This window comes from Mycobacterium sp. NGS41, from assembly GCF_059812725.1.
This window is the reverse complement of sequence record NZ_JCALDF010000027.1, coordinates 1-57,671: the sequence shown is the minus strand read 5'-3', so window position 1 is coordinate 57,671 and position 57,671 is coordinate 1. Positions and strand designations below refer to the sequence as shown.

The window sequence follows — 57,671 nt, the reverse complement described above, 5'->3', positions numbered from 1 at the left end:
TTTGTCGCCGAAACCCGCGATGTGGCCTTCGTAGCACATCAGGGCCACTAGCTTGAGCGCCGGCCGTCGCGCAATCTCTACCGCGAGGGCGCGCGCTTGTTCCGGCGTATGCACCGGCGAGCGTTTGGGGCCGATCTTCACCCGTCCCCCCGCGCGCCAGTAGCCGGCATCGAAGTCCAGACACAACCGCAAAGGCTTTCCGGTCGCTCGCTCTATGTTGTCCTCGATCAAGTCGAGGTGCTCGACGCTGTCCACCATGACGATCGGCGCCCCGTCGGGGTTTCCGGCGGTGACCTCGCCGAGTTCGCGCAGTGCGACGCGGTCGGTGGTCGGGTAGGCGAGCAACAGGTTCTCGAAGCCGTGGCCGGCCAGCCACATCGTCTCCGGCAACGTGAATGTCATCAGCCCGTCGAACCGCTTGTCGGCGTCCAGGATCTCCCGCTGTAGCGGTCGGCAGCGCAAGGACTTCGACGCCACCCGGATGGGCTTGTCAGCTGCCCGCGCCAGCAACTGGTCGGCGTTGTCCCACATCGCATCGAGGTCGACGAACGCGAACGGCGCGTCATGGTCAGCGAACGCCTGCTCGTAGCGTTGCAGCCGACTGCGCGGATCTAGGCCGGGCGGCGCGCCGATCCGTCGCTCGGGACCGGCCACCTCGTGCACGCCGCTACCCTACTCACCATCTCGCCCCTGAAGGCAGGGTCGACGCGTTTGCCGGAGGTGCGCTTGCCCGAAATCATCACCGCCGTCATGACCGTCGCAGACCGCCGCCATTTCTTGCTATTTTAGGTATTCTAGCTACTGTAAGGGATACAGTCGCCCGCCTGTCGTCGCTCGGTTTCGCGGCGGTATTTCGTGGGAGAGATGCGATGGAGCCAGCCATTGATCCGAGCCCAATCGCCGATACAGCTCAGTTGTGGGCTAGTCGTGTTGCTGGTGAAAAGCCTTGGACCCCAACATGGGTCGTGGAATCAGACGCTGGGATGTAAGGACGGGCTGGGGCGATGGGCAGGGTAGCGGGCAAGGTTGCGATAGTCAGTGGTGCGGCGCGCGGTCAGGGCCGTTCGCACGCGCGGATGCTGGCCGCGGAGGGCGCCGACGTCATCGCGGTGGATCTGTGCGAAGACATCGACACCAACGAGTACCCGCTGGCCCGGCCCGAGGACCTCGAGGAAACCGTGCGACTGGTCGAGAAGGAGGGCCAGCGCGTGTTCAGCGCAATCGCTGACGTCCGCGACCGCCCGGCGCTGTCCAAGGCGATCGACGACGGCGTCGCCGAGCTCGGGCATCTCGACATCGTGATCGCGAATGCGGGCATCTGCCCGCTGACCGCGGGCCTCCCACCCAAAGCCTTCGCCGATGCCGTGGACGTCGATTTGCTCGGCGTGCTCAACCTGGTGCACGCCAGCCTCAAACATCTGCAGGAGGGCGCGTCGATCATCGTGATCGGGTCGAACGCCGCATTCATGTCGTCGATGAACACCACCGGCATCGACGGCGGACCCGGCGGGGCCGGTTATGCCTTCGCGAAACTCGCTGCGGCGCACTACGTCAACGACTTCGCCCGGGCACTGGCTCCGTTCTCCATCCGGATGAATGCGGTGCACCCGACCAACGTCAACACCGACATGTTGCACAGCGCGCCGATGTACCGGGCTTTTCGGCCCGATTTGAAGAACCCCACCCGCGAGGATGCCGAACCGATTTTCCCGTTGGTCCAGTCGATGCCGATCCCCTACGTCGAACCCGAAGACATCAGCGAGGCGGTGCTGTTTCTGGCCTCCGATGCCGCCCGCTACATCACCGGGCAGCAGTTGCGTGTCGACGGCGGCGGCTTCCTCAAGGTCAAACCGTGGTCGGGAGGGTGACTCCGATTAGGCCAATCCCACTGCGCTGCAATAAATCTGGAGGATCGTGGTGAGCCAGGAGCCGCCCGAGGTGCAGCGCCAGCTCTATGCGTTGATGGTGTTGATGAAGGCGGCCGACGACCGGCTGTCCAACGGCATCAAGACCGGCGAGTTCATGTGCGTGTACTGGCCGTCGCGCGGGCAGGAGGCGATCGCCGCCGCGATGGGCGTCGCGCTGCGGCCCGACGACCAGCTGGTGACGACCTATCGGGGCCTGCATGACCTGATCGGTAAAGGTGTCCCGCTCGAGGAGATCTACGGCGAGATGATGGGGCGCACGGTCGGCGCCGGCCGAGGCAAAGGCGGCAGCATGCACATCGCCAACCCCGATAAGGGGGTGATGCTCTCGACCGGGATCGTCGGCGCGGGGCCGCCGGTAGCAGTGGGGCTGGCGATGGCTGGCAAACGCAAAGGCCTCGACCGGGTCACGGTGGTCAGCTTCGGGGACGGCGCCACCAACACCGGTTCGTTTCACGAGGCGGCCAACATGGCCGCGCTGTGGGATCTGCCGCTGGTGTTCGTCTGCCAGAACAACCTCTACGCCGAGATGACGCCGACGTCGGACACGATGAAGCTCGAGCACGTCGCCGAGCGGGCCGCGGGCTATGGCATGCCGGGCGTCCGCGTCGACGGCAACGACCCGCTGGCGGTGAAATCGACGCTGGACGAAGCGCTGCGGCGGGCCCGCGCAGGTGGTGGCCCAACCTTCATCGAGTGCGTGACATTTCGCTTCCGCGGCCATTACTTCGGTGACCGGATGCCATACATACCCAAGGATCAGCTGGCCGCGGCGATGGAGGCCGACCCGGTGCCGCGGTTCCGCCGGCAGTTGGCCGACGCCGGAATCTGTACCGACGACGAGCTTGACCGCATCGACAACGACGCGCTGCAGACGGTGGAGAACGCGCTGAACACCGTCATGAGCGCCGACGCCGCCCCCGCCGACGAGCTCGAGCGCGACGTGTACGCAACCCCCATCAAGTTTCCGGTGTGAGGCCATGGACGAAAAAGAGATGACCATGCGCGAGGCGCTGAACCTCGCACTGGATCAGGCGCTGCAGGCCGACGACAGGGTGTTTCTGCTCGGCGAAGACATCGCCGACCCAGGAGCGTCGGGCCCGACCGCGGGACTGTCCACAAAGTACGGTCACGACCGGGTCCTGGATACGCCGATTTCGGAGGCCGCGATCGTCGGCGCGGCGATCGGCGCCGCCATCGACGGGATGCTGCCGGTGGCCGAGATCATGATCATGGATTTCATCGGTATCGCCGCCGACCAGCTGATCAACAACGCCGCGAAGCTGCGGTTCATGACCGGCGGGCGCACCACCGCCCCGATCACCATCCGCACCCAGGTCTATGCCGGGCTGGCCACCGGTGCGACCCATTCGCAGAGCCTGGAAGCGTGGTTCATGCACATCCCCGGGATGAAGGTGATCGTGCCATCCACTCCGCGCGACGGCAAAGGCCTGTTGACCGCGGCGATCTTCGACGAGGATCCGTGTCTGTTCGTGGAGACGATCCGGCTGCAGAGCAAGAAAGGACCCGTGCCGGTAGACCCTGGATTCTCAATTCCCTTGGGCCAGGCCGATATCAAGCGACCCGGCACCGACCTGACCCTGATCAGCTACGGACGGAGTGTGCACGATGCGCTGGCGGCCGCGGCCACCCTGCAGGAGCAGGGTGTGAGCGCCGAGGTCGTCGACCTGCGCACCCTGGTACCCCTCGACGTCGAGACGATCGTCGAATCCGCCCGTCGCACCCGCAGAGTGGTCATCGCGCACGACGCGGTCCAATTCGCCGGTCCGGGAGCGGAAATCGCGGCGATCCTGCAGGCCGAACTGTTCGGCGAGCTGGCCGCGCCCGTCGAGCGGGTGGGCGCCCGCTTCGTTCCGAACCCGGCCCCGGCGGCATTGGAGGCCCAAGTGTATCCCTCGCCGGCCCGTATCGTCGCCGCCGCGCGGCGCACCTTGGACATCGGAGCCCGGGCGGAAGCACGTGGCTGACTTCATCATTCGCATTCCGCGGGTGTCGGTGGCCGTCGCGGAAGCCGAGCTCACCGACCTTCTCGTCGACGCCGGCGAGCACGTCGAAGCGGGCACCCCGATCTACGTGATCGCCACCGAGAAGGTGGAACAGGAAATCGAAGCGGGAGCGTCGGGCACCGTGCAGTGGACGGGCCAGATTGGGACCACCTACGACATCGGCGCCGAAATCGGCGTCATCACTTCATAACGAAAGGGTAGGACCGGCATATGGATCTCAACGAGACCCGCGAGAGAATCATCTACGAAAAGGAGGGCCCGATCGCGCGGATCACCCTCAACTGGCCGGAGAAGGCCAATGCCCAGGATCAAAAGCTTGCCGAAGAAGTCGACGCCGCACTGCTGGACGCGGACCGCGACTACGACATCAAAGTGCTGATCATGAAGGCCAACGGCAAGGGCTTCTGCTCGGGACATGCGATCGGCAACAACGCCGTCGACTACCCGTCGTTCGTGGAGAACGCCATGGTGACGGGCCACCCATGGAAGGCGCAGTCGGACCTCTTCGTCAAGCCGACCCTGAACCTGTGGGAGTTCTCCAAGCCCACCATCGCGCAGGTGCACGGCTACTGCGTGGGCGGTGGCACGCACATGGGCCTGACCACCGACATCGTGATCGCCTCCGAGGACGCCTACTTTTCCTACCCGCCGCTGCAGGGGTTCGGCATGCCGTCGGGCGAATGTTCCATCGAGCCTTGGGTTTTCATGAACTGGCGTCGCGCCGCCTACTACCTGTTCACCGCGGAGGTGATCGACGCCAAGAAGGCGTTGGAAGTCGGCCTCGTCAACGAGGTCGTGCCGCGAGATCAGCTCGACGACCGCGTCGACGCGATCGCCCGCCACATCGCCCAGGCGCCGTTGACGACCCTGATGCTCACCAAGGCCAACCTCAAACGCGCCTGGGAGCTGATGGGCATGCGGGTGCACTGGCAGAGCTCGAACGACCTCGTCGCGCTCGCCTCGATCAGCAAGGACGTGCAGCAGCTGATCCAGACCGTGTTCAAGGACAAGGTACTGCCATCCGAGCACGCCCGGCGCCAGGCGGCCGCCGCCGCATCTGGTGACGGCGCGGCGACCACGTGAGTCTTCCGGGGTTCATCTGGTGAACATCGCCGACCACGCGATCGCCGCCGGCCAGGCGCCGGCGCTGATCATGTCCGACGGTGGAGCGATCTCGTTCGGTGGCCTGTACGCCCGCAGCCAACGGGTCGCCGCGGCCCTGCACGATGCGGGGCTGAGCCGCGGCGACGGCGTGGCACTGGTGCTGCCGAACCGGCCGGAGTTCTTCGAAATCACCTGGGGCTGCCAGCTTTCCGGCCTCTACTACACCGCTGTCAACACCCACTTCACGCCTGAGGAAGTCGCCTATGTCATCGACGACTCCGACGCGCGGGCGGTGTTGGTCGATGGGTCGATGGGCGAGCTCGCAGGGCACATCCGCAACGTGAACACCGGCGTCAAGGTCCATCTGGTTGTCGGCCACGACCTGCCCGGCTGGCGCCACTACGAGGAGGCGCTGGCGGCGGCGGGCGATGCACCGCCGATGTCGGACGGCTCGGAGATGCTCTACTCGTCGGGCACCACTGGACGGCCCAAGGCCGTGCGGCGCCCGCTGCCGACCGACGGCAACGGCTCGTGGGCGCAGGCGGTGCTGGAGATGGCGCTGACGCACAAGTACGGGATGAGCCCGTCGAGCGTGTACCTCTCCCCCGCGCCGCTGTACCACGCCGCCGGGGTGAACTACACGATGGCGGTCCACCGCGTCGGCGCCGCGTCGATCATCATGGGAAAGTTCGACGCCGAGAGCGTGCTACGGCTGATCGAGACCCACCGCGTCACGCACGCACAGTTCGTGCCGACCATGTTCGTGCGGATGCTCAAACTGCCCAAAGCCATCCGGCAGAGCTATGACGTCTCCAGTTTGCGGTGCGTGATCCATGCGGCCGCTCCCTGTCCGGTGGATGTCAAGCACCGGATGATGGAGTGGTTCGGGCCGATAATCCACGAATACTACGGCGGTACAGAGGGTTTCGCCGGAACGACGATCGGTCCGGAAGAGTGGCTTGCCCATCCCGGCTCGGTGGGCATACCGATGTCTCCGGTCCACGTGGTCGGCGACGACGGGCAGGAGCTCCCCGTCGGCCAGCCCGGCGAGCTGTATTTCGAGGGCGGCCCCGCCTTCGAGTACTTCAAGGATCCCGCCAAGACCGCGTCGGTGTACAACGAGCGAGGTTGGCGGACACTGGGAGACATGGGTTACGTCGACGAGGACGGATACCTCTACCTGACCGACCGCTCGACGTTCATGATCGTCTCCGGTGGGGTGAACATCTATCCGCAGGAGGCGGAAAACCTTCTCACCACGCACCCAAAACTCGTCGACGCAGCCGTCTTCGGCGTTCCCAACGAGGAGTTCGGCGAGGAGGTCAAGGCCGTCGTGCAGCCGGCCGATGGTGTCACGTCCGGACCCGACCTCGAGGCGGAGCTTATCGAGTACTGCCGAAAACACCTCGCCGGGTACAAGTGCCCGCGCACAATCGAATTCGACCCGGAGTTGCCCCGCGACCCGAACGGAAAGCTTTACAAGAGGCGTATTCGTGAACGTTACTGGGAGGGGCGGGCGTCACGAATCGTATGAACGAGGGAACGCTATGGATGTGAATTGGACTCCGCTACCCGTGCCGTGGGCGGTGCAAACCGCCGATCGGATACCCAAGCAGCGGTACTACGACCCCGAGTTCTACGCCCTGGAGGCGGAGATGCTCTGGCCGCGCGTGTGGCAGATGGCGTGCCGGCTCGAGGAGATTCCCAAGCCCGGCGATTTCGTGGAGTACGAAATACTGGACGACTCGATCATCGTGGTGCGGGTCGACGCCCAAACCGTGCGCGCCTATCACAACGCGTGCCGGCATCGAGGGGTGAAGCTGGTGGAGGGCAACGGAAATCGGCGCACTTTCGTCTGTCCCTTCCACGGCTGGTGCTGGGGAATCGACGGGCGCAACACCTTCGTCCTGCGGCCCGAGGAGTTCGACGAGCACAACCTCAGCCCGGAGGACCTGCGGCTGGTTTCGGTCCGGTGCGAGGTTTGGGGCGGCTGCGCATGGATTAACCTCGACAACGACGCCCCGCCCTTGCGGGACTGCTTCGAGCCGTTCGCGTCGATCTACGACGCGTGGAAAGTGGAATCGTTGCGCGTCGAATGGTGGCAGGCCTGCCGGCTTCCGGTGAACTGGAAGCTGGCGACGGCCGCCTTCATGGAGGGCTATCACGTCCCGCAGACCCATCCGCAGTTGCTGCCGTCGTCGATGCCCGACACGTCGAAGCCGCCAGGGCTTACGCAGACCAACCTGTACTTCATGCGCACGCTGGGCGACGGCATGGCCGGAATGACTCACGAGAACGATATTCGCATCGCCGAAGGCCTGCAGAACATGGAGTTGCCCGCCGATCCCGCCGCCGCCATGGCCACGTGGCGCAGCGCCCTCAACGACGCCATCGTCAACTGGCACCGGGCCCGGGACTGCGACATGCCCGACCTCAACGACCTGGAGCGGCGCGGCGTCCTCGACGCGATCAATTTTTGCTTTCCGCACTACTTCCTGCTGCCCCAGTACAGCAGCGCCTCGTCGTACCGGATCCGTCCGCTCGGCCCGGAGGAGACTCTGTTCGAGATCTGGTCCCTCACCCGGTTGCCCTCGGACCAGTCCGCCGGCCGGCCGAGGCCGCCGGAGCCGATGGCGCCCGACGACCCGCGCTGGCCACCGATCCCCGCCCAGGACTTCTCCAACCTGCCGAAGCAGCAAAAGGGCTTGCACTCCAAGGGGTTTGAGTACATGCGATTGTCCAGCCGAATCGAAGGGCTGATCTCCAACTTCGAACGTGTCATCGACGGCTTCCTCGCGGGACTGCCCTACGACGCGCTGGTTCCCGCGATCCAGAAGACCAACACCACCATCGATGTGCCGGTCGCCGACTTGGGATTCAGCACTCCTGTCGCTTCGGAGGCCCGATGACCGACTGGGATCACTCCGTGGACCTGCTGATCGCGGGCAGCGGCGGAGGCGGGATGGTGGCGGGGCTGGCCGCACTCGACTCTGGGATCGAGCCGCTGATCGTCGAGAAGCAGGCCTTGGTCGGAGGTTCCACCGGACTTTCCGGCGGCATGGTGTGGCTGCCCGACAACCCGCTGATGCGCGCCCACGGTATCCCTGACTCGCACGAGGATGGCCTGGCGTACTTCGACGACGTCGTCGGCGACATCGGCCCGGCTTCATCGCGAGAACGCCGCGAGACGTTCCTCACCGCGGGCCACGAGATGATCAACTTTCTGATACGCAAGGGTGTCCGGTTTGTGCGGTGCCCCGGCTGGAGCGACTACTACCCGAATCACAAGGGCGGCAATGCAGCTGGGCGTGCGATCGAGTGCGTTCCGTACGACGCGGCGGCGCTGGGAAAGTGGCGCGACAAAGTCCAGCCCTCGATGAGCAAGAGCTACGGGGGGTTCGTCCTCAAGACGAACGAACTACGCGCGGTGCAGTACTTCAATCGGTCACCCCGGGCTTTCGCCGTGGCCATGCGGGTCTTCGCGCGTACCAGGACGGCCAGGCTCCGTCGTCGGGGGGAGATGCTCACCAACGGAGCCTCACTCATCGGTCAGCTGCTCAAGGCGATGATCGACCTGCGCAGCGAGCCGCCGATCTGGACTGGCGCTGCCATGGAGGACCTCATCGTCGAAGACGGCCGGGTCGTCGGTGCCCGCGTCTCGCATGACGGGGCTTCGCTGAACGTCGAGGCGCGCAAGGGCGTTCTACTCGCGGCCGGCGGCTTCAGCCGCAACGCGGACATGCGCCGCCAATACAGCGGTGACCAGCCCAACGAGGCCAGGTGGTCGATCGCCAACGCCGGAGACACCGGCGAGGTGCTGCAGACCGCGATACGGCTGGGGGCCAAAACCGACCTGCTGGACGAAGCCTGGTGGCTCCCATCGATTTTCATCGCCGACGGCGGCGACGCCGCGAAGGCGCTCGGCAGTGGCCGGCAGCGGCCCGGGGCCATCTATGTCGACGGCACCGGCAGACGGTTCTGCAACGAATCCAACTCCTACGTCGAGGTCGGCAAGGCGATGTACGCCAACAAAGCCGTGCCGTGCTGGATGGTCTTCGACGAGGGCTACATCGGCCGATACGTCTCGGGAGCCAACCCGTTCAAGAAACGACGTCTGCCCGAAGAGCTGATCTCTGGGGGCGCGGTGCTACGGGGCAACACCATCGCCGAGCTGGCACGCCAGATGGAGGTCTCGTCCGACGCGCTGGAGCAGACGGTGCGGCGCTTCAACGGTTTTGCGGCCCAGGGCCTCGACCCCGACTTCGGGCGCGGCCAGTCGGCGTACAACGACTGCCTGGGCGATCCGGGGTATCGCCCGAACGCCGCGCTCGGGCCGCTGGATAAGGCACCGTACTACGCCACGAAAGTCCTTCCCGCCGACGTCGGAACGTGCGGAGGTGTGGTCACCAACGAGTACGCGCAGGTGCTCGACAACGACGACGGCGTGATCGACGGGCTGTACGCGACGGGCAACATCACCGCGACGGTGATGGGCCGGAAGTATCTGGGTGCGGGTGGAAGCATCGCGTACACAATGGTGTTCGGTTACGTCGCCGCCCGCCACGCCGCCGGTTAGCGGAGCGTCGTCGAGCGTGACGCTGCAGTCACGCTCAGCCTCGACGGTGACTGCAACGTCACGTTGGCGCCGGGTCTGATTCGTCGCGGTCGACGAAATCCCGCGGCTTCATGCCGGACTTCATCAACTCGGCGCGGCGCGCCTGAACATCGGATGCCGCGCCGACCATATTCGTCAGGATATGGCTGACCTGCAGGTGCACCCGCATGCCCATCAATTCCCAGGCGCGCTTCACGTTGTTCTTCACCGCCATCAGCGTTGTCAACGGGATCTGCGCGATCTTGCGCGCCATCTCCTCGACGGCATCCTCGAGCTCTTCACGCGGCACCACCCTGTTCAGCAGGCCCCAGTCGAGGGCTTGTTGGGCGGAGAGCGTCGGCGCCAGCAGCAGCCAGTCCATGGTGCGATGCCAGTTCATCAACAGCCACGGCTCGATCATCGTGTGCCCGCCGGGTTCCCCGAGGCTTTGGGCAAGCGGCATCTGGAAATACGCGTCATCGGATGCCACACAAAAGTCGGTCAGCAGGCCCAGATAGATTCCACCGCCCATGCAGTAGCCATGGATCTGCGAGATCGTCGGCTTCGGGAACTCCCACAGATAGAGAGTCGGCCACAGGAACAGGTCTGCGGTGCCCTTGTACAGCTCCTCGAAGGTATTTCCGAAGTCGGGGTAGGGGTTCTCGTCGGGGCCCCAGCGGGCCACGTGCCCGCCGCAGAAGCCCTTGCCGTTGGCCTTGAGGATGACGACTTTGATCTCGTTGTCGCGGTCGGCCTCATGCAGGCACTGGTCGACTTCGGTGACCAGGACCGCATCTTTGGTGTTGGCCTTGTCGACCCGGTTGAGGATGATCCGCGCAATCGGCGGTTCGCGTTCATAGATGACCGCTTCGAGCTCGCGCCGCTCCATGCCGGGTGACATTACCGGATCTCGCGCTCACAGCGAATGACTTCATTCATGATTTCGCTTGTGCCGCCGTAGATCTTGTCGTCAGAGGCGGGCGCGTCATTCGCTGACTGCGCTGCCGCGGCCAAGTTCGCAGCATATTCGCAACCCGGGGTGGTTGCGCGATCTCCACGCGTGCGGTGAGCTGGCTTGAAGGCACTGAAAAGTTCCTCCGACGAAGGGAGCTCCGCATGCCAACGCCTTCAGAACGGGCAGCACATCTGGACTTGGTGGCGCGGCTCAAATCGTCCTATCCAGAGCTTCCAGATGCTCCCACCCCCGATCTCATTGACCACGAGCGATTTGCCGCATATGTGAAGACTCCGCACGACGTCGGTGGTGAGCCCGATGCCCCGCTCGAATTCGAGAACAAGCAGTACGAGATGTGGGAAGAGAACACCTATGTCATGTGCGAAGTTCTGGGCTGGCGAGGCATCTGGTTGTCGGAGGAACGGCGCCGGACGGGCAATGTCGACCTCGGCCGCACCATCTACCTTGGACTGCCCTACTACGGGCGATGGCTGCTGGCCGTCGCACGCATCCTCGCCGAGAAACATCACATCGGTCTGAGCGAGCTGGCCGAGCGCATGGCCGAGGTCAAGGCGCGATACCCGGAAGGCCTGCGGGGAAAGCCATTGGAGGCCGAACCGAAATTCGAAGGCGACCCCTCGAAGGTCAAACGCAATCATCACCACACCCACGCGGTCGGCAAGGGCGACCCCCAGGTGTTCGCCGGACAGGCCGGCGAACCCAAGTTCCGCGTCGGCGAGAAAGTCGTCGTGCGGGACCTTCCCGTCCTGCTCTATACCCGCACGCAGGAGTACTTGCGGGGAGCGAAAGGCGAAATCGCAGTCGTCTCATACGAAAGCCCTGCCGCTGAGGACGAAACGTGGGACCGTCCGGACATGAAGCCGGAGTGGTTCTACATTGTGCGGTTCAACCTCTCCGAGCTGTGGCACGGCTACACCGGACCCGGCAATGACACGCTGCAGACCGAGATCCCTGAGCGATGGCTGGAAAGGAGCTCAGCATGACCCCTGACGATCACAGCGACCACGCTCACGACCGGACCGCCGCGCCCATGGTGGACGAGATCACCGACTTCGAAGTCCTCGAGATCGCACTGCGCGAACTGTGTATCGAGAAGGGGATATTCACCGCGGAGGATCATCGGCGGTTCACCGAGTTCGCCGAACAGATCGGCCCGACGCCCGCTGCGCGCATGGTGGCTCGGGCCTGGCTCGATCCAGAGTACAAAGAGCTGGTCCTCACCGATGCGCTCGCGGCGAGCAAGGAAGTCGGTGTCGACTGGTTGCAGCCCACGGGATTTGGGACGCCAAGCGACTTCACCGCGTTTCGCGTTCTCGAAGACACGCCCACCCTGCACCACGTCATCGTGTGCACGTTGTGCTCCTGTTATCCGCGGCCGATTCTGGGCAATTCGCCCGAGTGGTATCGCACGCCCAACTTCCGGCGGCGGATCGTGCGCTGGCCGCGCCAAGTGCTGGCCGAGTTCGGGCTTTACCTGCCCGAAGAGGTCGAGATCCGGGTGGAGGACTCTAATCAGAAGCATCGGTTCATGGTGATGCCGGTCCGCCCCGAAGGGACCGACGGTTGGTCTGAGGACCAGCTGGTTGAGATCATCACTCGCGATTGCCTGATCGGTGTCGCATTGCCCAAGGCAGGCGTGACCACGAACGTGATCACCGCGACCCGCCCGGCAATCCATCCGGTGGACCACTGATCTGCCGGGAGTGAAGGTGAGCACTTCGGAAAGCCCGCACGTAGCCGCTGCCAACGTCACGCCGTTGACGAAAATTGTTGAGCGTAACCAAACCTGGGACCGAATGGCGAAAAAGTACGGCGTCGACAACCCGGTACCACCATGGAAGACCAGCCTGGACGGCATTTGCGACGCACTCGATCAAAGCGCTTGCGGCCCAAAGGGTCTGAGCTTCGTCGAGCGGCGCAACGAAGAGGACGCGCTGTCGGCAACCGTCTATTCCACTCTGCCCTATCCGGAGAACCGGCTTGTTGCGCTGGCGCATTCGCTGGTGACGCGCGGTGTGATCGACGAGTCCGAGCTTGAGGAACGCATGGCGGCCGTGCGGGCCAGGCTGGAATCCTGACCATTCACCGGTTGGGCCCTCATTGCAGCCCGCGAGGGCGAGCAGACGCAAAAGCCCCCGACACGCACGGCGTGTCGGGGGCTTTTGCGTCTGCTCGGCACTATTCCTCACCGTTTCCCAAGGCTATTTAGTCGTGCGGTGCCGGGTGCGCTAAGCTGTGAGGAACGTTGGCCTCATGACTTGAATGCCAACACCGTCGTGAAACGCTTTTCATCCCCTGGTGGCGGCCCGAGATCGCGGCTGACACCGAGTTCAGATGATCGTGCATCTCGCACCAGCTTGTCTCGCGGCGATCGATTTTGCCCTCCGGCAATCTCGCCATCTTGTGCCGGCCGAGTGACGATCTGGTCTTCGGCTCGGCACTACCGATGCCTGAAAGGCACCGAAGTGACAATCGACAAAACCTTTGCCGATCTCGGCGTGCACAAACCGCTGGTCAGTGCGCTCGCAGCGAGCGGCATCACACATCCATTTCCGATTCAGGTTGAGACCCTGCCCGACACACTTGCCGGCCGCGACGTTCTCGGCCGCGGGAAGACTGGCAGCGGAAAGACGCTTGCATTCTCGATTCCGCTGATCACCCGGCTTTCCAAACGCACCCGCCCATCGCGACCATCGGGTTTGGTACTCGCGCCCACCCGCGAGCTGGCGACTCAGATCACAGCGACGCTCGAGCCGTTGGCAGCTGCGTACGACCTGCGGGTCAGCACAATCTTCGGCGGCGTTTCACAAAGCCGCCAGGTGGCCGCTCTGAAAGCCGGCGTCGACATCGTGGTGGCCTGTCCCGGCCGCCTCGAGGATCTGATGAGGCAGCGCCTGATCAGCCTCGACGCGGTCGAGATCACGGTGATCGACGAAGCGGATCACATGGCCGATCTCGGCTTTCTGCCCGGTGTCACCCGGATACTGGCAGCTACTCCGGACGGTGGTCAGCGTCTGCTGTTCTCCGCGACCCTGGACAACGGTGTGGACAAGCTCGTTACGCGATTCCTCCGGGATGCGGTGTCGCACTCGGTCGATGAGGTCAACTCACCCGTATCGGAGATGACCCATCACGTGTTCTATGTCGCCAGCGTAGCGGCCAAGAAAGAATTGGTGCACCACCTCGCCTCCGGCATGGGACGCCGAATTCTGTTCCTGCGCACCAAACATCAAGCGCGCAAGCTTGCCAAGCAGCTCACCGAGTCGGGAGTACCATCGGTCGATTTGCACGGCAACCTGTCTCAACCCGCGCGCGAACGCAACCTTGCGATGTTCGCCGCCGGTAACGCCCGGGTATTGGTAGCAACCGATATCGCCGCACGCGGCGTGCATGTCGACGACGTCGAACTGGTCGTGCACATCGACCCGCCCAGCGAGCACAAGTCGTATCTGCATCGGTCCGGACGCACGGCGCGGGCAGGAAGCGCCGGTGACGTCGTCACCGTGGTCCTGCCCGAGCAGCGCGAACACACCCAAGCCTTGATGCGCAAGGCCCGCATCAAGGTTCTTCCCAAGCACGTCACCGCCGCATCGGAGGCGGTGCACGCACTTGTGGGTGAGACCGCGCCCTACCAGCCTGCCCCCGCCAATGTCTCGTCGCGCCCCCAGCAGCATCGACTGAACGGCGCGGGGCACCGGCCTCGTCGTAGCCGCACCCGATCAGCGAAGACCGATCCTATCCACACCAAACCGGCGGGATCAGACCGCGCCGCCGAACCTACGCGGCAAGTCAGACACCGTCGGCGTTCCAGTCGCCCGCAGCGGAGTGCGGGCTAGGCGGCATCGTTCGGCATCGCTGGGCCCGCGCCATCAGCCAGGCGTGGCCCTCGCCTTCGCCAGCGCCGATCACATCGAGTTCGGCGAAAGCAGTGGGTAGCTCGCCGGGTTCGGCCCGGAACGGCCCTGCGGTGGAGTCGATTTCGCTGCGTGTGGCGATCGCCAATAGCCCGCCCGGAGCCAGGCGTTCGATGATCGCGCGATCCAGGCGGCTGTCGCGAAATTTGTGACAGAGCACTAGGTCGACGGGCGGCCCGTCCGGCAGACCGTCGTCAAGGTCGCATACCTCAAACCGGCAGCGGTCGCCAACACCACTGCGCCGGGCCAACTCTCGCGCCTGGTCAATAGCCACCGCGGAGATGTCCAGGCCCACGACAGTCAGCCCGCGGTGGGCGAGCCAAACGGCGCCACCTCCCTGGCCGCACGCGAGATCGAGACCCCGTCCCGCGGTCGGGAATACGTCCACATAGGGCGCGAAGATGGACGGCGGACCAACGGCATCGACGCGTGCCGGTCCACGGTTCGAGTACTTTTCGTCCCAGCGGTGCCGGTCCTCGTCGGTCACGGGCGCCAGTTTATTGCGCGCGCAGACGCAGAATCGCACGATTTCAGGCCGGATCGTGCGATTCTGCGTCTGCTCGCCATTCTCTCGCTTCCCGAACCAGCTGGACGCGGGAGGTGATGCCGAGTTTGGTGTAGATGTGCGAAAGGTGGGCTTGCACGGTGCGGGGTGACACGAACAGTCGCGTCGCAATCTCCTTGTTGGCCAATCCTTGACAAGCTAGTCGTGCGACATCGCGTTCGGCCGGTGTCAGCGACGTCCATCCGCTGGCGGGCCGTTTGCGTTCTCCTCGACCGCGCCGCGCGTAGGCAATTATGTCCTCGATAGACAACACTGCGCCCTCGGCCCAGGCAGCATCAAAGGCGGCCTCGCCCATACTCTTTCGCAGCTCTGCTACCAAGGCCTGGTAGTCCGCATCGTAGACCGTATAACGGACTACCCCCATGCGTCGGCGGAGGGCGTCCGCTGCGCCAAACAGCCGCGCGGCCTCAGTGTGTTTGCCGGTTTGCGTGCCGATGCCGCCGAGACATTCGAGGATCTCCGGAACGGGTAAGTACACTTGGCTAACGCTGGCGCACGCGAGCGCATTGCAGGCGTCACGTTCGCCTTCTTCCGGCACCCCCTCTGCGATCGCGATCCGAGCGCGTACCGAAAGCGCGACCACTAGGTGCCATCCGGTCGCCGCTGAAACAGCGGCATCGGCCAACTCTCGGGCCTCCGCGAGATCACCCTGCGACAGTGCGATTTCGGTGGCATTGAAGCCGCGCTGCGCTGCGGCCATCTGCGGCTGTCCGACTTTCAGTCGCTGCCAGGCCGCGTCGCTGGCCTCGCGGGCCGCCGCAAGCTCACCTGCCGCCAGGTTCGCCTGCGCCAACGCTGCGTAGCCCATCCCCTCGAAGTACTCACCCATGTCTTCGACACGCCCGAGGACGGCTGCTGCTGTTGCGCGCGCCGCATCCACCTCACCGTGCTGGGCAAGTGATACCCCCAGACCCAGAAGGCCGGTGGGCTTGACGATTTCGTCGTGGAACTCGTCACACTCGACAAGCACGGCGTCGAATTGCGAGATGGCCCCGGGTACGTCGCCCTGCATCAGCTGTGCCCATCCGATGCTCATCCGACACTGCCTCGAATTGAATCCATCACCGATCGAGTCGGCGATATCGCGCCCTTCTTCGCCCGCCGCGCGCGCCATTACTGGGTCACCGAAGGTGACCGCCGTGACGGACTGCCAAGCCAGAATCAGGGTCAATATCCACCGATCGTCGAGCAACCGGGCCAACTCGATCGCCTCCGAGAAATACCCCCGGGCCGCCTCCGGGTCGTAGTTGGTGCCGGCTACGTAGCCGCATGCGGTCAGCGCCCGGGCCACCAGCGCAGGGTCATCGAGTTTTCGGGCGATCTCCACCGCGCGTTGCGCGTGATTGATGCTGTCGCCGACAAACATATTGAGGACGGCCTCGTCGGCGAGTGCACGCGCCTGCACCGCGGGTGGCACGGAGGTCATGGCATCCATGACGTCCCCGGCGTCCGAGCCCCGATCGGTAAGGATGGTGCGAAACCATGCGCGGCCTTCCACAATGCGACCTCTCGTGTGCCACACCGGCTGCAGGGACGACGCAAGGGTTAACGCGAGCTCGGTGTCACGGTTCTCCAGGCTCCATCCGAGCGCGTTGCGCAGATTGTCCATTTCGATCTCGGTCAGATCGAGGCATTGCCCGTAGTCGGGTCGTGACGGCGTATCGAGCAGGGCGGCTATCGACGCGTAGTGATCGCAGTGGCGCGACCGCACAGCATCGGCTTCGCCAGACTCGCCGAGCTTCTCCAGCGCATACTGACGCACCGTCTCCAACAGGTGATACCGGGTACGGCCACTACTTTCGTCGGCGACCACGAGCGATTTGTCGACCAGTAGGGTCAGCTGATCCAGCACCTGATAACGCTCGATATCGTCCCCACCGCACACGAATTGTGCTGCCTGCAAATCGAATCCGCCACAGAAGACGGCAAGGCGGCGGAACAGGATGCGCTCGGTCTCGGTGAGCAGCGCATGCGACCAGTCCACCGAAGCGCGAAGCGTCTGCTGACGTCGCACCGCGGTGCGCGAACCCCCGGTTAACAAGCGGAAGCGATCATGCAGGCTGTCGACGATCTCGGTCAACGACAACGCGCGCACCCGCGCGGCCGCGAGCTCGATCGCCAGCGGCATGCCGTCGAGGCGATGGCAGATCTCAGCCACCGTGGCAGAGTTGCCGCCGGCGACGGTGAATTCGGGACGGGCCAGTCGGGCGCGTTCGGCGAAGAGTTCGACGGCTTCGTCGGCCAGCGACAGCGATGGCACCTGCCAGGTCGCTTCGCCGGTGATGTTGACCGGTTCTCGACTGGTGGCCAGCACGGTCAGCCGAGGAGCCGCGCCCAGCAGAGCGCCGAGCAACGTTGCGCAGGCGTCCAGGAGGTGCTCGCAGTTGTCCAGCACGACCAGCATGTGACGGTCGCGAACGAACCGCAGCAGAGTGTCCATCGTCGAACGACCGGGGTGGTCAGGCAGGCCCAACGCGCGCGCCACAGTCACCGGCACCACCTCGCCGGCGGTGATCGGCGCCAGGTCGACATAGCAGACGCCGTCACCGAAGTCCGCCGCGACCGCCGCGGCCACCTGCACGGCCAAGCGCGTCTTGCCCACTCCTCCGGCTCCGGTCAAGGTGACCAGCCTATTGGCCGCCAAAGCTCCTCGTACGCTCGTGATTTCGGCTCGGCGTCCGACGAAACTCGTGAGTTGAGCCGGAAGATTATGTGCCGCAACGCTGCTCGCTGCGCGCAGTGGTGGGAAGTCATTGCGCAAGTCGGGATGGCACAGCTGCACCACCCGCTGCGGCCGGGCCAGATCACGCAGCGGATGCGCGCCCAGATCGGTCAGCCACACATCCTCGGGCAGCGCCTCGGCGACCAGGTCATCCGTCGTACCGGACAGCACGGTCTGTCCGCCGTGGGCCAGATCTCGCAGTCGCGCCGTGCGATTGATCGTCGGGCCGACATAATTGCCCTCATCACGCAGCCGTACCTCGCCGGTGTGGATCCCGATGCGCAACCGGATCGGCGCCAGCGGCGCCCGCTGCAAGTCCAGCGCGCACGCGACCGCGTCGGACGCCCGGCCGAAGGCGATCACGAAGCTGTCGCCCTCACCCTGCTCGACCGGACGCACGCCGTCATGGGCCGAGACCGCTTCGGACAGTGCCTGGTCCAGACGCGCCAGCGCGGCGGCCATCACCTCGGGCTGGGTTTCCCACAGCCGCGTGGACCCCTCGACGTCGGCCAGCAGCAACGTCACGGTTCCGGTCGGCAACCCATTCACACTAACGTCACTCCACTCGGTCGTGCTCATGCTAACCAGCATGTGGTGGCGCATATCGCAGAACATTGGCCAAATGGCTAATAGTTTGCGCCGGGCTATGCCTATGTACGCATCCCGGTCGCCCCGCAAATTGGCAAGTTGGCCGATGGTCTGAGGCCGCTATCGCCGGATAGTCGATTCATCCGACCCGAGGAGACCACCATGACCGTCGATGCCCGCACCGCGAGTGTGTTCGAGCTCGCACTTCCAAAAATCGCGTATCACGACTCGCATGACCCCGACGAAGTCCACCGACTGATTCGGCAGGCCCGCCAGCAGTCACCAATCGCGTTGGGTCCCTATGGACCCGAAGTGCTTACCTACGATCTGGTGCGCACCGTCCTGCGCGATTCCCGGTTCGCTATGCCGCAGGGCATCGGTCTGGTGGTGCAGGGCATCACTTCCGGCCCGGTCTGGGACAAGGTATGCCGGCTCTTCATCAGCCTGAACGGTGCCGAGCACCTCCGGCTGCGGCGCTTGGTATCGCGGGCGTTCACCCCGCGCGCCGCGGCACGGATGCGCAGCGCGTGCGCCCACGTCATTACCGAGTTGGTGGACCGATTCGCCGCCGCCGGGCGTTGCGACATGGTCACCGACATCACGCAGCCATACCCGGTTCCGATCATCTGCGCGCTGCTGGGCGCACCCCGGGAGGACTGGCAACTGTTCTCGACGTGGGCGGGTGACATCAGCAAGGCCTTTGGGGCCAAAGTCGCCGAAGAAGAGTCAGCCATCCTGCGGGCCTGGGAGCAACTCGAGGCCTATATCGAGAACTTGATCGAGCGCCGGCGGCGATCTTTGTCCGACGACCTCATCTCCGAGCTCATCCGTGCCGAAGATAACAAAGACCGGCTCACCCATGAGGAGCTAGTCAACCTCGCCGCCATCTTGCTCAACGCCGGAACCGATACCACGCGAAACCAGTTAGCCGCCGCTGTGCAGGTCCTCTGCGAGCACCCTGACCAGTGGGCACTGCTCGCCGAGCATCCCGAGCTGGCACCGCAGGCCGTCGAGGAACTCATCCGTCACTCCCCGATCGTCTACACCGCGCTGCGCGTCGCCACCGAAGATGTGGTACTCGGCGACGCCCTCATCCCGGCGGGCACCTACGTCATCGCCAACACCGCGTCCGCCAACCGCGACGAGGCGGTATTCGACGACCCCGACCGTCTTGACATCACCCGCGAAGGAGCGCGGGGCGTGATGACCCTCGGCGGCGGCGCGCACTATTGCCTCGGCGCACACCTGGCCAGGGTCGAACTCGTCGAGGCGTTGCGCGTCATCACGCAGCGCATGCCCAACGCTCGGCGCGCCGGCCCCGCGCCGTGGCAGCTGCCGACCGAACTCTCCGGGCCCACAACGCTTCCCATTGAATTCGACGCAGCTTCTTAAAGCGCGACCACAGGCAAAAACCCCATCTCGTGCCGAGAATCAAGGGCTTTTGCGTCTGCTCGCGCCGTGGCATGTTGAGGATGATCTTCAAGGAGGGACGGACGTGGGCGGTTTTGGAGCGGCGGCGATGGGGGCGGCACCGGTCTTTGGTGGCGCGATGCTGGCCTTTGCGGCCGGGCAATTCAGGGGTCCGGACTTCCGCGGGATGATCAAGCAGGACATGGACCTATTGGATCGACTCCCCCCCGATGCCACTGAAAGACGCGCCAACCTGCAGCGCAGCATCGATGAGCGCATCGACGACCTAGTCGACGCCGCCGATAGGGGTCGCGCACTGCGCCGGGCGGCAACGTCTTACCACGGCAATTGGCGAGACGTGATGCTCTTTCTGTGCACGGTGTTGTTCACGATCGTTTGGTGGAACGTCAAACACGATCGCGCCAACTGGCTGCCGACCTTCATCGTGCTGATCGTGCTTTCGGTGGTGGCTGCCGGGTACGCGGTTCGGGGGGCGATCCGCTCCGCCGCCTCGCTGCTGCGACACAAGGCTCCCGCGGATGATCCGGAGCAACTTCCTTAACTTATGTATTTTTGCAATAAAACCGCCGAGAACCATTGCCCAGTTCAGGACGCGGTGTCAGGCTAACTGCATGACAGACACTGAGGGTTTCGTCGACCAGGCAGTCATGGGCCTCGCTGAGCCGCAACCCATGTACAAGGCGCTGCGCGAGTCGACTCCGGTATTTCGTGCGCCGCAAGCGGTGGTGCTCAGCCGTCTTGCCGACATCGAGATGGCGCTCAAGAGAACCGACCTGTTCTCGTCGAACATGGACGCCGTCGACCTCGGCAACGTGCGGCCGCTGATCCCGCTGCAAGTCGACCCGCCCGACCACGCGAAGTACCGCCGCATCTTGGACCCGCTGTTCACCCCCCGGGAAATGGCACGGCGCGAGCCACTCGTCACCGACCTGGTGAACGAGATGATCGATACCTTTGCCGACCGGGGCGAGTGCGACTTCCACGCCGAATTCGCCGTTCCGCTGCCCTGCACGGTGTTCCTAAAACTGCTGGGCCTGCCGCTGGAAGACCTCGACAAGTTTCTGGAGTGGAAGGACGGTGTGATCCGGCCCGAAGGCGCCACCGACTGGGAAGACCGGCACGACGCCTCCGCGCCGGTGGCGCAACAGATTTACGACTACTTCGAGCGCGCCATCGACGACCACATCGCCAACCCGCGTGACGACGTACTGTCCGCCATGATCGCCGCGAACGTAGAGAGTGAAGGACGGCCACTGTCACGCGACGAGCTGCTCGATATTTGCTTCCTGTTTTTGATCGCAGGGCTGGACACGGTCACCGACTCACTCGACTGCTTCTTCGTGTACCTCGCACGACACCCCGACCACCGCCATCAGCTCGTCGAGCAGCCCGACGTGCTGCCACACGCGATCGAAGAATTGTTGCGATGGGAGACACCGGTGCCAGGGGTTGCTCGCGTTGCCATGCAAGACGTCGAGGTGTCCGGATGCCCCATCAGCAAGGGCGAACGGGTCAGTCCGCTTCTGGGCGCGGCCAACACCGACCCAGCCGAGTTCCCCGATCCGGAGCTGGTGGACTTCAACCGCAATCCGAATCGGCATCGCGCGTTTGGCGGAGGTCCGCACCGCTGCCTCGGATCCCACCTGGCCCGCATGGAACTACGCGTGGCATTGCGCGAATTCCACCGGCGCATACCGGATTACGAGATCAAGCCTGGCACCCAACTGACCTACACCGCCGCCCTGCGATCGGTGGAGGCGCTGCCGCTGGTGTTCGGAGTTCCGGGGCGATGAGTCACGTCTCGGTCGACCCGGACCGCTGTGTCGGGCACGGCCGCTGCTACTCGCTGGCGCCGGACATCTTCGATGCCGACGAGATTGGACACTCAATCGTGCTGGTCGAGGACGTCTCCGGTGAGGCCGAGCAGCATGCCCGCACCGGCGAACAAAACTGCCCGGAGCAGGCGATCACGCTGACGCCCTGAGTGTCCCTGAAGCGATATGACAGACGCTTGCGGCTTGCGGGTCGTACGCTGACGCAAACTGCAGAAGGGACGCTTGCCAATGGAACCGAACCAGCTCGATCCAGTAGCCAGCGAACGGTTGTCGCACGCCGCCAAGTCGTGGACGTCCGACCTGTCGATCAACGAGTTCGCGTTACTGCACGGCGCCGGGTTCGAACCCATCGAACTGGTGATGGGTGTCTCGGTGTATCACGTCGGCTTTCAGTTCAGCGGCATGCGACAGCAACAGGAATTGGGCGTCCTCACCGAGGCGACTTATCGTGCGCGCTGGAATGCGATGGCGCGCATGCAGGCCGAAGCCGATGCGCTCAAAGCGGACGGGATCGTCGGCGTCCGGCTGAACTGGCGCCATCACGGCGAGGGCGGCGAACACCTCGAGTTCATGGCAGTCGGGACCGCGGTGCGCTACACCGAAAAGCCCGGCACATTCCGGCGTCCCAACGGACAGGCGTTTTCCAGCCACTTGTCCGGCCAGGACATGGTGACCCTGCTGCGGTCCGGGTTCGCGCCGGTGGCCTTCGTGATGGGCAACTGCGTGTTTCATATCGCCGTGCAGGGGTTCATGCAGACCCTCCGCCAGATGGGCCGCAACATGGAGATGCCGCAGTGGACGCAGGGCAACTACCAAGCGCGGGAGCTGGCGATGTCGCGCATGCAGAGCGAGGCCGAACGCGACGGCGCGACCGGCGTGGTGGGCGTGCACTTCGCGATTTCCAACTACGCGTGGGGACTCCACACGGTGGAGTTCTACACGGCGGGAACCGCGGTACGCCGCACCGGCAGCGGCGAAACCATCACGCCGTCGTTTGTCCTGCCGATGGACAACTGATGACCGAGTTCGATCCCGAGCGGGTGAGCCGCACAATCGCGGCCGCGCTCGCCGGTCCTGGCGGAGTGGCGTTGGTGGTGAACGTGTTCGCCGGACTCCCGGGCGTGGTGCATACACCCGCGCGACGTGGTCTGTTGCGATCGCAGCCGGAGCGGATCCAGATCGGCGATTGGCGCTACGAGGTCAGCCGCGACGGCCGCCTGCTGGCGGCGCACCTGGTCAACGGCGTCGTGATCGCCGAGGACCTCCTGCTCGCCGACGCCGTAGGTCCGCACATCGCCCGCGCGCTCGGGCAGATCGTCGCCAGATACGGCGCGAGTGTCGTCCCGAACATTAACGCCGCCGTCGAGATTCTTGGCACTAGCACCGGCCACGCGTTCTGATCCGACGCGCGGCCTAGACCCCGAAACCGGATTTGAGCTGCGATCGCCCAACCGTCGAACCGCTCGGGCATCGGCCTCGTGTACATCGCATGGGTCATGGCCGTCACGCGCTGAGCAGTTCGCGCTCATTGCCGACGATGATGGGTGGACTCGCTACGGTCGATAGGCCGAATCACGAGCTGACCATCGAGCTCCGTGATGTGGTGCGCCAGTACCGCGTCGGCGGTCAACTGGTGCGCGCACTCGACGGGATCAACCTGAGGCTCGAGGGCGGTCAGTTCCTGTCGATCGTAGGGCCGTCGGGGGCGGGCAAGAGCACCCTTCTGCACCTGCTCGGCGCGCTTGACTCCCCCGATTCGGGATCGATCACGTTCGACGGCAAGGAAATCGGCCGCCTCGGCGATGAGCAGCAGTCCGACTTTCGGCACCACCGGGTGGGATTTGTCTTCCAGTTCTTCAATTTGCTGCCGACGCTCTCGGCATGGGAGAACGTGGCCGTGCCCAAGCTGCTGGACGGTGTGCGGCTGGGCAAGGCCAAGCCGGCTGCGGTCCAACTGCTGGAACGGGTCGGGCTCGGCGACCGGACCGAGCATCGGCCGTCGGAGATGTCCGGTGGCCAGATGCAGCGGGTAGCGGTGGCGCGGGCCTTGATGATGGACCCGCCGCTGATTCTCGCCGACGAGCCAACGGGCAATCTCGATTCCACAACGGGCGCTTCGATCTTGGAACTTCTCGCCGAAGTCGCGCACGAGCCAGGCCGCAGTCGGCTGGTGGTGATGGTCACCCACAACCCGGAGGCCGCGGAGGCGACGGACCGGGTTATCACACTGCAGGACGGCAGGGTCGGTTCCGACCAGTCGTTGTTGGTTTCGTGGTGAATCCGGGCTCGGCGGCAGCTGCCGCGGCCAGCCGGCTACGGGTGTTCAGCCTGCGCGAACTCGCCGTTCATCGTCGCCGCACGACCGCCTCGATCGCGGTAATGGCAGTGTCCGCAATGTATCTGGTGGCGATATTCGGCATCTTCGGCTCGATCACTGGTTCGGTGAACCGACTGGCCGACGGTATCGCGGGTATCGCCGCCCTGGAGGTGTCGGGTATCACCGACGCAGGATTCCCCGACACCATAACGGCCGACGTGGCCGCGGTTCCCGGTGTCGCGGTCGCGGCGCCGATGATCCGTACGTCGGCGTCCACCACGTCGGGGCCCGTGCTGTTGTTCGGCGCGGACGCGAGCATCGGCGCGCTGGGCGGCGCACTCAAAGACGCCGTATCGGGACAGCTGACCACCCCGTCGGCGACACCCGACGGGGTACGCGTCGGTCCGGCTGTGGGCCACGCCAAAGGCACCACATTCCAGCTTGGTTCGGGGTCCGTCACGGTCATCGAGGTGCTCGGCGGTAAGCGACTTGCGGATCTCAACGGCGGACACTATGTCCTTGGCCCACTTGCTTTGGCGCAGAACATCACCGGGCGGCACGGCCAGCTCGACTCGATCCTGATCACCGTCAAACCGGGTGCTGATCTGGCCCAGGTTCGCAATGCCGTCACCGCCGCGGTGAACGGCCGGGCAATTGTGGCGGACCCCAGTATGCGGGCGACCAGAGCGGGCGACGGCGTCAAGATGATGAACTACATGGCGCTGATGGGCGCGATGGTCGCTTTGATGGTTGGCGCCTTTCTGATCTACACCACGATGACGATGGCGATCACCCAGCGCCGCCCGGTCATCTCGATGCTGCGCGCGATCGGTGGCCGGCGGACCACCATCGTTCGTGACATGCTCGCCGAAGCGGCATTGCTGGGACTTTTCGGCGGAGCCATCGGGTCGGCCGCCGGAATATTGCTGGGCCGCATTGCCATTGGCCGATTGCCTGCGGCCATGACCCAGGGGCTGGAGGCCCGCATCGAGTACTGGTTGCCGGGCTACGCGATACCTGTCGCGTTGGCGGCCACGGTAGTCACCAGTGTAATCGCCTCGGCGATGGCCACGCGGCAGGTGTACAAGGTCTCACCGATCGAGGCGTTGGCGCCCGTCGGGGTATCGGCCGCCGATCGCGTGCCGCCCTGGCTGCGGAGGGCAACCGGGATCGGGGCCGTCACGGTATTGGCGTTATCGATGCTGGTCGTCGTCAGCCAACGAGGTGTCGTGGCCTTTGCCGCGATGTCTGCCGTGTTCTGTGCCGAAGTTGCGCTCGGCTTCGCGCTCACCGCGCCGATCGTGAAGGCCACGGCCGCGACGGCCCGCATGTTCGGATCGTTCGGCGCACTGGCGGCGGCGACGATCGAGCGCGCACCGCGCCGGGTCTGGGCGACGGTGATGACGGTCCTCATCGCGGTGGTGACCACCATCGCGATCACCGGCACCAACACCGACATGATCCGCTCGGCGCGGGGCATCTTCTCGCCGGTCGCCGAGGTCCCGATTTGGGTAAGCGCCAATGCTCCCGATAGCTACCCCACCGACGCTCTGCCGCAAGGACTTTCCGAAAAAGTGACCTCGATGCGGGGCGTGGCACGCGTCGTCGAGGGCGCGTTCGGGTTCGCCGAGGTCGGCGGCACCCGTGTGATGCTGGACGGGTTTTCCGCGGGAACCGCCGACGCACTCTTCCGCGCGCTCGACAATCGGGTCCGGTCCGAAGTGCTCGCCGGTCAGGGCGTGGTGCTCACCCAGAATCTGGGCAAGACCCTCCACGTCCGGGCCGGTGATCCACTACGTATGCAAACCCCGCGCGGCCTGCGACAGACAACCGTGCTGGCCGTGGTGCCATACTTCTCGACCGTCATCGGAACGGTCGGAATGAGCCTCGATCAACTGCGCACCTGGTTCGACCGTCCGGCGGCCACCGTACTGCAGGTTTCGGCGTCCCCGGGCGTCGACCCGAAACACCTGCTGACCGAGGTCCGCCGGATGGTACCCGCGCCGAATTGCGTCTACGACGGTCGTGCGGAGTTGGCCGGGCTTGAGGCGCCGATGCGGCAGAGCATGTTCATCGCGAATGCCGTGTGGGTCATCATCGTGTTGGTGACGGCGGTCGCGCTACTCAACACCCTGACGCTGTCGGTGCTGGAACGCCGCCGCGAAATCGGTGTGCTGCGGGCGATGGGATCCAGCCGACACTTCACACTGCAGATGGTTCTGGTCGAGGCGGTGGGTATCGGGGTGGTCGGTGGTGTGTTGGGGCTGATATTCGGCGTGACGGACCAGTGGCTGTTCAGCCTCGTCAGCGGCGAGATGATGAGCTTTCAAGTGAGCTTCCGGCCAAGCGCTGGGGTACTTGTCTTCACGATCGGGGCGCTGGCGATCAGCTTGCTCGGGTCCGTGCCACCCGCGCGGCGCGCGGCGCGGCTCAATATCATCGAGGCCGTCAGCGTCGACTAGAGCCTGGCTATTCGCTCACTGTGGCTCGATCAATGTGGCGAAGCCTTCCAGATGAGGTTTGCACGGGAACGGCACCGGGGTTCGGATGCTGCGCAGTCCCGCGGTGTCGAAGCCTGCTGCGGCAATGGAGTCGACGGTTCTGCGGTTCGGCTCGCAGCCGGCGGCCAACCAAGACCACGGCTTTGCGACAAGGTCTTGCAACCGACCGATCGCGCCCTCGCCGCGAACATGCTCGAGCACCACCAGCCGGCCTCCCGGCGCGAGCACCCGCCGGATCTCGCGCAGGGTGGCGGCGACGTCGTCGACGGAGCACAACACCAGCCCGGTGTGCACCGAGTCGAAGCTGTTGTCCGGAAACGGAATCGACTCGCCCGTCCCGGCCACAATGTCGGCTGCGAGGCCGCGGCGCAAGGCGACGCGAGATCCCATCCGCTGGAAGGCGGGCACCGGCTCAACGGCGGCCACCGAGGTCACCGTCGGCGGCACGAACTTCAAGTCGGTGCCTGGTCCAAGTCCGACCATCAGCAGCCGGCCCGTCGCATGGGCGAGCGCCGCCCGTCGATATCGGTAGTAGAAAAGCCGGTCGAAAATCGGCTGACCGAATCGGTACACATAGGGGAACAGCGGATTACTGCGCGTTATCGGCTACCTAAATCGAGTTGGAATGGCGGATATTCGTCCCGCATCAAAGAAACATACACCGCAACCCGATAGCGCCAACGCACGATGCCGAGGAGGAACTCGAAGATGCCACGCGGAATCGTCGCGGTGCACAACAACGCCACCGCGGCGATCACGGTGAGCACCTGCAGGAGTGGTTCCATCGCCCAGCAGAGGAGTATCTGCGGCAGCGCCAGCAGCCACCACTTCACCAGCACAGCCCAATTCGCAAGCCGCTCTGGATAGTCCACCTCGAGATCGGCCGGATAATCGGCCCGCGGCGCGAGCGTAAAGGGCGGGTACCGGTCGGTGCTGTTCATCGGGAACCGGTAATTCATGACCCGCCACGACCAGCGCAGAACACCGACGTTGAAGTCGAAGATCGCGTGCGGATACCGTCCCGTGAGTAAAATGGCAACGCCCGCAACGATTGTCAGCAGCGGATACACCAAATACAGCATTATCAATATCGGGTAGTGCGGAACGGCCAGCACACACCACTTGACGAGCCAGAGCCAGCGCGACGGCGTGTCGAGGGCGCCTCGCACCCGCACCGGATCGTCTGGATTGCTCATCACCGTCACGGACAAACAGCGGCCGAGATCGGGTTGGTCGCCGCGGCGAGTTCCCGGCTGATCTGCTGCGCCAGCCGGCGGTGACTTGTCCAACGCAGAAACGTGGTCATGGTCCAGGTGTGGAACCGGTCCGAGATCAAAGCCGCCGGTCTCAGCGTCGATTCGCCGTGGGCGACCTGAAGCGACGCCACCCTGGACACCGCTGCGACCTTGCGCCGCCTGGTCTTCTCGTACCAGCGCAGCGCGCTCGGGACATCACCGAACCGGGGGTTTGTTCCTCGTTGCAGGTCCGAGAGCGCCTTGCACAACACCATCGCGTCGAGCAACGCCTGATTGGTGCCCTGCGCGAGCGTCGGCGGCATCGTATGGGCGGCGTCACCGAGCAACGTGAGCACTCCGGCACTCGCGGTGGGAATCGGATGTCGAAAATGCGGAAAGGGTGAAGCCGCCAGGTCGTCGTCGGTGAGTTTTGCGAGCAGCAGGTCGACCGACTCGGTCCAGCCGCTGAAATTGGACCGGATCACGTCGATAGGACGCCGCGGCCGGACGAATTCGGATGACCACGGCAAGTCGAACCACCACTGCAGATGGGAGTCGCCCGCGGGCCAGAGCCCCAGGTTTCCGCGTTCACCGATCACGATGAGCCCGACCCGCCGGTCTGTGACATCCGAGATCTCCGGAAACCGAACCAGCCCCTGCCAACTGCACCAGCCCGTCGGCTCCGCGTCCGGCGCACCGACCACGTCCCGGATTCTCGAATGCAAGCCGTCGGCGCCGATCAGCACATCGCCTTCGGCCGAGCTGCCGTCTTCGAATTCCACCCGCACCCCGTCGTGCCAAGTCGTGACCCCGACAGCCCGGGAACCGCATCGGATGCGTTCTCTTGGAAAGCCTTCCAGCAGCCTTTCCAACAAAACACGACGTGGCACCATCCGCACGGACGCACCGAGCCGGTTCTGGATCGCCGTCACGTCCAAGGTGGCGAGTGGGCGTCCGCTTGATGTCGTCACCCGGACGCGGGACAGCAGCTGACCGGCACCGTCCATGTCCACGCCCAGCTGCCGCAGCACTGTCTCGCCGTTGGACCAAATGGTCACGGCACCGCCACCCGCCTGCACATCCGACCGCTGATCGAAGACGGCGACGTCATGCCCGTCTCGCAGCAACCCCCGGGCAACGGATATTCCGGCTACGGCAGCGCCGACAACAAGCACCCGAAGGGGTCGGCGCGAAGGCTTTTCGGCGGACACGCTCAACATCGGTGGTAGACAACTGACATGACTGTTGGCGCCATCGCGATCACGATCTTTCATCCGCCCTCCGATCCGCGGCGATTCGACCGGTGGGTGGCCGGATATGTTGCTTCGGCGCGTCACTGCATTGGTCACGTATCCGCGCGTCAATCGGTTCAGGGCAGCGAGCAGCTCGATTGGGCGGTCGAGATCTCCTTCGAGAACGCTGACCAGCTCGACGCCTGGCTCGATAGCGATGAGCGCCGAGCCCTGGTCGCCGACGGTCAAGCGCAGGGCTACTGGCGGTCCGCCTCGGATCTGGTGCTCGCGGACGACGAGCTGCCACCAGCCAACGTGGGTGTTTTCCTGCATAGCGTGACGCCCGGCAAAGAAGCTGAATTCGTGGCGGCCCAAAGCGATCTGACGATGGTCAGCTCCGGCTTCCCGGGATATGAAGGCACGGCACTGTTTCCGGCGGACGCGTCGGGCCACTGGATGTCGGTGCTTCGCTTCCGGACGGCGGCTCAGCTGACGGCATGGATTCGGTCGCGCGAGCGCCAGGAAGCGTTGCCGCGCCTGCGGGGCGAACTGACCCGAGACTTCGCCGAACTGCCACGTAGCGCGCCATTCGGGTCGACGGTTCGAATCGCCGACGGTCATACGAGGATCACACCGGCATGGAAGACAGCGATGCTGGTCGTGCTGTGCCTGTACCCGACGGTGATTCTGCTGTCCAAGTGGCTGTCGCCGGCGTTTGGTCAGCTTGGTATGCACCAGGCCCTGGCGGTGTTCGTCGGTAACGTCATCAGCGTCGTCCTCCTGCAATGGGTGCTGGTGCCGGCGGCATCGCTGCCGTTTCGGCGCTGGCTCGACCCGATCGATGGGGCAGCTGCGCGAATCAGCGTGGCCGGAGCGGCGGCGCTCGTCGTCGCCTACGCCGTACTGCTGGTGATATTCACGGTCGTCGGATGGCCGGGCAGCTAACCGCCGATCATGTTGTGCAGTTCCTCGACTGACCAAGGCCCGGAGTCGTGGTGGTCCCGGTAACCCAGTACCCGCGGCACCGGCCGATCGAAGCGGCCGACGAATCCCCCTGCGGCAACAAAGATCTGGCCCGTCACACCGCGTGACAAGTCGCTGGCAAGATACGCGTAGATCGGGGCCGCAAAAGCAGCCGGAGCGACGTCCAGCGAGGCTAGTTTGGTGATCTCATCGAGTAGTCCGCGACGGTGCAGATCGTCGATATGTTCTTCGTACTCCGCACCGGACGACAGCCGTGTCCGCGCGCCCGGACACACCACGTTGGCGCGCACGCCGTGACCTTTCAATTCCGCGGCAATAGCGACGGTCAGTCCGTTGACCGCGCCTTTGCCCGCCGGATAGCCGGTGCCGCCGTAATCGCCGAGGAACGCGGCTGAGCTGGTGTTGATGATCGACCCCCGCCCTTGGGCGGCCATGACCGGCGCGGCCACCCGGCAGGTGTGAAACGTCGTGCCGACGTGGGCGCTCATCAGCCGGTCGAACTCCGCCGGCGAGATGTTAAGGATCGAAGAACGGAGCGGTTCGGCGATCCCTGCGCAATTGATCAGCACGTCGAGCCGTCCGAATGTATCAGTGCATTCTTGGATGAGCGTCGGGGCAACGCGTTCGTCGTCTGCTGCTCCGGATACGGCGGCGGCCCGACCTCCTGAGGCGCTGAGGGCCGCGACCGTCTCTTCAACGGCAACGGGATCGCGCCCGTTGACCACGACGCCCGCACCGAGGTCGCAGAGCAGTTCAGCCACTGCGCGCCCGATGCCGCGACTGCCGCCGACCACGACGGCGGCATGCCCGGCCAGCAAACCGGCCATATCAGGTCTCCTGTCGTTGGCACAGCAGCGCGGGGTACTGTGCGATGCGATGAGAATCTCTCATACGGTGCTCGCCGGCCTGACAGCGGTGACTCTGGCGCTATCGGTGGACGGCTGCAGCAGTAAACCGTCGTCGACTGCCGGCCGCAGCTCCGCGCCGCCATCGTCAGCACAGGCACAGCCGACCGATTACGCCAAATTGTTGATCCAGGCGACAGACATCGTCGCGCCGGACCCCTTCACGGCCGGCCCGCACACAAACAATCCGAACGGCCAGCCAGGTGTCGCGGCAACGTTCAGCACCGAAGACGGCATTCACGTCATTCACGACACGATCCAGGTTCTGGCGGATCCCGCCGCCGCTACCAATGCGTTGAATGCGGCGAAGGGCGCACAGGCGAACGCCCTGAAACACCCGAAAACGCAACCCGCCAACATCGGTACCGGTGGGACGACGGTGCTGGGTAATCTGCTGGACCGGTCCAAAGGCGTGACAATCCTGTTGTTCACCGAGGGCAGGGCGTTCGTCACACTGCAATTCGATGGCCCGGTCGACTCTTTGGCGCCTTCCGACTTCTACACCGATGTTGGTCAGAAGCAGGACGCGGCCATCAAGAAGGGGCTCGGCGGCTGATCGGGTGTCGCCGGCGGTTTGCGCTATATCACCGTGAATGCGACGCGCGCCCAGGCGTTGTTGCCGTATCCGCGTGGATTCCACAGGGACGCCGCTGATTCCGGTTGCAGGGCGCCGGTGTCGTCCCAGGCTCGTGCGGTGACGCGCAGCGGTCCCGGTCGTACGTCCACGGTCAGCGACCACGGTCGCCATGACCATTCGCTGGGTGCCCTGTGTAGGTCGGCTCGCTGCCAGGTGAGGCCGTCGTCGAGGGAAACGTCGACCCGCTCTACGGTGCGGCCATCGCCGGCAATCCCATAACCGCGGATGGTCAGGGCGCCCGCGGCCACCTGGTCGCCGTCGGTGGGGTTCAGCACGTCGCAGTTGAGCGCCAGCGACGACAGCGAAATGCCTTCGCCTGGCTCGCTGGCGTCGGGATCGGCCTCCGGAGGCAGGATGCGGTAATCGTGGGCCTGGAAGTAGTTCTGGGACGGCCCGGCTTGCACGGTGACGCCGGTGACCCATTTGACGCTGCGGGCACCGATGTAGCCCGGCACCACCACGCGGACGGGCCCGCCGTGGGCGCGCGGAAGCAATTTGCCGTTCATCTGCCAGGCCAGCAACACCTCCGCTGACATCGCCTTGCTCATCGGGATGGAGCTGCCATAGGTCTGGACGGGCCGCGCTTCCTGGGCCACGTCGGGTGCATCGAAGGCAATATGCAGCCCGTCCCCCGACTGCGCTCCGGCCGCCGCGAGGATGTCCGCCAACCGCACGCCGCGCCATTGGGCGGTGGAGATCGCCCCGTGGGCCCACGGTTCTTTACCGGGTATCGCCCGGACCCGCAGCATCTCGGCACGCCGATTGCCGGCGCACGCCAACGTCGCCACCACATTGTGCTGGTCGAAATCGGTTTTCAACTGGTCGTAGGTCAAGGTGAGCGCCTTGTCGACCAGGCCCGCGACCGTCAGCCGCCACTGCTTCGGCGCGATTTCGGGGATGGGACCGTGATTGCGAGCATAGAACGCGTCGGCTGGGGTGATAGGGCTGTTCGCCAGCACGGCGGCCGGTGGCTCGGCGTTGTAAGGAACTTGTGTGCGCACGATCATGTCCTCGCGTTTACCCCACGGCCCCTGTCCGATATGGGCCCGCCGCGCTGCGATCGTGTTCATATCCGTCATTGTCCGTCGTCAAACCCAGCCAGGGGTACCCTTCTGCATTTTGTGAGCTCACAAATTAGGCTTGTGCGCGTCTGCCAGCTCACAAGTGAAGCTTGTATGCCCGTCGTCGGAGGATCATCATGGCATCCCTCAGCACGCATATGCCGGAACTGTCCGCGTTCGAAATCTTCTTGGCGATCGCCAGGACGGGCAGCCTCGGTGCCGCAGGGCGCGAGTTCGGCCTGACGCAGCAGGCGGTTTCGGCGCGATTGGCCTCGATCGAGGCGCAGACCGGTGTGACGCTAGTCGTGCGAACACCACGCGGCTCTCAACTGACGTCCGCCGGCGTCGTCGTCGCCGAGTGGGCGGACCGGTTGCTCGACGTCGCTCACTATGTGGATGCCGGGTTGGCCTCGCTGCGCTCAGAGAAGCGCAAGCGCGTCAAGGTCGCTGCCAGCCTGACGATAGCCGAACAGCTGATGCCCCGCTGGTTGGTGTCGCTGCAGGTTGCGGCGAACCGGCTCAGCGCCCCCACCCCTGAAGTCATCATGACGGCGACCAACAGCGATCAGGCAATTTCAGCCGTACGAACTACGGCCGCAGACCTCGGCTTCATCGAGACTCCCTACCTGCCAACAGGATTACGCAGTCGGGTGGTCGGGCATGACGAGCTGGTGTTGGTCGTGCCGGTCGACCACAAGTGGGCGCGCCGCCAGCGAACGGTCAGCGCAGCCGAACTGAGCCAAACGCCACTTGTGACTCGCGAACCGGGCTCGGGCACGCGTGATTCGCTGACCGCGGCGCTACGCGCAATGCTGGGCGACTCGATGCGGCAAGCGCAACCGGTCCTCGAATTGTCTTCGGCCGCCGCGGTGCGTTCGGCCGTCGTCGCAGGCGCGGGGCCCGCGGTGATGAGCCGGCTGGCGGTTGCTGACGACCTGGCGATCGGACGCCTGCGCAGCGTGGCGGTCCCTGAATTGGATCTCAGACGCGAACTGCGCGCCATCTGGGTGGGTGGACGTACTCCGACCGCCGGAGCAGCCCGCGACCTGCTCGTTCACATCACTAGCCGCGGTGGCGGGTAGCCGGAGTTCGCGCAGCGTGCGACGAGATCGACGCTAGCGCGGAAAGTGCGGGTGGCCATCACGCTAGCGTCGATCTGGGCGATAACGACGAATGAACGCTGCCTCGCCCTTAAACAGATTGATTTAATTGCGGGCGCGGTGTTCACTGATTCGATGACCGCTGAGCGAACAGTTCGCTCTGACAGATCGATGGGGACTCGCGAAGCAATCCTGTCGGCGGCGGAATTGTTGTTCGCCGAATGCGGCATGTATGCCGTGTCCAACCGGCAGATCAGCGATGCGGCGGGACAGCGCAACAATGCCGCCGCCTGTTATCACTTCGGTTCCCGGATCGACCTGCTGCGGGCGATAGAAAGCAAGCATCGGGAGCCGATCGAGCAACTGCGTGCCCAGATGCTGGCCGACGTCGGTGATTCGGCCGAGTTACGAGACTGGGTAAGCACATTGGTGCGCCCGCTCACCGATCACCTGGCGGCGCTGGGCACGCCGAGCTGGTACGCACGCTTTGCCGCTCAGGCCATGGCCGACCCCACGTACCGCCACGTCGTCACCAAGGACGCGTTGACGTCGCCGATGCTGGTGCGCACCGTTAGCGGCATCAACCGCTGCCTGCCCGACCTGCCCAAGCGAGTGCGTTCCGAACGCGGCGTGATGGCCCGCAACCTGCTGATGCACACGTGCGCCGAACACGAAGCCGCGCTGGCCGAACACGGCCGACGGTCTCGTTCGGCCTGGCCAGTGGCCGGCGAGGGACTGATTGACGCAATCGTCGGGCTGTGGCGCGCCCCCGTCCATGTCAACGTGGCCGTCGGCTAGCCACCGGAAACTATAGGAGTGCGAGGACCACAATGACCGACATCTCGACCGATAGTCCCACCAACGTCCCCGAGTTTCCGATGACACGGAAGGCGACCTGTCCGTTTGCGCCCCCACCAAAGGTGTTGGAGCTCAACGCTGCTAAACAGTTGAGCAAGGTCCGGATCTGGGACGACAGCACACCCTGGCTGATCACCGGCTACGACGCGATACGTGCGTTGTTCACCGATTCCCGTGCCTGCGTCGACGACCGACTGCCGGGCTATCCGCACTGGAACGAGGGAATGTTGGCGACGGTGCACTCCCGGCCGCGTTCGGTCTTCACCTCAGACGCCGAAGAGCACACTCGTTTCCGCCGGATGCTGTCAAAACCGTTCACCTTCAAGCGTGTCGAAGCGCTGCGTCCGGCGGTGCAGAAGATCACCGACGACCACATCGACGCCCTGCTGGCCGGCCCTCAGCCGGGTGACGTCATCAGCACATTGGCGTTGCCTGTTCCCTCGCTGGTCATCAGCCAGTTGTTGGGCGTTCCCTACGACGACGCCGATTTCTTTCAGCAGCAGGCTCACCGGGGCATGGGCCGCTATGCGACGCCTGAGGACACCGCGCAGGGCGCCGCCTCGTTGGCGAAGTACCTGGCCAAGTTGATTCGGAACAAGATGCACAGTCCCGCAGAGGATTTGGTTTCCGACCTGGCCGAACGAGTCAACGCCGAAGAGATCAGCGTGCGCGAGGCCGCGCAACTGGCCACCGGGGTGCTGATCGCCGGTCATGAGACCACCGCCAACATGATCGGGCTGGGTGTCGCGGTACTGCTGGAGCACCCCGATCAGTTGGAGTTGCTGCGAGACACCAAGGATCCCAAGTTCATCGCCAGCGGGGTCGAAGAGCTGATGCGGTATCTGAGCATCATCCAGACCGGGCAGCGCCGCATCGCCATCGAGGACATCGAGGTCGGCGGCGAGACCATCCGCGCCGGCGAGGGCATCATTCTCGACGTCGCTCCGGCCAACTGGGATAGCCGCCAATTCCCTAACCCGGACCGGCTGGACCTGCGCCGCGACGACGGTCCGCACGTGGGGTTCGGGTATGGCCGGCATCAATGCGTCGGTCAACAACTCGCGCGGATGGAGTTACAGATCGTCTTGCCCACCTTGTTTCGCCGTATCCCCACGCTGCGGCTGGCGGTGCCACTCGAAGAGCTACCGTTCAAGCACGATTCACTGGCCTACGGCCTCTACGAGCTTCCGGTCACATGGTGACGAACAATCTCGCTGCCCGCGGCGCGACCCTCGACATTCCCGACGAACCTGACTGGGAGCGCATGCGATGCGAGATCGGGGCACGGTTGCGTTCGGCGATGGCCGAGCACGGAGTCGACGCGCTGATTCTGTTGATGAACGGCCACGTCCAATATGCGACCGGGGTCAGTTGGCCGTTGCTGGACGCGGGCCTGTCACATGTGGAGCGCCCAGTGGCGATCGTGCTGGCCGAGGACGTGCATCCGCATCTCTTCCTGCCTTTTCGAAGCGGAGCCTCGTCGGCGCCATCTGGTCCTGTCGACCACGTGCACGACCCGGTCTATCTCGAATTCGACTACGGCGTAGCACAGTTCGCTCGCGTCCTGGCCGGGCTGATCCCGCCGGGTGCGACCGTCGCCGTCGACGAACTGACCGGTGCGATGCGCAGGTCAGAGGCCACACTGTTCCCGTCGGGCCCGCCGTCGGATGCGGCGATGGTTGTCGGTGCGGCGCAGTTGGTCAAGACACGCGACGAGGTTTCGTGTATCCGGCGGGCGTCGCGGATCACCGAGCAGGCGATGACGGATGTGCAGCAGGCACTGGCGCCGGGTGTGCGGCAGATCGACCTTTCGGCCACGCTGGTACGGCGTGCGTTCGAGCTCGGCGCCACCGCCAACATGCTGGAGGCCATCTGGCAGGTGATGCCGGCTTCACGCGAAGCCGGCGTGTGGACGACCCACGGCGATCTGGCGTTGCCGCTGCTGCCGAGCGATCGGGAACTGTCAGCGGGGGATGTGCTCTGGACCGATATCAGCTTCAGCTACGCCGGATACTGCTCAGATTTCGGCCGCACCTGGCTGGTCGGCGAACCACCCACGGCAGCGCAGCAGGACCAGTTCCGGCAGTGGCGACACATCCTGGACGCGGTGCTCGCGGTGACCAGGGCCGGCGCTACCTCGGGGGATTTGGCCCGCGCGGCGATTGCCGCTTACAGCGGCCGCAAACCGTGGCTGCCGCACTTCTACCTGGGCCACGGCATCGGCACCTATCCCGCCGAAACCCCCATGATCGGAACCGATCTGGGCGAGGAGTTCGACGACAACTTCGTCTTTCCACCCGGCATGGTGTTGGTTTTGGAACCGGTGGTGTGGGAGGACGGTTCCGGTGGCTATCGCAGTGAGGAGATCGTGGTGATCACCGAAGACGGCTACACGCCTATCACCGACTACCCCTACTCCCCCTACGGTGACTGAGATTGCGCCAGACGTCCTCCCGTTGCGGGTCGGGCGTCGGAAGCGGGCGCTGGCCCAAATGGAGGCACACGACCTCGACTTGCTGGTGCTCGGGCGGCAAGCCAACGTCCGCTACGTCACCGGCGCCCCGCAGCTGTGGATCGCCGGAACGCGACCGTTCGGTCCGGTCTGCGTCGTAGTGCGCGCCACCGGCGACATCTACCTCAACACCACTGACGACGAAGGCGTCCCCGAGGAGATAGGCCACGATCACCTCTACGGCTTGACGTGGAACCCGATGACGCTGATCGACGTATTGAAGAAGATCGATGGTGCCGATACGGCGCGACGGGTCGGAACCGACGCCATCACACCGACTTTCGCCGCGTTGCTGCCCGATGCGTTTCCCAGCGCCGAGCTGGTGGACGGCGAGCTGGCGATGCGCGAGGCACGGCGCATCAAGACACCCGATGAGATCGCGGCCGTGGGCGTGGCTCTTCGTATCGCCGAAGGTGGCCTCGCCGCCGGGGTGACCGAATTGCGGATCGGGGTATCGGAGCCGAAGCTGGCCGGCGCGGTGCTGGAAGCTATGGCCGCCGGCGGGGTCAGCACACCCGCCACCCAGGATGCCGCGTGGGTGACCTCGCGCGAACATCCGTGGCGGCGTGCACAGCCGCACAGCAATATTCGGGGAGGCGATCTTGTCGCCTTCGCCGCCGGTGCATTGGCCGGCGGCTACGTCGGCGAGGTGGGCCGCACCTGGCCGGTAGGAGAGGTTTCGGCCGAGGCGCGCGAGCTGTACCGGCGCTCGAACACGCTGCACGACAGACTCATTGCGGCTTGCCGTCCAGGAGCGTCCACCCGTGGTTTGCTCGACGCCTATGACGCGTCCGGAGAGCCGATTCCGCCGATGCCGGTCGCATACGGGCTCGGGCTGGGCTTCGATCCGCCGGTGGTGTCTGAAATACTTTCTGCCGCAGATGAACACGAGCACCTCGAATCGGGGATGGTGCTGGCGATCACGGCTTATGTGTGGCAGGAAGGCGTCGGCGCCGTACTTCGCCGAGACACGGTTCACATCACCGAGGGCGGCGCTGAGGTGCTGACCACGAGCCCGTCCTGGGATGACGACACGACCTGATCCACGAGGTCATCGGGTCGGACTCGCGGCCCTCGAGAGGCTGGTATAAACAAACCGGCTACTACGGCCAACGGTAATCGCCTATCCGGACGACGGCCCCTGCTAATCCCCAGTCCGCACTGCAAAACCGCGCGAACGTCACCGAGCGACGGACTTCGCGGCCGCGGCCACGCCGAATACGCGGCGGAACGAGTCGCCGCCGTAACTGGTCGGTTGTGGTTCGGCCTCGATAAGCCGGAACGTCCGTACTTCGTCGTCGCGCCGCTCGGCGCGCAAGAATAGCGAACTGGGATCGTGACGACCATGCAGCGTGCTAGCCAGGTCGTAGAGGTGGGTGACCAATACCACCTGGACACCCACCTCGCTGAAGGCGTCGATGACGGACCGCGCGATCTGGGATCCTTCCCGCTCGTTGGTCGACGCGAACGACTCGTTGCAAAGCACAAGCGAATTCGGACCAATGTAGTCGACAATTTTGCTCATTCGCATCAGTTCCTCGTCCAGCTTGCCGTGGGTCAAGGTGGCGTCCTCTTCACGCTTGAAATGCGTGATAGTCGCGTTGACGATGCTGGCGACAAACGACTCTGCTGCAACAAACATTCCGGCCTGCATCATGATCTGCGCGGCTCCGATGCTGCGCAGGAAGGTCGACTTGCCACCCGCATTGGCGCCGGTCACCACGATCAACGATTTGTTGTCAGCCGCCACATCGTTAGCGATCACAGCCCGAGTTGCCGTGAGGCACAATGCGATATCGCGCAGGCCGCGGCAGCTGAACCTCCGCGTGCCGATTGGTGCTGGAGTGGGAAAACAGGTTGTCACACCAGATTCGGTCAACCGCGCGTGCAAGTTAACGCAGCCAATATAAAATGCCAGTTCCGCTCGCAATCGGGTGAAGAAGTCCTCTACGTGATCTGCGGATTGAGTCACGGTGTTGGCAATGTCGTTGACGCCGCGGCCGGCCAGTGCGGTGAGCGCATCCGCGCCGGCTTGGTCGCGCTCGTCGACCGTAAACCCAAACCCGTTGTGCGCATTTCCCGTCAACCTCTCCCACCAACTGAGCTTGGGAGCCCGGTGCAGGATGTGGTCTCGTCCTATGTTGCCGGGGCCTAACTGGGCGCTGAGCAACACGCCACGGGGCAGCTGAAGCTCGGCAATTTCGTGATCGAGGCGCGTGAGGTAGTCATCGGTGAGTTGTTCGGTGATCATCGCCAGAAACTGGCTGAAACCCGGCGATTGAAAGTCCGACGCGTGCCGGTCGCACACCGCGCGCATTTGTCTCAAGCTGGAGACCAGCAGTTCCAGAATCCGCACCGAGCGCCGCAGAATGGCCTGTGGGTCCCGAAAGAGTAGGGCACCCAGAAAGACTTTGCGGCGTACGTTGGCCGCATCCGTGGCGATCGCATACATCTCACGCACCGGTTCGGGATTGGCCAAGCAATCTGCCAACACCTGCTGGCGGTAGTTGATTACTGCGGGGTCGCGCACGCTCGCAGGCACGACTTGTGTGGCGATCTCGCGTACGAAGTCATCGGCGGCGGCCATTGCCCGGTACAGCGTGCTCAGTTCCAGGTCGTCTTCGATCATCATCGTGATGCCCGGCGGCAGTTGCCGTTCCAGTGTGTGGTCGTGTTTCGGATGCAGCAGCCTGACTCTCATTGCGCGAACCTCCTCAGCAACACCTCGTGACTGAGTCCGTACTTGTCGGCGAGCGCCGCGGCATAGGCCACGCCGTCGGCCGGCCTGCGAGTGAATCGGAAGGTTCGCACAGTGGGGTCATCGGGCGCCACATCGCCCACCATGCTGACGCAAGCGGCGTCGAGACTGGCCAGTTCGTCCAGAAATGTCACATAGACACCGATGCAGCCGATGGCGATCATGCGTCGGAGCACTTCGGCACCGATCACGAGAGAGTCATTGGCGGTGGTCGACGAGAAACTTTCGTTCATCACCACCAGGTTGTTGGGACGGGCTCGCGACACGATCTCGTGGATCCGCACCAACTCGTCGTCCAGCTTGCCACGCAATGTCGAGATGCTTTCCTGTCGCTCGAAATGGGTGAAGATCACGTCGGGCATGACCAGCTTGGCGGTTTCCGCCGGAACCGGGCAGCCGAGTGCCGCCAGATAGAAAAGCTGCCCCACGGTACGTGCGAAGGTAGTCTTTCCGCCTTGGTTGGGTCCAGTCACCACTAAAATGCGCTCGTTATGCTGAAGGCGAAAGCTGTTGGCTACCAAGGGATCGTGATCATCGTTCTGCTTGATCGCCAACGCCAGGTCGAATGCATTCTGGGCGAACAGACCCTCGAAGTCTGTCGTCACCTCTGGATAGCTGAACGCGTAGTCGCCTCTCTCGAAGCGGTGCATGAAATGCAGGTAAGACAAGTAGAACTGCGCTTCCCGGGCGAACATGGACAGCCGTTTGTCCAGGAAGTTCTGGTGATGCGCGCAGTAGTCGTGCAGTCGTCGAAATTCATCGGGGAACAGCTTGGCTACGCACTCGAGGATCTGTTCTTCGACATGGTTCATGTCGACGTAGTCCTTGATCACCGCGCGGTAGTCCTTGCCGGCCTGCGTGGCGAACCGTTCGAAAGTTGCGGCGACGTCGGCGCTGTAGTCGTTCTGTGCCGCATACCGTTCCACGTGCACGCGAAGCCCCTCGACGTGCACGGTATAGCGGATCTCACCCATTCCAGCCTGCATCGCTTCGGTTTCGGAGACGAGCAGCCGGAACCGATCACCATCGAGGTAGCGACGCAGGTAATCGGCGAAATCCGTTAATCCGGCCGACGACGCGTGCGCGGCCTGGAGGTCGGTATTCAGTGACGACACCGCACGGCAATAGGTGTGCACTGCGTACACGAACCAGCCCTGCTTTTGCAGCGGGTGCCAGATCTTTGACGCCTGCCGCAGCTGATTGCGGACGATACGCATGTCGCTGGTGAACGCGTCGATCGGACCCCCGATGACATCACGCTCGATGTCCTGGAACACCGCTTGCCGGTAACCGACTTCGGCGATGTCACGCGCGGGCGTATAGAAGAACGACGCTAGGCGGGGGTCGTCCCCGTCACCGATAATCTCGTTGACGACTTGATCGAGGAGCAAGTCGGCGAAGCAGTCAGGAGCCGGACGGTCGTCAACGCCCACAGGCCGGGGGTGGGTGAACAAGATGCTTTCAAAGCGCACCATGCGCGGCTCACCTGCCTTCTTCCACCGAGGACCCTCACGTGGTAGAAGCCATCAGCCGGTGCGGCAGTTAAGGCGAGCTTCATCGCCTACCCGATCGTACCCATGCCCTCGGTGGTCAGCCACTGGCGCACCGGCGGCTGGGATCCCTGATAGAACTCGAACGGGCTGACCGAACACTCCATACAACTGGCAATCCTGCAGATCAATCCGAAAGGCGAACCAATGCGTGGCAACTTTGAGCAGCCACGATGAGTCGTCAACCAGAATCGTCCGGTTTTTGATCGTAGGCATCCACCCGCCATGCCCCGTCGCCGAAACTGAGCTGATTCCAGCAGGCGGTGCGCTGCCCGACGTGGGTCAAGCTCGGGTCGATCTGCCCGAGCAGGGCACGATTAAAAGCGTCGTGAGATACCAGGACAATCGGTCCACTTTCGTGCTCGGCGACCAGCTCGAAGAAGGCCAACCGAGCACGCTCTGCCACCATGGCCAGCGGCTCGACTCCGGGTGCGGCGTCTATGCTGCCGTAGCGGTCTTGCACCTCGTCGCGGCGCTCACCGGTCATCGGGCCGTAGTCGCGGTCGTTGAGCCGGATGTCGGTTGACACGGGAGCATGGGCCGCCCTTCCAATCGCCCGAGCGGTGTCTGCGGCTCGCTGCAGTGGGCTGGAGATCACCGCGGTGGGACTTCGCTCAGCAAGGACTTTCGCCAGACACGCCACCTCGGCCAGCCCTACCTCGTCGAGCGGCGGGTCGCTAAGTCCGCGTAAGCGGTCTTCGGCGTTGAGCGCGGTGCGGCCGTGCCTGGCCAGATATACCAGCGTGATTGTCATAGCGGGACTAACCCTTTCGTCGTCTTGGCCGTGGTCTTCGCAACACCGTGATCGAGTCCAGGGGAATCAATGATCATCAGGCACCAGCCCGAACTCCAGATGAGGTGTGGCCTCAGCGACTTCGATCAGTCGGTTGTACTTCGCGACCCGTTCACCGCGTGCCGGAGCGCCAGCCTTGATCTGACCGCAACCCGACCCGACCGCCAGGTCGGCAATGAACGTGTCGTCGGTTTCTCCCGACCGGTGGGAGATCATCGCGCCGTAGCCCGCATCTCGGCACACGGCAAGTGCCTCAAGCGTTTCCGACACAGTGCCGATCTGGTTCACCTTGATCAGTGCGGCGTTGGCGACGCCCGCGTCCACACCGAATCGAATCAACACCGGATTGGTCACGAAGTTGTCGTCGCCCACCAGCTGGACCCGGTCGCCGAGCGCCGTGGTCATCTTCCGCCAGCCGTCAGTGTCGGTCTCGCCCATGCCGTCTTCGATGCTCCACACCGGGAACTCGCGGATCATCCACGAGTACCGTTCGATCATCTCCTCGCTGGAAAGCGACTCGCCCGCTACCTCGTACCTGCCGTCACGATGAAATTCACTGGCCGCTGGATCCAGTGCGATCGCCATACCGGCGCGTCCCGGAGTGTATCCGGCGTCGATGATTGCCTTGGTGAGCAGCGCCAGCACCTGTTCGGGCGAAGCGATATCGGGAGCGAACCCGCCCTCATCACCCAAACCGGTGGCCAGCCCGCGATCGGCAAGTTCGCGGCGAAGCCGTGCATATACCTCCGCGCCGCCGCGGACGGCTTCGGCCAGTGACGGCGCACCGACGGGAGCGATCATGAATTCCTGAAAATCCAGCGCATTGGGAGCATGGACGCCACCATTCACGACATTGAAGTGTGGCACCGGCAGGCGCGGTGCCACTGTCGGCCCGGACAGATAGCGCCACAACGGATCTCCGGATTCTGCGGCGAACGCGCGTGCGGCGGCAATCGAGACGCCGACGATCGCGTTGGCACCGAGTCTCGATTTATCCCGGGTGCCGTCCAGCACTCGCAGGGCATCGTCAACCTCGTCCAGGGATTCAAAAGCGCGACCAACTATTGCGTCGGCGATTGCACCGTTGACATGGGCGACGGCGCGCTGCACACCCCGTCCGTCGTATCGATCGTCGTGGTCGCGCACTTCGACGGCCTCGCGGGTACCCGTCGATGCCCCGGACGGCACCCCAGCGCGAACAGCGCGCCCATCAGCCAACACCGCGCGCACACAGACCGTCGGCCGGCCACGCGAATCCAAGATCTCCACCGCCGAAACCGACGAAAACCGCATCACCACTTGCCGCCTCCATATCCACAATTCGGCCAAAGCCGGTCCAGTAGACAAGGGACCGTTGGCCGTCCATCGTGGACGTGCGGTTGTGGCGAGCCCCACCGCCGCGATCACACTATCAGTCCGAGAACGCCGCGAACATACGTTTCGACGGCATCAAACTCGCTTGAGCGGTACCCATGGCGCGGGTGTACAGCACCAGCGCTCAGCCGTCCTTCGTAAGTGCCTCACCCTTGGCGCATGCCATCATCGATCGACGGTAGCGGACAGCTCCGGAAGCTGCCCTTTGCGGAGCGTCTCTAGTAACTCGCGGTATGGGCCAATGAGGTAGACAGTGTCGTAGGCGCGTAATCGGGCGTCGCGACGGGGATGCAGCCTAACCGGCGAACCCGGCCGAGTGATCGCAATGACTCGAGTCTTGGTGGAGAGCTCGAACATTTGCATTCCGTCGAGTTCACTGCCGACCACCACCCGCATGGCGCCGACCACAAACGAGCTCTGCCCGACCGAAAACGTGGCCAGCACGTCGAGATCAATTGCGGCGCTGATAAACCACGGTGCGGCCAGCTCAACGGTTGAGCGAACGTTAACGAAGCCGAATCGCTTTGCGATCACGCGGCCCAACGCGCGATCGTATACTCGCAACACCAGCGGCACGTCCGGTCGAGTGACTTTGGGCGACAATGGGCGGCCCAACATCCTGGCCGCGATGATGCCGGTTTCAACGTTAACCACTTCGCTTCGGGTCATCACCGCCACCGCGCGTGCCCGATTGACGCGCGCCAACTCAAGCGTCTGATGCATGGTCGCGTCTCCCAAGATCACTGGAACGTCGAGGTCGATTACCGAAGACACGAAACGGTTGTTCTGGTCGCGCTCGATGACCACGACCTCGTATCCAGCAGTGGTCAAATCATTCACCACGCGTGCCCCTACCGCGCTGAGCCCAATAACAATTACATGATTGCGGAGATGCCGCACTCGGGGACGCCCGGCCGAGTAAATGAAACGACGTGAAAGCAGCACGTCTGCGATGAAGGAGACGATTAGTGCGGTGTTGATCACGCCACCGAACATCATCATCACAGCCAATAGCCGCAGCCAGACGGGCTGGTTTAGGAAGCTGAAATCGCCGTAGCCAGTTGTCGTGAGGGTCTCGGCGGTGAAGTACAAAGAGTCAATCCACGACATCCGCGGTGAAGCCTTATAGCCCAAATGTATTAAGGCCATCGAGCCGATGATAAGTATCACCAGTGCGCTCATGATCGGGTAGAACGCCGGGTTCACGTCGTCACGCACAGCGCGTATGCCGTCGAGGAACCGGCGCAAGAGGGGTCGTCGGGATCGCGACTTAGTGGGGCGCGGAGCTTTAGTACCACGAGCGCTGAGCTCGTCCACGGTTCCGATCATCATCACCCAATCGCCGGCATGCACCGCGAGGTCGCGTCCCGGGCAGAGGTCCGTCATTCCGGGGGTCGGTGAGCTTTGGCCGTGAATCACCGCCACCGGGGCAAGATCGCCGTACAGTTCGCGCAGCGTGTCGTCGCGGACGGCCTCGCTGCCCGACACCAGGAACTCAATGCCCGCTGCGGTGAACGCGTGGGTGGTGCGCGCCAGACATGCTTCAACGATTGACGTTGACGCGAGTTCGGCGACGTCGAGTATCGCGCCAAGTTCACTATCGTCGTTGAGCGCCTCACGTAGCACGTCGTTGGCCAATCGCGCTACCACGCGAATGTTGGGGTTGGCTTCCTTTGCGAGCAAGGCAATTTCGAGATTCGCCACATCGTCATCGCCGGTGCACACGACAGCAGCCGCTTGGGCGACGCCAGCTTCGACGAGGTCGTCCGGCGTATCGGCGACCTCCTCGTCGACGAGCCGGACGACACGAGCTCCGGCGCTTTCCAACCCTTCAATAATCGCGGCCGTGAGCCCACCGCTACCAGAGACAATGATGGTTTTCATGCGATTGTCACCACGCTTCGCCAGCGGCCGCAGTAGCCGGCTCACAACCTCTTGTCGATCTCGCAACACCTGCCCCGGTCGGCACCGGCAGCTCACCGGCATGCCGCTTTCGGTGGCCGATTCCTTTCATCCACGAAGCGCGCGTGTAAGAAAAACCGGACGGTACAAGACGTTTGGTAACGAATGCCGCAGACATTGTGTTCATGGGTCGGGAATAGGATGATTGGCCAGCGACCCGCAGGCAATCGCGACAGCCTCGCAAACTCGGCTCGAACCAAGAGATGAAGCCGCTAAGCGCAGGTGACACTTCAGCGACAGCCGTCACCTGGAGCACTTGAATGATCAGCGGCGGCAGACCGTCGTGCGCCATCTGGTCGTGGAAGCGCTGGGCTGAACGACGCGAGTGATATATCGGGACCGCGGCGACGTCGTGCACCAACTCGCCGAGCAAGGCCGCGCAAACAGGTGCCACCTGCGACTCCTCGGGTTCGCAGGTGCCATTAGCCAGTTTGGCGGTTCGGAGAACAATTCCCCAGGCGGACGCCATCGCCACAGCCAGTTAACCAATGACGACGCGGCTTGGTCAAGAACGGCACCACGTCTCGATGATTGCGGGCCCCGAACGTAAGGGCTGGTTGCCTACCGCGACGCCGTGATATTTGAGGTCGGCTTGGGCGAGGATTGTGTTTGCGACATTGCGTCCGCGGTTAGGCCGACGTTACCATCGCGCATAGGCGATGAAGCTCGCCGTAACCGCCGCACCTGGCTGATGGCTTCTACCCGTTACTTGGCTCGGGTGCAAGGCAGGTGGTTAACGGTGGCTCACTTATCTCGCGTCTTAATCGTGGTTTGCCGTGCTGTTCCCCACGTGTGGGTGCATGCGGTACTCGATTGGCCTTGCGAGAGCGCGTCATGCACGGCATTCAGGACAACTCGATGGATCCGGAATATGCTGGAGCCGAACGGCTTTCGCGTTGCACATCGTGAGGCCGTCAGGTCAACTTCTCGCCGCTATGAGCAACTCATCCTCAGCATCCGGCGAAGTCCATCTGCCCTCTACTGCACTCGGTGTCTACTGATTCAGCCACTCGGCTCTCATGGTTTGCACGCGAGTTCACGTCACCGATCGACGGATTGGCCGGCTACCCCGCTCGCCAAACTGCAATCTGGGAGCGGGTTTTCAACAACAGTGCAGAAAGTGCTGCACATCGAATGAGGGGGGAAGGCTGCCTGAACTTTTGTCATTCACAAGTCGATGACTCGTACGGAAGGAAATCTTATGTCTTTTGTGACCACGCAGCCGGCAACGCTCACGGCGGCTGCCGCCGACCTGGAAGGTATTGGTTTTGCGATGGCAGCCCAGAATTCGGCCGCGGCGGCGCCAACGACCGGCGTGATTCCGGCTGCTGCCGATGAGGTGTCGGCGTTGACGGCCGCGCAATTCGCCATCCACGCGCAGATGTACCAGGCGATCAGCACCCAGTCGGAAGCGGTCCATCACCTGTTTGTCGGCGCGCTAGGGGCCAGCGCCGCATCGTATGCGGCCACAGAAGCTGCCAACGCCATAGCAGCCGGCTAGACGAAGGATGCGCAATGGATTTCGCGATACTACCGCCGGAGATCAACTCCAGCAGGATTTATACCGGTCCCGGCTCGGGGCCGATGCTTGCGGCTGCGACGGCCTGGGACTGGCTGGCCGCCGAACTTGATTCCACGGCAGACTCCTACGGGTCGGTGGTTTCGGGGTTGAGCAGCGGGCCGTGGCTGGGTCCCGCGTCGGCGTCGATGGCCGCAGCAGCCTTGCCATACGTCGCGTGGATGACCACAACGGCTGCGCAAGCTGAGCAAGCCGCCACACAAGCCAGGGCCGCAGCAGCTGCCTACGAGATGGCCTTCGTGATGACGGTGCCCCCGCCGATGATCGCGGCCAACCGCAGCCTGTTGCTGACGTTGGTTGCGACGAACATTCTGGGGCAGAACACTCCGGCGATCGCGGCCACGGAAGCCCATTACGCCGAGATGTGGGCCCAGGACGCCGCCGCGATGTACGGTTACGCCGGCTCGTCGGCGGCAGCAGCAACCTTGACACCGTTCACACCACCCCCGCCGACCACCAACCCGGCGGGAGTGGCCGGCCAAGCCGCCGCGGTACCGCAGGCGATCATGTCGAGCGGCCCGAAAGTGATGTCGGCGCTCCCCCAGGCCCTGCAGGGGCTCGCGGCGGCACCGGCGGCAGCCGATCCGCCGGACCCGCTCTCCACCCTGGGGACCATCCTGACGGCGATCGCCATACCTGTGGCCGCCGCCGATACAGTAGCGGCCGCTACCGCGGCGCCGGCGTCGATTTTTAGCGGGTCGGCGTCGTCGGTCTCGGCAACGACGACGATGAGAGCTCTTCGGATCAATGCCGACCGTGACTTCGCTAAAGGTGAGGGGCCGTTCACCGGAGATGGGCCGGGCGCCGCCATGTTGCCACAATGGATTGCCGGCGGCGCAGGTGGCGTAGGTGAACCGTCGACAGCGGCGCAGCCTGTGGCTGCCAGCATGGGACAGGGCATCTCGATCCGCGGGTTGTCGGTGCCGCCGGGCTGGGCGTCTGCGGCTCCGGCATTCCGCCCTGCCGCCTATGCATTGCCGATCACCAGCGCCGAAGCCGTTCCCGAAATTGCGGCAGTTACTTCCAGCGGCCTGTTCAGTGAGATGGCACTAGCGGGTGTGGCGGGAGGTGCGGTCGGTAGCACTACGTCCATGGGGCTTGGAGGTGAGCGGATGAGGATGACGGGTCGCGAAATGCCGAAGCCAGCGCAGCAGCCACCCGACGGCCCAGTTACCGAAATAGCTGCCGAGCTAAACGAACTCGCCGCACGGGCGCAATCGCTCCTTGCCAAGCTGCACGACTCTGGACTCATGACCACGGAGGAGGTCACAGAACAGAAAAGACGCTTTATCCCTAACTGAGACGAAGGGCATGGCCGGCTGACTGCTCCGCGGCGCATCGCGCCCGCGGAACTACCGGCATGTCAACATCCTGAAGGTCGGATATCACCGCTTCGTCGTCGCCAACTAAGTTGACGCTTGACCAACCCGAATCCCTGTTGTTTAACTGACAAAGGCGATGGAGTCCGCCAGGAAATTTGATTTCCGAACCGCCCCAAGGCTGATGGCACCTGTGCACCGAAGGAGTCGCAGGTGGATTACGCCTATTGCCGCCCTAACGGCGGTGGGTGCGGCGGCCCACGATGAGCCCACACCTCGTGTCACGCGTCGAATCGCATTGCGCGACAGCGGTTATCAAGGGTGACCCGTGAATGGTCTCCCGCTGCCGGTGATCCAGGCGTTGCAGGTTCTGACTGTCGCAGCAGGCGCGCCTGGTGTCAGCGGATTCATCGCGCGGTTTGAGGCGCGTCTGCAGGGCCGGCGGGGCCCTCGTGTCCTGCAGCCCTACTTCGATCTGGCGAAGCTGTTCGGCAAAGAAACATTGGTGCCTCAAGGGGCGGGACCATTGTTCCGCATAGCGCCATTGGCCTCGTTGGCGTGCTATCTGACCGTGCCGATGCTGATCCCGGTACTTACCAGCTACGCCCTACCGCTGGGCTACATGGGTGATATCCTCGGCGGCGGTTTGATTTTGGCGTTCGCCAGCTTCCTGGTCGCGGCGGCCGCCGCCGAGACCGGCGATGCATACGCGCAATTGGCCTCCAGCCGCACCAAGACGTTCGCGGCGATCACTGAACCGGTCATGCTCCTGGTGGTTTTCACGGTCGCGATGATCACCACCACCGACCTGCCGTATGTGCTGGGCGCGACCGTGCGAAGCGGACCCGCGCAGATTGTGCGGCCAGCGCACCTGCTGGCTTCGGCGGCATTGTTCATGGTGATCCTGTTCGAAACCGGCCGTATTCCTGTCGAGACCCATACCGGCACCACGGAGTTCGGGATGATCGAGACGGGGCGATCGTTCGAGCATTCCGGCCCCGATCTGGCCCTGCTGCAGTGGGGATCGGCGGCCAAACAACTTGTGCTGTATGTAATCTTGCTCAACGTCTTCGTTGCTCCGTGGGGTATGGCCTCAAGCACGTCGGCAATGGCCGTGGCGCTGGCCATTCCCGCGATCTTGGGCAAGGCACTGTTACTTGGCTGCGCCATCGCGGTCCTCGACAACACCTACGCCAAGCTCCGGCTTTTCAAGATCACCGAATTCGTCTCCGCTGCACTGCTTTTAGCAGTACTGGCGGTATTTACCCTCTATCTGGGAGGTGGATGATGGCAGTGGCTGCCACCTATTCCGCTCCAAGCGTATTCGACGGCATCGCCAACACGGTGGCGCTCATAGTGTTGCTATTGGAATTCGGTATGCTGCGCGCTGCGCTGCTGCGCGCACAAGTGCGTCTGTACGCCGGTCAATCACTGGCCGTCAGTGTGCTGGCGGCGGTGGTGGCATTTGGGCGCCATGTTCCGGAACTCTACGCGCTGGCGGCGTTATCGCTAATGCTCAAAGTCGTTGTGGTGCCACTGCTGATCGTCAGCTTGCTGCGCGAGGCCAACCAGGAGATCGCGGGCAGCGGTGCGCTCGGTGTGGCGCAGGAGGTATTGATTTCAATCGGAGTCGGCGCATTCGGTTTCTTCACCGTCGGTGTTCTCGGCATTCACTCCGACGTGCTACCGACCGCGGCGCTGAGCTTATCCGTGGCAGTAGTGCTGGTGGCGTTCATCTTGATGATCGTGCGCCGCGACGTGGTCAGCCAGGCCATCGGATTCTTCTCCCTGGAAAACGGTGTCTCGGTAGCCAGCCTGGTCGTGGCGGCGGGAATGCCGTTGATTTTGGAAGTGGCGTTCCTGTTCGACTTACTCGTCGCGGTGGTGGTATTCGGGGTGCTGATGCGCACTCATCACCGCCGCAGCCAATCCTTGTCGACCGCGAACCTTGACCGGCTCCGAGGCTAGGCAATGTCGGTGGTCCTGGTGCTGCTGATCGCGCTGCCGTTGGTGGCGACCACCGTGTGCGCTGTGGTGCCGCACCGGATTGCCGCGGCGTTGACCGTGCTGACCGGGGTTAGCACGCTTGCGTTGGCGGTCGCATCGGTGCCAGGTGCCCTCGGCCATACCCAGACCGCGCTGCGCTACTTACGCGCCGACGCTCTATCGGTGGTGTTCGTGCTTGGTACCTGCTTCCTGTACGCCGCGACGGCGATCTACGCGATCGGCTATCTGGAGGCCGAGGCGCGCGCGGTACGCGACGAATCGGTCGAGAAGCGGATCGCATTCGCCCGCCACAGCCGGCGGTTCTATCTGGGGCTCAATGCTTTTGCGTGGTCGATGATCTGCGCACCACTGGTCAACGGGCTTGCCCTGCTCTGGATCGCCGTGGAGATCACCACCGTGGTGTCCGCGCTGTTGGTGGCTCTGGACAACACCGAGGGCGCCACCGAAGCGGCCTGGAAATATGTACTGATCGCGTCTTCCGGGCTCGGCATCGGGCTGTCGGCCACGATCTTCATGTACTACGCCGGATCTCAGGTCCTCGGCCAGTCCTACGATTTGGCGTTCGATCCGCTGATGCACGGAGCCGTCCACCTGCCGCAGACACCGGTGCGCTTGGCGTTCGTGTTGGCAGTCGTTGGATATGGCACCAAGGTCGGTCTGTTTCCGGTTCATACCTGGCTACCCGATGCGCACGCTGAGGCTCCCACCCCGGTATCGGCCCTGCTATCGGGCTCGCTGCTGGCGGTCAGCTTTTATGCGATCCTGCGCTACTACCAAATCAGCGTGGTCTCGCTAGGCCCGAAGTTCCCCCAGACCGTACTGCTAGTTTTCGGGGTGGCGTCACTGCTGCTAGCGGCGCTGTATCTGCTTGAGCAGCGCGACATCAAGCGACTGCTCGCCTATTCCAGCGTCGAACATATGGGCATCTTGACCATCGGGGTGAGCTTCGGTGTGCCGCTCGCGCTATCGGGCGTGCTGCTGCACGTGCTGGCTCATGCGGCGGCCAAGGGCAATGCGTTCATGGGTGCCGGGGTCTTGGTACGCAAATTTGGCACCAAGGAGCTGCGTGCCATGGCCGATGGCGTGCGGGTGCTGCCCTGGTCGGGGCCGTTGTTTCTGGTCGCGGTCCTCGCGTTGTCAGCAATGCCGCCATTTGGGCTTTTCCGCAGCGAATTCCAAATTGTGGCAGGGGGTTTAGCTCACACGCGTAACGCAGCAACAGCTGCACTCGTTTGCCTGGTGACGCTGGCGTTTTTGGGTCTGACCATTGCGACCACGCGAATCCTGTTCCATCCCAAGGACGATGCTCCGGAGTGCGACGAAACCGCCGGGATCCCCGGCGAACCCAGCCAGTGGATGGTTGCGCCCGTCGTGGCCGGTGTAGTGGTGCTGCTAATCCTGGGGGTGGTGCGGCCGGGCGACTTGGTTGACTTGCTCAACCACGCGGCGGCTGACCTCGCGGTGGGTGCCCCATGACCTCCATGGCCGCCGGAGTCGTGGTTGACCTGCCCGTGGTCGAATGGCGCGAGCAGGTCGTGGCCAGAGTAGCCGACGGCCAGCGATTCGCCGGCGTTTACTGCACCCATCGGGGCGATACCGCGCAACTGCATGCATTGCTGGTCGGCGTTCGCAGCGTCGACTGCCTGCGCGCCGCTCTAACCGCGGGCGATGACGGCTCGCTGACCTTCCCGGCACTGACTCCCGATGTGCCGGCGGCGTTTTGGTATGAGCGTGCGGTACACGATTTGTCTGGGGCAGTGCCCGTCGGCCATCCACGATTGGAACCGCTGTTGTTGCCGCGCGAACCGGGCCAGCCGACACCGAGACCCGGCCATGCCGACCAGGCGGCGATGGACCGCCACATCCATTCACGGGCTACCGAGCGGCACGGCCCTGTCGACGTGCATGGCCGCGGCGTGTTCAGCCTGCCCCTGGGGCCGGTGCGCTCGGGGGTGTACGAGTCGATCGAGTTTCTCATCGAAACCGCCGGTGAAGACATTCCGCACCTGAACATCCGTCCGCACTATAAGCATCGAGGCATCGCCAAACGGTTTGAGGCACTGCCGGTCAGCAACGCCTTGCTGGTGGCCGAACGGGTGGAGGGTGTCGCTTCGGTCGCCCATGGGTTGGCCTTCGCGCACGCCGTCGAGGCCCTGACCGCTGTGATTCCGCCCCGGCGCGCGCAGCTGATTCGCGTCGTGCATGCCGAACTGGAACGCATAGCCAACCACCTCGACGTCGTCATCAGGCTGTGCGACGCCGCGGGCCTCGCAATTCCCACTGCCCGCTTTGGCTGGCACAAGGAATCCATCATGCGTCTGATATCTACGTTGTGCGGCAACCGATTCGGACGATCGGTGCTTTGTATTGGCGGGGTCGCGGCGCCGCCGAGAATTGCCGTGCCGGCCACCTTGCAGCGGCTCACGATGATCCTCACGCGCATCAACGGTGACCGGCGGACGCTGATGGCTGATGCAACGTTCCTTGACCGGGTGCGCGGTGCCGGACACTTGGATACCCAGCTGGCCATCTCACACGGAGCGCTCGGACCCGTCGGGCGCGGTTCGGGCTGTTCCGACGACGCGCGGGGCAGACCCTATGACGGGTACCGTGAGTTGCTCGCCGTCGAACCTGCCGTCCATCAGGACGGTGACGCATTGGCGCGGTTGCGAGTGCGTTGGGACGAAATGGACGTGGCCGCCGAGCTGATTCGGCAGGCGTGCAACCGGTTGCTGACCATCTCTGACGAGTCGCTCGCAGTTGATGTGCCCGATGATGCCGACGGCTTCGGGGTCGGCTGGTCAGAGTCCCCGCAGGGCGAGGTGCTGTATGCGGTGGAGCTTCGCCGCGGAGCCGTCGGGCGGTGTTTCGCACGCACCGCCTCTCTGCACAACCTGCTGCTTTTCCACGACGTATTCGGCGGTGACATCTTCACCGACTTCCCGTTTATCGAGGCCAGCTTCGGGCTCTGCTACGCCGGGGTGGCGATGTAAATGCTGTGGGTACTGCGAGGGCTGCGCGACGGGATCGTGACGACCCGCTGGCCGAGCCACCGCGATCGCTATTTCGATGGATTCGTCGCGGCGGTCACCGTGCACGAGGCCGCCGAAAATGACCAACCGTTGCCACGAGCGATCACCTACGCCGCCGCGTCGTGCCCGACCTCAGCGATCAGCACCGAACCGCGACTACAACTCGACCGGGGCCGCTGCATCCTGTGCGGGCGCTGCGTGGCCCGTGCCCCGGACTGGTTCACTTGGGCGCCGGGGTGTGCCACCGCCGGCCTGACGCGCGGGACACTGATCGTCGGGCAGGTCGAGGAAACAGAAGAAGCGCTCGCCATCGTGCGTGCCGAGCTCGCCCGCCGAGTCCGTCGATTGCGGCGCTCGGTGCACATTCGTCACGTGGACACCGGATCCGACGGCAGCGACGAGTGGGAGATCTATGCTCTCACCAACCCGGTATACGATTTGCACCGGTTGGGGATCTTCTTTACCGCCAGCCCCCGCCACGCCGACATTCTGTTGGTCACCGGAGTGGGCGCGGCAGGGATGACCGAACCCCTGCGGCGGACCTTCGACGCGATGCCGTCCCCCAAAGTCGTCATCGCCGCTGGCGCCGACGCGATCAGCGGCGGTCTGATTGGGGGCGAATCCACTGGCAACACAGGGGTTTCGGAAACGACGGACATCGACGTCTGGGTGCCCGGGGCGCCCGCTTCCCCGTTCAGCCTGCTGCACGCGATCCTGTTGGCTCTCGGACGCCTCCCCTATAGCTCTCAGGAGGCGAAGTGATCACCGCCGGCCTCGGACTACTGGCCGCGGCGGCGGTGGTCGGCTGGTGCGCCGGACTCACCGGCCAACGCACACGACGCTGGGCGACCGCTCTCGGGTGGATGCTGAACATCGTCGGGGCTGCCACGTTCGTTATCATTGGCGCGCGATGCCTAACGGGTCGCCGGTCGGACGCGATCGATCTGGGCTTATTGGGTGGGCTCGGACCGGCGAGCCTGACCGTCGACGCGCTGTCCGCGCTCTTTCTGATCATCACGTTTTCTGTGGCGGTGCCGGTCCTGTCAGCGGCGGCAGCTTCGGCAAATCCCCAGCGTCCACGGTTGCCGGCCGCGGTTGCGTCAGTGCTGGCCGCGGTGGCGGTGATAATGACCGCCGACAACGTCTTCGTCCTGCTGTTCGGGTGGGAAGTACTGAGCGTCGCCTTCTACTTGCTTGCCGGTTACGACAGGACGCTGCCCGGCCGCGCCGAAGCGTCGGTGGCCACCGTGATCTTCGGACGGGCGAGCGGCGCTGCACTGCTCCTCGGCGCGCTGCTGCTAGCTAGCCGAACTCACACGTTCGCCTTCATCGCTGATGGTGTCGACACGCGCAGCGCCGTAGGACAAGCTGCATATGCGTTGCTGCTCTTCGGTTTCGGCATCAAAGTCGGCCTGGTTCCCGCCCATATCTGGATGCCTCGCGGATACACGGCCGCCCCGGGCCCGGCCCGGGCGGTGATGGCCGGTGTTGCCGTTAATGTCGGCTTCTACGGCATGTGGCGCACCCTGCATGTCCTCGGCGCCCCAGCGGTCTGGCTGACCTGCACGGTGCTGCTTGTCGGCAGCTTGACGGCGATCCTGGGGATCGCGCACGCGGCCGTCAATCCCGATCTGGCGGTCCTGGTGTCGTGGTCCAGTGTCGAGAACGCCGGTGTAATCACGGCCGGATACGGTGCTGCACTGGTCGGCGCCACCGGCGGCAACCCGGAACTCGTCGCTGCAGGTTTGGTTGCTGCAACCGCACAGGCGATCTCGCATGCGCTTGGCAAATCTGCTCTGTTCGCGGCAGTCTCGACGATCGAGCAGGCTACCGGAACCACCGATCTCGACCGGCTCGGTGCGGTTGTGCGCCAATTACCTTGGGCTGGAACATCCTTGGTGATTGGCTCATTTACCTTGGCGGGACTGCCTTTGACAGCGGGCTTCGCCTCTGAGTGGTTCATCCTGGAGTCGCTGATGCAGCAGTTCCGGGTGACCAGCCTGTCGATGCAACTGACTACCGCGCTCACCGCAGCGCTCGTCGCGTTGACGATTGGCATCGCCGCAGTCACGTTCGTGAGAGTGGTGGCCTTGACGGCGTTCGGGCCCCGGCGCATTGGCGAGCCTCTGATCGATCCAGAACGCAGCAGGTTGGATCGGCAATGGGCGTACCGGTTTTGTGTGGTTGTTCTAGTAGCGGGGTGCTTGGGCGCGGCCGCATTCGCGCCGCTCCTGGTGCGGCTGATTGGAGCTGGCCTGCGGCCGATCGTCGGCGCTCAAGCGGAGGGCGCGAATGCCAAGCCGTGGGTGCTGCAGCCGGTGTTCGCCGAGTTTTCGGCGCTGTCTCCCAGCTGGCTGTGGATCGTGCTGCCGTCCATGATGCTCATTCTCGTTGCCGTGGCGGCCGTGTTCGGTGGCCGAAACCCATGGCGAGCCCGCACCGTGCCAGTGTGGTCGTCCGCGTCACCTGGAGTGGACCGCGGTGTGGGCTACACCTCCTTCGCCTACGCGAACCCGGTCCGCAACGTGTTGTCCAACCTCCTGCTTACCCGTACCGAACTACTGCGTCCGGCAGCTGGTTCCACCGGCAACGCGGACAACGGTTACCCGTTCACCTACCGCGTTGATGTGGTCGACGTTGTCGAGCGCTTCTTGTACCGGCCGTTGTCCAGGGCGGTGTTGCGACTTGCGCGGGCTGCTCTGCGGCTGCAATCGGGGCGCCTCGACGCCTACATGACCTACATGCTGATCGCGGTACTGGCAGTGCTGGCCGTGGTCTACGCGACATCATGACGCGGTGGACCATTACGGCGCAACGTTTCCGGGCTGCGGTCACCTAGAGAACAGGAGCACGTCTGTGGACCAAGAATCGCTCAAGCTAACTACGTACTTCGGCGAGCGGCAACGCACCAACGGCCAGTTTTTGGCCGAGGCCATGCTGAACTTATTCGAGGAACGGCAGGTTGCCTCCAGCATCATGCTGCGTGGAATCGCCGGCTTCGGCCTGCGCCACCACCTACGCAGTGACCAATCATTGTCGATGTCCGAAGATCCGCCGGTCGCCGTGATCGCCGTCGATACCAAGGCAACCGTCGAAAGCCTGCTGGACCCCATGCTGGAAATGACCAACCGCGGATTGGTCACCCTGGAGCGGGCGCGACTGTTGCGCGACGACATCGGTCCCGTACGCGTGGACGAGGAACTCCACGAAGCGACAAAGATGACCATTTACGTTGGTCGCAAAGAACGCGTGTTCGGTATGCCCGCCTACATGGCGCTATGCGACCTGATGTATCGCCGCGGGCTAGCCGGCGCCTCGGTGTTTCTCGGCGTCGACGGTACCGCTCACGGGCGGCGAGAGCGTGCCCGCTTCTTGGACCGCAACGCCGATGTGCCGATGATGATCATCGCCGTCGGCAGCGGCGATCAGATCGGACGCGTATTACCCGAACTCGGCGGCCTGCTTCGGCGCCCACTGATCACCCTCGAACGTGTCCGGGTATGCAAGCGTGATGGCGAACTCGTTGAACGCCCACATGCGTTGCCCGGCACCGATGAACATGGGCTGGCACTGTGGCAAAAGGTCATGGTCTACACCTCGGAGGCGGCACGCCACGGCCGCGCACCGATCCACCGCGCGCTGATCCGCGAACTGCGCCAGCGCAAATCGACGCGCGGCGCAACGGTGTTACGCGGCATCTGGGGATTTCACGGCGACCATAAACCACACGGTGACAAGCTGTTTCAATTGTCCCGCCACGTCCCCGCGGTCACCATCGTCATTGACACGCCGGACAACATCGCAAATTGCTTCGATGTAATCGACCATCTCACTCAGCGCCAGGGTCTCGTCACCAGCGAAATGGTTCCGGCATTGGTCGCAGTCGACGGCGACGACCTGCAAGGCGGAACGCACATGGCCCGACACGAGTATTGAACAGCCATCAGCGCAAGCTAACTCGAAGCCCGGCTGTCTTGGTGTCAAGCGGGTTCGTCGTCGTCCCCGTTGCGGAGGAATCGTTCAGGGTGGTGGTAGGGGTTCGTTCTTGGTTGTCCGTGGTCGAGGTGTGGCGGTGGTATCCATTCGGTGTCGCCGCGGGCATTGGTGCGTGTGGTCCAGCCTGTTTCGACGAGGCGGTTATCTGGGCCGCAGGCCAGGGTGAGGTCGTCGATGTCGGTGCGGCGGGTGGTGGTCCAGCCTTGCATGTGGTGGGCCTCACTGTGGTAGGCCGGCGCAGGACAGCCGGGCTTTGTACACCCACGATCCCTGGCGTA

51 protein-coding genes and 4 riboswitches (1 of these 55 running past the window's edge) are annotated in these 57,671 nt (G+C 64.2%); of the genes, 36 read left to right on the top strand and 15 right to left on the bottom strand.

What is annotated here, in order from left to right; genetic code table 11:
• Window positions 1-663 carry the 5' portion of an amino acid deaminase/aldolase gene (locus tag AC5Y21_RS20555; RefSeq protein WP_499915037.1) on the bottom strand. It extends 594 nt beyond the left edge of the window, so the window shows 663 of its 1,257 coding nt (coding positions 1-663); the start codon lies at window positions 661-663; its stop codon lies beyond the left edge, outside the window.
• Between the two features lie 341 nt (window positions 664-1,004).
• On the opposite strand from AC5Y21_RS20555, the gene AC5Y21_RS20550 reads away from it, so the two are divergent.
• The 8 genes from AC5Y21_RS20550 to AC5Y21_RS20515 all read left to right on the top strand — a co-directional run bounded on the left by AC5Y21_RS20550 (window position 1,005) and on the right by AC5Y21_RS20515 (window position 9,632).
• The gene (locus AC5Y21_RS20550) at window positions 1,005-1,868 is read left to right on the top strand and encodes a mycofactocin-coupled SDR family oxidoreductase (protein ID WP_499915036.1); all 864 of its coding nucleotides are present in this window, start codon (window positions 1,005-1,007) and stop codon (window positions 1,866-1,868) included.
• Window positions 1,869-1,962: 94 nt separating this feature from the next.
• Window positions 1,963-2,901: a thiamine pyrophosphate-dependent dehydrogenase E1 component subunit alpha gene (locus AC5Y21_RS20545; protein WP_499915057.1), complete on the top strand. Its 939-nt coding sequence runs from the start codon at window positions 1,963-1,965 to the stop codon at window positions 2,899-2,901.
• Window positions 2,902-2,905: 4 nt separating this feature from the next.
• Window positions 2,906-3,913 (top strand): alpha-ketoacid dehydrogenase subunit beta, encoded by a 1,008-nt coding sequence (locus tag AC5Y21_RS20540; protein WP_499915035.1) that lies wholly within the window; start codon window positions 2,906-2,908, stop codon window positions 3,911-3,913.
• Window positions 3,906-4,142, top strand: coding sequence for a biotin/lipoyl-containing protein (locus AC5Y21_RS20535; protein WP_499915034.1), 237 nt, complete (start codon window positions 3,906-3,908; stop codon window positions 4,140-4,142). The genes AC5Y21_RS20540 and AC5Y21_RS20535 overlap by 8 nt, the downstream gene beginning before the upstream one ends.
• A 20-nt stretch (window positions 4,143-4,162) precedes the next feature.
• Window positions 4,163-5,035 carry an enoyl-CoA hydratase-related protein gene (locus tag AC5Y21_RS20530; RefSeq protein ID WP_499915033.1) on the top strand — a complete coding sequence of 291 codons (873 nt, stop codon included), beginning with the start codon at window positions 4,163-4,165 and terminating at the stop codon, window positions 5,033-5,035.
• A 19-nt stretch (window positions 5,036-5,054) separates the two neighbouring features.
• Entirely contained in the window at window positions 5,055-6,590 is a 1,536-nt protein-coding gene (locus AC5Y21_RS20525; RefSeq protein ID WP_499915032.1) for an acyl-CoA synthetase, read from the top strand.
• Between the two features lie 13 nt (window positions 6,591-6,603).
• Window positions 6,604-7,965, top strand: coding sequence for an aromatic ring-hydroxylating oxygenase subunit alpha (locus tag AC5Y21_RS20520; protein ID WP_499915031.1), 1,362 nt, complete (start codon window positions 6,604-6,606; stop codon window positions 7,963-7,965).
• Window positions 7,962-9,632 (top strand): FAD-binding protein, encoded by a 1,671-nt coding sequence (locus AC5Y21_RS20515; RefSeq protein ID WP_499915030.1) that lies wholly within the window; start codon window positions 7,962-7,964, stop codon window positions 9,630-9,632. Before AC5Y21_RS20520 ends, AC5Y21_RS20515 begins: the two co-directional genes overlap by 4 nt.
• A gap of 58 nt (window positions 9,633-9,690) precedes the next feature.
• On the opposite strand, the gene AC5Y21_RS20510 is transcribed toward AC5Y21_RS20515, so the two are convergent.
• A complete protein-coding gene (locus AC5Y21_RS20510) occupies window positions 9,691-10,539 on the bottom strand; it encodes an enoyl-CoA hydratase-related protein (RefSeq protein ID WP_499915029.1) in 849 nt (282 codons plus the stop codon).
• Window positions 10,540-10,766: 227 nt separating this feature from the next.
• Between AC5Y21_RS20510 and AC5Y21_RS20505 the strand changes: the two genes are divergently transcribed.
• From AC5Y21_RS20505 to AC5Y21_RS20490, 4 genes are all read left to right on the top strand, one after another.
• Window positions 10,767-11,609 (top strand): SH3-like domain-containing protein, encoded by an 843-nt coding sequence (locus AC5Y21_RS20505; RefSeq protein ID WP_499915028.1) that lies wholly within the window; start codon window positions 10,767-10,769, stop codon window positions 11,607-11,609.
• Window positions 11,606-12,319, top strand: coding sequence for a thiocyanate hydrolase subunit gamma (gene scnC, locus AC5Y21_RS20500; RefSeq protein ID WP_499915027.1), 714 nt, complete (start codon window positions 11,606-11,608; stop codon window positions 12,317-12,319). The genes AC5Y21_RS20505 and scnC overlap by 4 nt, the downstream gene beginning before the upstream one ends.
• Window positions 12,320-12,422: 103 nt before the next feature.
• The gene (locus AC5Y21_RS20495) at window positions 12,423-12,704 is read left to right on the top strand and encodes a thiocyanate hydrolase (RefSeq protein ID WP_499915056.1); all 282 of its coding nucleotides are present in this window, start codon (window positions 12,423-12,425) and stop codon (window positions 12,702-12,704) included.
• A 387-nt stretch (window positions 12,705-13,091) separates the two neighbouring features.
• Entirely contained in the window at window positions 13,092-14,462 is a 1,371-nt protein-coding gene (locus AC5Y21_RS20490; RefSeq protein WP_499915026.1) for a DEAD/DEAH box helicase, read from the top strand.
• Here the strand turns inward: AC5Y21_RS20490 and AC5Y21_RS20485 are convergent.
• Complete coding sequence (locus tag AC5Y21_RS20485) at window positions 14,416-15,027, bottom strand: SAM-dependent methyltransferase (RefSeq protein WP_499915025.1); 612 nt, start codon at window positions 15,025-15,027, stop codon at window positions 14,416-14,418. The two genes, AC5Y21_RS20490 and AC5Y21_RS20485, sit on opposite strands and share 47 nt — an antisense overlap.
• Before the next feature lie 43 nt (window positions 15,028-15,070).
• Window positions 15,071-18,406, bottom strand: a complete 3,336-nt coding sequence (locus AC5Y21_RS20480) for a LuxR C-terminal-related transcriptional regulator (protein WP_499915024.1) — start codon at window positions 18,404-18,406, stop codon at window positions 15,071-15,073.
• A 171-nt stretch (window positions 18,407-18,577) separates the two neighbouring features.
• On the opposite strand from AC5Y21_RS20480, the gene AC5Y21_RS20475 reads away from it, so the two are divergent.
• The 8 genes from AC5Y21_RS20475 to AC5Y21_RS20440 all read left to right on the top strand — a co-directional run bounded on the left by AC5Y21_RS20475 (window position 18,578) and on the right by AC5Y21_RS20440 (window position 26,460).
• Entirely contained in the window at window positions 18,578-19,807 is a 1,230-nt protein-coding gene (locus AC5Y21_RS20475) for a cytochrome P450 (RefSeq protein WP_499915023.1), read from the top strand.
• Between the two features lie 127 nt (window positions 19,808-19,934).
• Window positions 19,935-20,387 (top strand): hypothetical protein, encoded by a 453-nt coding sequence (locus AC5Y21_RS20470; RefSeq protein ID WP_499915055.1) that lies wholly within the window; start codon window positions 19,935-19,937, stop codon window positions 20,385-20,387.
• Between the two features lie 70 nt (window positions 20,388-20,457).
• A complete protein-coding gene (locus tag AC5Y21_RS20465; RefSeq protein ID WP_499915022.1) occupies window positions 20,458-21,639 on the top strand; it encodes a cytochrome P450 in 1,182 nt (393 codons plus the stop codon).
• Window positions 21,636-21,830 carry a ferredoxin gene (locus AC5Y21_RS20460; RefSeq protein WP_499915021.1) on the top strand — a complete coding sequence of 65 codons (195 nt, stop codon included), beginning with the start codon at window positions 21,636-21,638 and terminating at the stop codon, window positions 21,828-21,830. Before AC5Y21_RS20465 ends, AC5Y21_RS20460 begins: the two co-directional genes overlap by 4 nt.
• A gap of 79 nt (window positions 21,831-21,909) precedes the next feature.
• Window positions 21,910-22,698: a heavy metal-binding domain-containing protein gene (locus AC5Y21_RS20455; protein WP_499915020.1), complete on the top strand. Its 789-nt coding sequence runs from the start codon at window positions 21,910-21,912 to the stop codon at window positions 22,696-22,698.
• A complete protein-coding gene (locus AC5Y21_RS20450; protein ID WP_499915019.1) occupies window positions 22,698-23,081 on the top strand; it encodes a DUF5073 family protein in 384 nt (127 codons plus the stop codon). Before AC5Y21_RS20455 ends, AC5Y21_RS20450 begins: the two co-directional genes overlap by 1 nt.
• A 179-nt stretch (window positions 23,082-23,260) precedes the next feature.
• Window positions 23,261-23,959, top strand: a complete 699-nt coding sequence (locus AC5Y21_RS20445; RefSeq protein ID WP_499915054.1) for an ABC transporter ATP-binding protein — start codon at window positions 23,261-23,263, stop codon at window positions 23,957-23,959.
• Entirely contained in the window at window positions 23,956-26,460 is a 2,505-nt protein-coding gene (locus AC5Y21_RS20440; RefSeq protein ID WP_499915053.1) for an ABC transporter permease, read from the top strand. Before AC5Y21_RS20445 ends, AC5Y21_RS20440 begins: the two co-directional genes overlap by 4 nt.
• Before the next feature lie 15 nt (window positions 26,461-26,475).
• Here AC5Y21_RS20440 and AC5Y21_RS20435 read toward each other — a convergent pair whose 3' ends face one another.
• Genes AC5Y21_RS20435 through AC5Y21_RS20425 form a run of 3 tightly spaced genes read right to left on the bottom strand, consistent with a single transcriptional unit; the run spans window position 26,476 to window position 28,954 of the window.
• Window positions 26,476-27,102: a class I SAM-dependent methyltransferase gene (locus AC5Y21_RS20435; protein ID WP_499915052.1), complete on the bottom strand. Its 627-nt coding sequence runs from the start codon at window positions 27,100-27,102 to the stop codon at window positions 26,476-26,478.
• A complete protein-coding gene (locus tag AC5Y21_RS20430; RefSeq protein ID WP_499915051.1) occupies window positions 27,099-27,668 on the bottom strand; it encodes a DUF4389 domain-containing protein in 570 nt (189 codons plus the stop codon). The genes AC5Y21_RS20435 and AC5Y21_RS20430 overlap by 4 nt, the downstream gene beginning before the upstream one ends.
• Window positions 27,669-27,700: 32 nt before the next feature.
• Entirely contained in the window at window positions 27,701-28,954 is a 1,254-nt protein-coding gene (locus AC5Y21_RS20425; protein WP_499915018.1) for an FAD-dependent oxidoreductase, read from the bottom strand.
• An 18-nt stretch (window positions 28,955-28,972) separates the two neighbouring features.
• Between AC5Y21_RS20425 and AC5Y21_RS20420 the strand changes: the two genes are divergently transcribed.
• The gene (locus AC5Y21_RS20420) at window positions 28,973-29,911 is read left to right on the top strand and encodes an antibiotic biosynthesis monooxygenase (protein ID WP_499915017.1); all 939 of its coding nucleotides are present in this window, start codon (window positions 28,973-28,975) and stop codon (window positions 29,909-29,911) included.
• Here AC5Y21_RS20420 and AC5Y21_RS20415 read toward each other — a convergent pair.
• On the bottom strand, window positions 29,908-30,777 hold the full coding sequence (locus tag AC5Y21_RS20415; protein ID WP_499915016.1) for an SDR family NAD(P)-dependent oxidoreductase: 870 nt from the start codon (window positions 30,775-30,777) through the stop codon (window positions 29,908-29,910). The genes AC5Y21_RS20420 and AC5Y21_RS20415 overlap by 4 nt on opposite strands.
• 67 nt (window positions 30,778-30,844) lie before the next feature.
• On the opposite strand from AC5Y21_RS20415, the gene AC5Y21_RS20410 reads away from it, so the two are divergent.
• Complete coding sequence (locus tag AC5Y21_RS20410; protein WP_499915050.1) at window positions 30,845-31,411, top strand: hypothetical protein; 567 nt, start codon at window positions 30,845-30,847, stop codon at window positions 31,409-31,411.
• A 23-nt stretch (window positions 31,412-31,434) separates the two neighbouring features.
• On the opposite strand, the gene AC5Y21_RS20405 is transcribed toward AC5Y21_RS20410, so the two are convergent.
• The gene (locus AC5Y21_RS20405; RefSeq protein ID WP_499915015.1) at window positions 31,435-32,562 is read right to left on the bottom strand and encodes a sulfite oxidase; all 1,128 of its coding nucleotides are present in this window, start codon (window positions 32,560-32,562) and stop codon (window positions 31,435-31,437) included.
• Window positions 32,563-32,690: 128 nt separating this feature from the next.
• Here AC5Y21_RS20405 and AC5Y21_RS20400 point away from each other — a divergent pair, with 128 nt between their 5' ends.
• From AC5Y21_RS20400 to AC5Y21_RS20380, 5 genes are all read left to right on the top strand, one after another.
• Complete coding sequence (locus tag AC5Y21_RS20400) at window positions 32,691-33,635, top strand: LysR family transcriptional regulator (protein ID WP_499915014.1); 945 nt, start codon at window positions 32,691-32,693, stop codon at window positions 33,633-33,635.
• Between the two features lie 138 nt (window positions 33,636-33,773).
• Window positions 33,774-34,451: a TetR/AcrR family transcriptional regulator gene (locus tag AC5Y21_RS20395; RefSeq protein ID WP_499915049.1), complete on the top strand. Its 678-nt coding sequence runs from the start codon at window positions 33,774-33,776 to the stop codon at window positions 34,449-34,451.
• Window positions 34,452-34,483: 32 nt separating this feature from the next.
• Entirely contained in the window at window positions 34,484-35,713 is a 1,230-nt protein-coding gene (locus AC5Y21_RS20390) for a cytochrome P450 (RefSeq protein WP_499915013.1), read from the top strand.
• Window positions 35,707-36,945: a M24 family metallopeptidase gene (locus AC5Y21_RS20385; RefSeq protein ID WP_499915012.1), complete on the top strand. Its 1,239-nt coding sequence runs from the start codon at window positions 35,707-35,709 to the stop codon at window positions 36,943-36,945. The genes AC5Y21_RS20390 and AC5Y21_RS20385 overlap by 7 nt, the downstream gene beginning before the upstream one ends.
• Window position 36,946: 1 nt before the next feature.
• The gene (locus AC5Y21_RS20380) at window positions 36,947-38,065 is read left to right on the top strand and encodes a M24 family metallopeptidase (RefSeq protein WP_499915048.1); all 1,119 of its coding nucleotides are present in this window, start codon (window positions 36,947-36,949) and stop codon (window positions 38,063-38,065) included.
• A gap of 138 nt (window positions 38,066-38,203) precedes the next feature.
• Here AC5Y21_RS20380 and AC5Y21_RS20375 read toward each other — a convergent pair whose 3' ends face one another.
• From AC5Y21_RS20375 to AC5Y21_RS20355, 5 genes are all read right to left on the bottom strand, one after another.
• Window positions 38,204-39,724, bottom strand: coding sequence for a MutS-related protein (locus AC5Y21_RS20375; RefSeq protein ID WP_499915011.1), 1,521 nt, complete (start codon window positions 39,722-39,724; stop codon window positions 38,204-38,206).
• Window positions 39,721-41,256 carry a MutS-related protein gene (locus tag AC5Y21_RS20370; protein ID WP_499915010.1) on the bottom strand — a complete coding sequence of 512 codons (1,536 nt, stop codon included), beginning with the start codon at window positions 41,254-41,256 and terminating at the stop codon, window positions 39,721-39,723. The genes AC5Y21_RS20375 and AC5Y21_RS20370 overlap by 4 nt, the downstream gene beginning before the upstream one ends.
• Window positions 41,257-41,291: 35 nt before the next feature.
• Window positions 41,292-41,352: riboswitch (Fluoride riboswitch) on the bottom strand.
• Window positions 41,353-41,512: 160 nt separating this feature from the next.
• Window positions 41,513-42,085: a histidine phosphatase family protein gene (locus AC5Y21_RS20365; protein ID WP_499915009.1), complete on the bottom strand. Its 573-nt coding sequence runs from the start codon at window positions 42,083-42,085 to the stop codon at window positions 41,513-41,515.
• 66 nt (window positions 42,086-42,151) lie between these two features.
• A complete protein-coding gene (gene eno, locus AC5Y21_RS20360) occupies window positions 42,152-43,420 on the bottom strand; it encodes a phosphopyruvate hydratase (protein WP_499915047.1) in 1,269 nt (422 codons plus the stop codon).
• Between the two features lie 243 nt (window positions 43,421-43,663).
• A complete protein-coding gene (locus AC5Y21_RS20355; protein WP_499915008.1) occupies window positions 43,664-45,382 on the bottom strand; it encodes a potassium channel family protein in 1,719 nt (572 codons plus the stop codon).
• Between the two features lie 484 nt (window positions 45,383-45,866).
• Window positions 45,867-45,942: riboswitch (Fluoride riboswitch) on the bottom strand.
• Window positions 45,943-46,106: 164 nt separating this feature from the next.
• Window positions 46,107-46,168: riboswitch (Fluoride riboswitch) on the top strand.
• Between the two features lie 493 nt (window positions 46,169-46,661).
• On the opposite strand from AC5Y21_RS20355, the gene AC5Y21_RS20350 reads away from it, so the two are divergent.
• The 9 genes from AC5Y21_RS20350 (at window position 46,662) to AC5Y21_RS20310 (ending at window position 57,333) form a co-directional block, all read left to right on the top strand.
• Complete coding sequence (locus tag AC5Y21_RS20350) at window positions 46,662-46,961, top strand: PE family protein (protein WP_499915007.1); 300 nt, start codon at window positions 46,662-46,664, stop codon at window positions 46,959-46,961.
• Between the two features lie 14 nt (window positions 46,962-46,975).
• Window positions 46,976-48,340 carry a PPE family protein gene (locus tag AC5Y21_RS20345; RefSeq protein WP_499915006.1) on the top strand — a complete coding sequence of 455 codons (1,365 nt, stop codon included), beginning with the start codon at window positions 46,976-46,978 and terminating at the stop codon, window positions 48,338-48,340.
• A 144-nt stretch (window positions 48,341-48,484) separates the two neighbouring features.
• A riboswitch (Fluoride riboswitch) is annotated at window positions 48,485-48,559 on the top strand.
• A 127-nt stretch (window positions 48,560-48,686) separates the two neighbouring features.
• On the top strand, window positions 48,687-49,646 hold the full coding sequence (locus tag AC5Y21_RS20340; protein ID WP_499915005.1) for a respiratory chain complex I subunit 1 family protein: 960 nt from the start codon (window positions 48,687-48,689) through the stop codon (window positions 49,644-49,646).
• Window positions 49,646-50,326 carry a hydrogenase gene (locus AC5Y21_RS20335; RefSeq protein ID WP_499915004.1) on the top strand — a complete coding sequence of 227 codons (681 nt, stop codon included), beginning with the start codon at window positions 49,646-49,648 and terminating at the stop codon, window positions 50,324-50,326. The genes AC5Y21_RS20340 and AC5Y21_RS20335 overlap by 1 nt, the downstream gene beginning before the upstream one ends.
• Before the next feature lie 3 nt (window positions 50,327-50,329).
• The gene (locus tag AC5Y21_RS20330; RefSeq protein ID WP_499915003.1) at window positions 50,330-51,841 is read left to right on the top strand and encodes a proton-conducting transporter transmembrane domain-containing protein; all 1,512 of its coding nucleotides are present in this window, start codon (window positions 50,330-50,332) and stop codon (window positions 51,839-51,841) included.
• Window positions 51,838-53,358: a hydrogenase large subunit gene (locus AC5Y21_RS20325; protein WP_499915002.1), complete on the top strand. Its 1,521-nt coding sequence runs from the start codon at window positions 51,838-51,840 to the stop codon at window positions 53,356-53,358. The genes AC5Y21_RS20330 and AC5Y21_RS20325 overlap by 4 nt, the downstream gene beginning before the upstream one ends.
• Window positions 53,359-54,159, top strand: a complete 801-nt coding sequence (locus AC5Y21_RS20320; RefSeq protein ID WP_499915001.1) for an NADH-quinone oxidoreductase subunit B family protein — start codon at window positions 53,359-53,361, stop codon at window positions 54,157-54,159.
• Window positions 54,156-56,189 carry a proton-conducting transporter transmembrane domain-containing protein gene (locus AC5Y21_RS20315; protein WP_499915000.1) on the top strand — a complete coding sequence of 678 codons (2,034 nt, stop codon included), beginning with the start codon at window positions 54,156-54,158 and terminating at the stop codon, window positions 56,187-56,189. The genes AC5Y21_RS20320 and AC5Y21_RS20315 overlap by 4 nt, the downstream gene beginning before the upstream one ends.
• A gap of 64 nt (window positions 56,190-56,253) precedes the next feature.
• On the top strand, window positions 56,254-57,333 hold the full coding sequence (locus tag AC5Y21_RS20310) for a DUF190 domain-containing protein (RefSeq protein WP_499914999.1): 1,080 nt from the start codon (window positions 56,254-56,256) through the stop codon (window positions 57,331-57,333).
• 44 nt (window positions 57,334-57,377) lie between these two features.
• Here the strand turns inward: AC5Y21_RS20310 and AC5Y21_RS20305 are convergent.
• The coding region (locus AC5Y21_RS20305; protein ID WP_499914998.1) for an HNH endonuclease signature motif containing protein at window positions 57,378-57,671 on the bottom strand (294 nt) is incomplete at its 5' end.

What these genes read in the sequence shown, in the direction of transcription:
- AC5Y21_RS20550 (WP_499915036.1), top strand. Translation starts at nt 1,005, where the DNA reads ATGGGCAGGGTAGCGGGCAAGGTTGCGATAGTCAGTGGTGCGGCGCGC.
- AC5Y21_RS20545 (WP_499915057.1), top strand. Translation starts at nt 1,963, where the DNA reads ATGGTGTTGATGAAGGCGGCCGACGACCGGCTGTCCAACGGCATCAAG.
- AC5Y21_RS20540 (WP_499915035.1), top strand. Translation starts at nt 2,906, where the DNA reads ATGGACGAAAAAGAGATGACCATGCGCGAGGCGCTGAACCTCGCACTG.
- AC5Y21_RS20530 (WP_499915033.1), top strand. Translation starts at nt 4,163, where the DNA reads ATGGATCTCAACGAGACCCGCGAGAGAATCATCTACGAAAAGGAGGGC.
- AC5Y21_RS20520 (WP_499915031.1), top strand. Translation starts at nt 6,604, where the DNA reads ATGGATGTGAATTGGACTCCGCTACCCGTGCCGTGGGCGGTGCAAACC.
- AC5Y21_RS20515 (WP_499915030.1), top strand. Translation starts at nt 7,962, where the DNA reads ATGACCGACTGGGATCACTCCGTGGACCTGCTGATCGCGGGCAGCGGC.
- AC5Y21_RS20510 (WP_499915029.1), bottom strand. Translation starts at nt 10,539, where the DNA reads ATGGAGCGGCGCGAGCTCGAAGCGGTCATCTATGAACGCGAACCGCCG.
- AC5Y21_RS20505 (WP_499915028.1), top strand. Translation starts at nt 10,767, where the DNA reads ATGCCAACGCCTTCAGAACGGGCAGCACATCTGGACTTGGTGGCGCGG.
- scnC (WP_499915027.1), top strand. Translation starts at nt 11,606, where the DNA reads ATGACCCCTGACGATCACAGCGACCACGCTCACGACCGGACCGCCGCG.
- AC5Y21_RS20495 (WP_499915056.1), top strand. Translation starts at nt 12,423, where the DNA reads ATGGCGAAAAAGTACGGCGTCGACAACCCGGTACCACCATGGAAGACC.
- AC5Y21_RS20480 (WP_499915024.1), bottom strand. Translation starts at nt 18,406, where the DNA reads ATGAGCACGACCGAGTGGAGTGACGTTAGTGTGAATGGGTTGCCGACC.
- AC5Y21_RS20475 (WP_499915023.1), top strand. Translation starts at nt 18,578, where the DNA reads ATGACCGTCGATGCCCGCACCGCGAGTGTGTTCGAGCTCGCACTTCCA.
- AC5Y21_RS20470 (WP_499915055.1), top strand. Translation starts at nt 19,935, where the DNA reads ATGGGGGCGGCACCGGTCTTTGGTGGCGCGATGCTGGCCTTTGCGGCC.
- AC5Y21_RS20465 (WP_499915022.1), top strand. Translation starts at nt 20,458, where the DNA reads ATGACAGACACTGAGGGTTTCGTCGACCAGGCAGTCATGGGCCTCGCT.
- AC5Y21_RS20460 (WP_499915021.1), top strand. Translation starts at nt 21,636, where the DNA reads ATGAGTCACGTCTCGGTCGACCCGGACCGCTGTGTCGGGCACGGCCGC.
- AC5Y21_RS20455 (WP_499915020.1), top strand. Translation starts at nt 21,910, where the DNA reads ATGGAACCGAACCAGCTCGATCCAGTAGCCAGCGAACGGTTGTCGCAC.
- AC5Y21_RS20450 (WP_499915019.1), top strand. Translation starts at nt 22,698, where the DNA reads ATGACCGAGTTCGATCCCGAGCGGGTGAGCCGCACAATCGCGGCCGCG.
- AC5Y21_RS20425 (WP_499915018.1), bottom strand. Translation starts at nt 28,954, where the DNA reads ATGTTGAGCGTGTCCGCCGAAAAGCCTTCGCGCCGACCCCTTCGGGTG.
- AC5Y21_RS20420 (WP_499915017.1), top strand. Translation starts at nt 28,973, where the DNA reads ATGACTGTTGGCGCCATCGCGATCACGATCTTTCATCCGCCCTCCGAT.
- AC5Y21_RS20415 (WP_499915016.1), bottom strand. Translation starts at nt 30,777, where the DNA reads ATGGCCGGTTTGCTGGCCGGGCATGCCGCCGTCGTGGTCGGCGGCAGT.
- AC5Y21_RS20405 (WP_499915015.1), bottom strand. Translation starts at nt 32,562, where the DNA reads ATGAACACGATCGCAGCGCGGCGGGCCCATATCGGACAGGGGCCGTGG.
- AC5Y21_RS20400 (WP_499915014.1), top strand. Translation starts at nt 32,691, where the DNA reads ATGGCATCCCTCAGCACGCATATGCCGGAACTGTCCGCGTTCGAAATC.
- AC5Y21_RS20390 (WP_499915013.1), top strand. Translation starts at nt 34,484, where the DNA reads ATGACCGACATCTCGACCGATAGTCCCACCAACGTCCCCGAGTTTCCG.
- AC5Y21_RS20385 (WP_499915012.1), top strand. Translation starts at nt 35,707, where the DNA reads ATGGTGACGAACAATCTCGCTGCCCGCGGCGCGACCCTCGACATTCCC.
- AC5Y21_RS20375 (WP_499915011.1), bottom strand. Translation starts at nt 39,724, where the DNA reads ATGAGAGTCAGGCTGCTGCATCCGAAACACGACCACACACTGGAACGG.
- AC5Y21_RS20370 (WP_499915010.1), bottom strand. Translation starts at nt 41,256, where the DNA reads ATGGTGCGCTTTGAAAGCATCTTGTTCACCCACCCCCGGCCTGTGGGC.
- AC5Y21_RS20365 (WP_499915009.1), bottom strand. Translation starts at nt 42,085, where the DNA reads ATGACAATCACGCTGGTATATCTGGCCAGGCACGGCCGCACCGCGCTC.
- AC5Y21_RS20355 (WP_499915008.1), bottom strand. Translation starts at nt 45,382, where the DNA reads ATGAAAACCATCATTGTCTCTGGTAGCGGTGGGCTCACGGCCGCGATT.
- AC5Y21_RS20350 (WP_499915007.1), top strand. Translation starts at nt 46,662, where the DNA reads ATGTCTTTTGTGACCACGCAGCCGGCAACGCTCACGGCGGCTGCCGCC.
- AC5Y21_RS20345 (WP_499915006.1), top strand. Translation starts at nt 46,976, where the DNA reads ATGGATTTCGCGATACTACCGCCGGAGATCAACTCCAGCAGGATTTAT.
- AC5Y21_RS20335 (WP_499915004.1), top strand. Translation starts at nt 49,646, where the DNA reads ATGGCAGTGGCTGCCACCTATTCCGCTCCAAGCGTATTCGACGGCATC.
- AC5Y21_RS20330 (WP_499915003.1), top strand. Translation starts at nt 50,330, where the DNA reads ATGTCGGTGGTCCTGGTGCTGCTGATCGCGCTGCCGTTGGTGGCGACC.
- AC5Y21_RS20325 (WP_499915002.1), top strand. Translation starts at nt 51,838, where the DNA reads ATGACCTCCATGGCCGCCGGAGTCGTGGTTGACCTGCCCGTGGTCGAA.
- AC5Y21_RS20320 (WP_499915001.1), top strand. Translation starts at nt 53,359, where the DNA reads ATGCTGTGGGTACTGCGAGGGCTGCGCGACGGGATCGTGACGACCCGC.